The sequence below is a fragment of the Dyadobacter sp. 3J3 genome, assembly GCF_009801115.1.
GTDB lineage: Bacteria > Bacteroidota > Bacteroidia > Cytophagales > Spirosomataceae > Dyadobacter.
The window spans coordinates 1-57,671 of the sequence record NZ_VTOL01000023.1 but is presented as its reverse complement, the minus strand read 5'-3'; the positions used below and the strand labels follow the sequence as shown (position 1 = coordinate 57,671).

At 40.9% G+C, this 57,671-nt stretch carries 48 protein-coding genes (1 of these 48 running past the window's edge); 28 read left to right on the top strand and 20 right to left on the bottom strand.

Features of this window, described 5'->3' with window-relative positions; genetic code table 11:
* The 11 genes from traK to FZF08_RS29370 form a co-directional block, all read right to left on the bottom strand.
* Positions 1-593 carry the 5' portion of a conjugative transposon protein TraK gene (gene traK / locus FZF08_RS29420; RefSeq protein ID WP_159477716.1) on the bottom strand. The gene continues 25 nt to the left of window position 1, outside the view, so 593 of the gene's 618 nt are visible here — the first part of the coding sequence; it begins with the start codon at positions 591-593; the stop codon falls past the left edge of the window.
* A gap of 28 nt (positions 594-621) precedes the next feature.
* Positions 622-1,719, bottom strand: coding sequence for a conjugative transposon protein TraJ (traJ, locus tag FZF08_RS29415; RefSeq protein WP_159477713.1), 1,098 nt, complete (start codon positions 1,717-1,719; stop codon positions 622-624).
* A gap of 11 nt (positions 1,720-1,730) precedes the next feature.
* Positions 1,731-2,369, bottom strand: coding sequence for a TerB family tellurite resistance protein (locus FZF08_RS29410; protein ID WP_159477710.1), 639 nt, complete (start codon positions 2,367-2,369; stop codon positions 1,731-1,733).
* Positions 2,370-2,375: 6 nt separating this feature from the next.
* Entirely contained in the window at positions 2,376-3,017 is a 642-nt protein-coding gene (locus FZF08_RS29405; protein WP_159477707.1) for a hypothetical protein, read from the bottom strand.
* 23 nt (positions 3,018-3,040) lie between these two features.
* Positions 3,041-3,718: a conjugal transfer protein TraI gene (locus FZF08_RS29400; RefSeq protein ID WP_159477703.1), complete on the bottom strand. Its 678-nt coding sequence runs from the start codon at positions 3,716-3,718 to the stop codon at positions 3,041-3,043.
* A gap of 32 nt (positions 3,719-3,750) precedes the next feature.
* Positions 3,751-6,225 carry a TraG family conjugative transposon ATPase gene (locus FZF08_RS29395; protein WP_159477700.1) on the bottom strand — a complete coding sequence of 825 codons (2,475 nt, stop codon included), beginning with the start codon at positions 6,223-6,225 and terminating at the stop codon, positions 3,751-3,753.
* Positions 6,226-6,287: 62 nt separating this feature from the next.
* Positions 6,288-6,617: a DUF4133 domain-containing protein gene (locus FZF08_RS29390; RefSeq protein WP_159477697.1), complete on the bottom strand. Its 330-nt coding sequence runs from the start codon at positions 6,615-6,617 to the stop codon at positions 6,288-6,290.
* A 5-nt stretch (positions 6,618-6,622) separates the two neighbouring features.
* A complete protein-coding gene (locus FZF08_RS29385) occupies positions 6,623-12,112 on the bottom strand; it encodes a helicase-related protein (RefSeq protein ID WP_159477694.1) in 5,490 nt (1,829 codons plus the stop codon).
* A 50-nt stretch (positions 12,113-12,162) separates the two neighbouring features.
* Positions 12,163-12,705 carry a hypothetical protein gene (locus tag FZF08_RS29380; RefSeq protein WP_159477691.1) on the bottom strand — a complete coding sequence of 181 codons (543 nt, stop codon included), beginning with the start codon at positions 12,703-12,705 and terminating at the stop codon, positions 12,163-12,165.
* A 286-nt stretch (positions 12,706-12,991) separates the two neighbouring features.
* Positions 12,992-13,315 carry a DUF4134 domain-containing protein gene (locus FZF08_RS29375; protein WP_159477688.1) on the bottom strand — a complete coding sequence of 108 codons (324 nt, stop codon included), beginning with the start codon at positions 13,313-13,315 and terminating at the stop codon, positions 12,992-12,994.
* Between the two features lie 103 nt (positions 13,316-13,418).
* Positions 13,419-13,949 carry a hypothetical protein gene (locus tag FZF08_RS29370; RefSeq protein WP_159477685.1) on the bottom strand — a complete coding sequence of 177 codons (531 nt, stop codon included), beginning with the start codon at positions 13,947-13,949 and terminating at the stop codon, positions 13,419-13,421.
* Between the two features lie 1,285 nt (positions 13,950-15,234).
* Between FZF08_RS29370 and FZF08_RS29365 the strand changes: the two genes are divergently transcribed.
* The 7 genes from FZF08_RS29365 (at position 15,235) to FZF08_RS29335 (ending at position 20,908) form a co-directional block, all read left to right on the top strand.
* The gene (locus tag FZF08_RS29365; protein WP_159477682.1) at positions 15,235-15,564 is read left to right on the top strand and encodes a hypothetical protein; all 330 of its coding nucleotides are present in this window, start codon (positions 15,235-15,237) and stop codon (positions 15,562-15,564) included.
* Positions 15,561-17,087, top strand: coding sequence for a lipid A-modifier LpxR family protein (locus tag FZF08_RS29360; protein WP_159477679.1), 1,527 nt, complete (start codon positions 15,561-15,563; stop codon positions 17,085-17,087). Before FZF08_RS29365 ends, FZF08_RS29360 begins: the two co-directional genes overlap by 4 nt.
* Before the next feature lie 770 nt (positions 17,088-17,857).
* Positions 17,858-18,286 carry a single-stranded DNA-binding protein gene (locus tag FZF08_RS29355; RefSeq protein ID WP_159477676.1) on the top strand — a complete coding sequence of 143 codons (429 nt, stop codon included), beginning with the start codon at positions 17,858-17,860 and terminating at the stop codon, positions 18,284-18,286.
* Positions 18,287-18,328: 42 nt separating this feature from the next.
* Complete coding sequence (locus FZF08_RS29350; RefSeq protein ID WP_159477673.1) at positions 18,329-19,396, top strand: DUF932 domain-containing protein; 1,068 nt, start codon at positions 18,329-18,331, stop codon at positions 19,394-19,396.
* A 51-nt stretch (positions 19,397-19,447) separates the two neighbouring features.
* Entirely contained in the window at positions 19,448-19,825 is a 378-nt protein-coding gene (locus tag FZF08_RS29345) for a hypothetical protein (protein ID WP_159477670.1), read from the top strand.
* A gap of 153 nt (positions 19,826-19,978) precedes the next feature.
* Positions 19,979-20,146, top strand: coding sequence for a hypothetical protein (locus tag FZF08_RS29340; protein WP_159477667.1), 168 nt, complete (start codon positions 19,979-19,981; stop codon positions 20,144-20,146).
* 105 nt (positions 20,147-20,251) lie between these two features.
* Positions 20,252-20,908 carry a hypothetical protein gene (locus FZF08_RS29335; protein WP_159477663.1) on the top strand — a complete coding sequence of 219 codons (657 nt, stop codon included), beginning with the start codon at positions 20,252-20,254 and terminating at the stop codon, positions 20,906-20,908.
* 1,199 nt (positions 20,909-22,107) lie between these two features.
* Here FZF08_RS29335 and FZF08_RS29330 read toward each other — a convergent pair.
* The 3 genes from FZF08_RS29330 to FZF08_RS29320 all read right to left on the bottom strand — a co-directional run bounded on the left by FZF08_RS29330 (position 22,108) and on the right by FZF08_RS29320 (position 23,778).
* Positions 22,108-22,407 (bottom strand): hypothetical protein, encoded by a 300-nt coding sequence (locus FZF08_RS29330; RefSeq protein WP_159477660.1) that lies wholly within the window; start codon positions 22,405-22,407, stop codon positions 22,108-22,110.
* A complete protein-coding gene (istA, locus tag FZF08_RS29325) occupies positions 22,398-23,417 on the bottom strand; it encodes an IS21 family transposase (protein ID WP_229216749.1) in 1,020 nt (339 codons plus the stop codon). Before istA ends, FZF08_RS29330 begins: the two co-directional genes overlap by 10 nt.
* A gap of 157 nt (positions 23,418-23,574) precedes the next feature.
* Positions 23,575-23,778, bottom strand: coding sequence for a hypothetical protein (locus tag FZF08_RS29320; RefSeq protein ID WP_159477655.1), 204 nt, complete (start codon positions 23,776-23,778; stop codon positions 23,575-23,577).
* 343 nt (positions 23,779-24,121) lie between these two features.
* Between FZF08_RS29320 and FZF08_RS32430 the strand changes: the two genes are divergently transcribed.
* From FZF08_RS32430 to FZF08_RS29305, 3 genes are read left to right on the top strand one after another with little or no spacing between them, the layout of a single operon-like run.
* The gene (locus FZF08_RS32430) at positions 24,122-24,415 is read left to right on the top strand and encodes a KilA-N domain-containing protein (RefSeq protein ID WP_159477652.1); all 294 of its coding nucleotides are present in this window, start codon (positions 24,122-24,124) and stop codon (positions 24,413-24,415) included.
* Positions 24,416-24,436: 21 nt separating this feature from the next.
* Positions 24,437-24,613, top strand: a complete 177-nt coding sequence (locus tag FZF08_RS29310) for a hypothetical protein (protein ID WP_159477649.1) — start codon at positions 24,437-24,439, stop codon at positions 24,611-24,613.
* A gap of 51 nt (positions 24,614-24,664) precedes the next feature.
* Complete coding sequence (locus tag FZF08_RS29305; protein ID WP_229216748.1) at positions 24,665-25,000, top strand: hypothetical protein; 336 nt, start codon at positions 24,665-24,667, stop codon at positions 24,998-25,000.
* Between the two features lie 510 nt (positions 25,001-25,510).
* Here the strand turns inward: FZF08_RS29305 and FZF08_RS29300 are convergent.
* Positions 25,511-26,179 carry a phage integrase SAM-like domain-containing protein gene (locus tag FZF08_RS29300; protein ID WP_159477645.1) on the bottom strand — a complete coding sequence of 223 codons (669 nt, stop codon included), beginning with the start codon at positions 26,177-26,179 and terminating at the stop codon, positions 25,511-25,513.
* A 1,518-nt stretch (positions 26,180-27,697) separates the two neighbouring features.
* Here FZF08_RS29300 and FZF08_RS29295 point away from each other — a divergent pair.
* The 6 genes from FZF08_RS29295 (at position 27,698) to FZF08_RS29270 (ending at position 34,674) form a co-directional block, all read left to right on the top strand.
* Positions 27,698-28,342, top strand: coding sequence for a hypothetical protein (locus FZF08_RS29295; protein ID WP_159477642.1), 645 nt, complete (start codon positions 27,698-27,700; stop codon positions 28,340-28,342).
* A gap of 171 nt (positions 28,343-28,513) precedes the next feature.
* Positions 28,514-29,689 carry a hypothetical protein gene (locus FZF08_RS29290; protein ID WP_159477639.1) on the top strand — a complete coding sequence of 392 codons (1,176 nt, stop codon included), beginning with the start codon at positions 28,514-28,516 and terminating at the stop codon, positions 29,687-29,689.
* A gap of 7 nt (positions 29,690-29,696) precedes the next feature.
* Complete coding sequence (locus FZF08_RS29285) at positions 29,697-31,241, top strand: hypothetical protein (protein ID WP_159477636.1); 1,545 nt, start codon at positions 29,697-29,699, stop codon at positions 31,239-31,241.
* A 171-nt stretch (positions 31,242-31,412) separates the two neighbouring features.
* Positions 31,413-31,931: a hypothetical protein gene (locus tag FZF08_RS29280; protein ID WP_159477633.1), complete on the top strand. Its 519-nt coding sequence runs from the start codon at positions 31,413-31,415 to the stop codon at positions 31,929-31,931.
* Positions 31,928-32,980 (top strand): phosphotransferase, encoded by a 1,053-nt coding sequence (locus FZF08_RS29275; RefSeq protein WP_159477630.1) that lies wholly within the window; start codon positions 31,928-31,930, stop codon positions 32,978-32,980. The genes FZF08_RS29280 and FZF08_RS29275 overlap by 4 nt, the downstream gene beginning before the upstream one ends.
* Positions 32,981-32,985: 5 nt before the next feature.
* Positions 32,986-34,674, top strand: coding sequence for a T3SS effector HopA1 family protein (locus tag FZF08_RS29270; RefSeq protein WP_159477627.1), 1,689 nt, complete (start codon positions 32,986-32,988; stop codon positions 34,672-34,674).
* On the opposite strand, the gene FZF08_RS29265 is transcribed toward FZF08_RS29270, so the two are convergent.
* Entirely contained in the window at positions 34,666-36,522 is a 1,857-nt protein-coding gene (locus FZF08_RS29265; protein WP_159477624.1) for a tetratricopeptide repeat-containing sensor histidine kinase, read from the bottom strand. The genes FZF08_RS29270 and FZF08_RS29265 overlap by 9 nt on opposite strands.
* A 355-nt stretch (positions 36,523-36,877) precedes the next feature.
* On the opposite strand from FZF08_RS29265, the gene FZF08_RS29260 reads away from it, so the two are divergent.
* On the top strand, positions 36,878-37,672 hold the full coding sequence (locus FZF08_RS29260; protein ID WP_159477621.1) for a sensor histidine kinase: 795 nt from the start codon (positions 36,878-36,880) through the stop codon (positions 37,670-37,672).
* Positions 37,663-38,319 (top strand): response regulator transcription factor, encoded by a 657-nt coding sequence (locus FZF08_RS29255; protein ID WP_159477618.1) that lies wholly within the window; start codon positions 37,663-37,665, stop codon positions 38,317-38,319. Before FZF08_RS29260 ends, FZF08_RS29255 begins: the two co-directional genes overlap by 10 nt.
* Before the next feature lie 548 nt (positions 38,320-38,867).
* Here FZF08_RS29255 and FZF08_RS29250 read toward each other — a convergent pair.
* Together FZF08_RS29250 and FZF08_RS29245 are read right to left on the bottom strand one after the other, a co-directional pair.
* Entirely contained in the window at positions 38,868-39,206 is a 339-nt protein-coding gene (locus FZF08_RS29250) for a Crp/Fnr family transcriptional regulator (RefSeq protein WP_159477615.1), read from the bottom strand.
* 162 nt (positions 39,207-39,368) lie between these two features.
* Complete coding sequence (locus FZF08_RS29245; RefSeq protein ID WP_159477612.1) at positions 39,369-39,656, bottom strand: hypothetical protein; 288 nt, start codon at positions 39,654-39,656, stop codon at positions 39,369-39,371.
* Between the two features lie 186 nt (positions 39,657-39,842).
* Between FZF08_RS29245 and FZF08_RS29240 the strand changes: the two genes are divergently transcribed.
* Together FZF08_RS29240 and FZF08_RS29235 are read left to right on the top strand one after the other, a co-directional pair.
* A complete protein-coding gene (locus tag FZF08_RS29240; RefSeq protein ID WP_159477609.1) occupies positions 39,843-40,772 on the top strand; it encodes a hypothetical protein in 930 nt (309 codons plus the stop codon).
* Positions 40,773-40,919: 147 nt separating this feature from the next.
* A complete protein-coding gene (locus FZF08_RS29235) occupies positions 40,920-41,579 on the top strand; it encodes an NAD(P)-dependent oxidoreductase (RefSeq protein ID WP_229216747.1) in 660 nt (219 codons plus the stop codon).
* A gap of 358 nt (positions 41,580-41,937) precedes the next feature.
* Here the strand turns inward: FZF08_RS29235 and FZF08_RS29230 are convergent, their stop codons facing one another.
* On the bottom strand, positions 41,938-42,216 hold the full coding sequence (locus FZF08_RS29230) for a hypothetical protein (RefSeq protein ID WP_159477602.1): 279 nt from the start codon (positions 42,214-42,216) through the stop codon (positions 41,938-41,940).
* A 35-nt stretch (positions 42,217-42,251) separates the two neighbouring features.
* Between FZF08_RS29230 and FZF08_RS29225 the strand changes: the two genes are divergently transcribed.
* From FZF08_RS29225 to FZF08_RS29200, 6 genes are all read left to right on the top strand, one after another.
* The gene (locus tag FZF08_RS29225; RefSeq protein WP_159477599.1) at positions 42,252-42,641 is read left to right on the top strand and encodes a plasmid mobilization protein; all 390 of its coding nucleotides are present in this window, start codon (positions 42,252-42,254) and stop codon (positions 42,639-42,641) included.
* The gene (locus FZF08_RS29220) at positions 42,629-43,927 is read left to right on the top strand and encodes a relaxase/mobilization nuclease domain-containing protein (protein ID WP_159477596.1); all 1,299 of its coding nucleotides are present in this window, start codon (positions 42,629-42,631) and stop codon (positions 43,925-43,927) included. The genes FZF08_RS29225 and FZF08_RS29220 overlap by 13 nt, the downstream gene beginning before the upstream one ends.
* A 22-nt stretch (positions 43,928-43,949) precedes the next feature.
* Positions 43,950-45,941 carry a conjugal transfer protein MobC gene (gene mobC / locus FZF08_RS29215; RefSeq protein ID WP_159477593.1) on the top strand — a complete coding sequence of 664 codons (1,992 nt, stop codon included), beginning with the start codon at positions 43,950-43,952 and terminating at the stop codon, positions 45,939-45,941.
* Between the two features lie 551 nt (positions 45,942-46,492).
* Entirely contained in the window at positions 46,493-47,059 is a 567-nt protein-coding gene (locus FZF08_RS29210; RefSeq protein ID WP_159477590.1) for a putative glycolipid-binding domain-containing protein, read from the top strand.
* Between the two features lie 575 nt (positions 47,060-47,634).
* On the top strand, positions 47,635-49,122 hold the full coding sequence (locus FZF08_RS29205) for a papain-like cysteine protease family protein (RefSeq protein WP_159477587.1): 1,488 nt from the start codon (positions 47,635-47,637) through the stop codon (positions 49,120-49,122).
* A gap of 6 nt (positions 49,123-49,128) precedes the next feature.
* The gene (locus FZF08_RS29200; RefSeq protein ID WP_159477585.1) at positions 49,129-49,314 is read left to right on the top strand and encodes a hypothetical protein; all 186 of its coding nucleotides are present in this window, start codon (positions 49,129-49,131) and stop codon (positions 49,312-49,314) included.
* 654 nt (positions 49,315-49,968) lie between these two features.
* Here the strand turns inward: FZF08_RS29200 and FZF08_RS29195 are convergent.
* Positions 49,969-51,702: a hypothetical protein gene (locus FZF08_RS29195; protein ID WP_159477582.1), complete on the bottom strand. Its 1,734-nt coding sequence runs from the start codon at positions 51,700-51,702 to the stop codon at positions 49,969-49,971.
* Between the two features lie 309 nt (positions 51,703-52,011).
* Between FZF08_RS29195 and FZF08_RS29190 the strand changes: the two genes are divergently transcribed.
* On the top strand, positions 52,012-53,055 hold the full coding sequence (locus FZF08_RS29190; RefSeq protein ID WP_159477580.1) for a ComEC/Rec2 family competence protein: 1,044 nt from the start codon (positions 52,012-52,014) through the stop codon (positions 53,053-53,055).
* Positions 53,033-57,112 carry a PIN domain-containing protein gene (locus FZF08_RS29185; RefSeq protein WP_159477578.1) on the top strand — a complete coding sequence of 1,360 codons (4,080 nt, stop codon included), beginning with the start codon at positions 53,033-53,035 and terminating at the stop codon, positions 57,110-57,112. The genes FZF08_RS29190 and FZF08_RS29185 overlap by 23 nt, the downstream gene beginning before the upstream one ends.
* Positions 57,113-57,671: the final 559 nt, after the last annotated feature.

Here is a 57,671-nt window from a genome sequence, read left to right as displayed (position 1 = left end):
TTATTTTCGATTGTAGTCCATTTCTCAATCAGAAATCCGTGTGGGTTATTATCACTTCGTGATACCGTGCGCAAATAGCCCTCGGTAACCAGCCTGCGCGAAACAATGCTTGTCGGACGGATGATGCGCTGCATCCCGATGCATTTGAAGAAGTAGGGATAAATAGAGATGTCCACTTCAACACTGTCGATCTGTATTTGCTGGCTGATGTTTCCCGATATGACACCGGTATAGTAGCCCGATTCTTTCAAATTGTCATATTGTTTTTTAGCTGATCCGTCGGCCAGATACAGTGCTTTCGAAACATTTGAGGAGATTGTTTTATCATCGGGATCCAAAGTGAAAAACAGCCGGTGAAAGCTGGCAACATGATCGCGGGCTTCAACGGGAATGTTATCTCGCCGCTGTGATGCATAAGCATCAAGAACCTTTCCTTCGGCGAGAATATAAACTGTTCCCTGGGCCGTTTGCACGAGTTCGTAGCTTTTGTACAGAGAATAACAGCAGAAGACAATACTTCCGCAGACGACCACCAGGGTGAAAATCCGGATATGCCGAAATGCAGTGTCAATATTTTTGGCTTTGGTAAACATAGCTTAATGTTTTTAGCAGATGATCAAATCATGATTTCTTGTTAGGCGTAGGTAGTCGTCCGAAACCGCCTCCGGCTGGGAATGCGTAGTTCCCAATCCCGGTAACCGTATTTGATAAAAGCGCAGTCGTCTTATGAAGAAGCGTATTACCACCACCGGCCTGGATAATGTATCCCGCCACAGAGGGCACAGAGAAGTAGCCTACAATTCCAATAATGAGAAATATCAGATAGGCCATGTCGTTGGCACTAAAAAAGGTATCGCCGTTCTGGGCGACTTGACGGATATCCAGCTCAATCATTTTCTCCTGAATTTTTCCGATGATTGCCCCAAAAATATTGGCGACAGGAAGCCAAAGGAATATGTTTATGTAGCGTGCAATCCAGGCAGACAACGTGTGCTGGAAACCGTCAAAGACGGCAATGCCGAATACCAGTGGTCCGACAATTGCCATCACGATCAGATAAAAGGTTCGGATCGTATTGATACATAGGGCGGCTGATTCAAAAACAAGTTGCAAGACCTCACTGATCATGGCCTTGATCGAGTTTCGGAAATTGTATGATTGTTTGGCCATGTAAAACTTGATATCATTGGGTATTCCCTGGCCAAATGCTTCATCGGTCGTTCCATAGGTATATTTAAGCCACATATCCCTGTTTCCTTTGCTATCATCACCTACATACATCTGCCAGAATTTGGAATCTTTGATGGCATCTTCTTTCTTTTTTAGAAGTGTTGCAATGGCTTTGTCTGAATCTTTTACCATTCCGGCAGTGCCACGGACGGTAGGAGCCAAGACTGCATTCAGCATCGCGATCACAGAGGGGAAAATCAGGATCGCAAACCCAAGCACAAACGGCCGGAACAATGGGTAAAAATCGATGGGTTCAGCATTGGCGAGATGCCGCCAGACGCGGTGAGCTATGTACCAGATGGCTGCAAAGCCTGCAATGCCCCGGCCTACGTTAATGAGTTTACTGCAAAGAGGCAGCATTTCCTTGTAAAGCCCGTCTAACACGCCGTTCATGCCCCGGACCTGCTCGGCAAATCCCTGCGCTACACTCCAATCTGGGCAAAGAATTGCCAGCATCACAAGGACGGTGACTTTGAAAAAGCTTTTCATACAAGTTCTCTTTAAGGTTCGATACCGTATATTTTCTTTCTAAGTTCTATATCCGCTTTTTCAGAATTGCGCTGCGCTGCCAGCACACTGGCATTGCTATTAAAATATCGAAGGAAGCTCAGTTTATCTGTCATGTCCTCGTAGATGCTGTCAATGATCCTGAGCCTTTCATCATCAGATGCCCTGAGTTTTTTGGCAGTAAGGACAGTTGTCAATGCATCCAGATTTTTGATGCTTCCTTTGATCAAATCCGTGTAAACATCATATATATACGCGAGCTCTTGTGCTGTAAAGTGATCCCCGGAAGAGAACTGCGCGTACGCTGCCCGGTACTCTTTGACAAGTGCCAGTTGGCATGCTACGATATCTTTTACCCTTGAATATTTTTTGACAGACGGGCTGACCTGTAACAGTCCGTCCAAAAAGGCTTCGTGCAGTTTGAAATTTCCCTGGGACAGATCACGGATCGTGTTGTATCCTTTAAAAAGGATTTCATAACCGTTTTTGAGTTCTTTCAGGATCTTTCGAAGTTGGTTTAGTTTTTCAATGTTTAAAATCAGCTGGGTAACCTCGGCTGTCTGGGCCTGTGTACTGTTAATTGGTGCAAGTGCAAACATGGAAAGTAAAATGATGATCAGTGCCTTTTTCATCTTATTTCAGTTTATGCCGTGCAGTGCCCGGCTGTTTTTTATTTCGGTTCTTTCAATGTTGACCTGCTCAGCAGATACTTTGATGCTTTGCTCAAAGCTTCGGGCGAAGCTGTAATTGTCCTGCATCTGACGGAAACAGAGCTCAATGCGCAGAATCCTTTCATCGTCAGTCATCGCAACGTTGTTATTGCGGATTACCAAAAACAGGTTACCCAGAATATGCTGGCAGTCCTGGTAAAGCACAGCAAGTACCCTTTCAAAGTAAGCCAGCTGATCCTGGTCAAACACGCCTGCTTCAGCCAGGGCTGCGGGCATTTTCTCGCATACATTATTGATCTTTCCATGTAGATCAGTAATTTGTTTCAGACGGCCATAGGAGCCGATATTGGGGTTCACGATCAGAAGAGAATCAAAACGGTTTTTATGCATTTTGAATTCTGAGCGTTTGATGTCTGAAATTGTTGTAAGGCCTTCCTTGGCAATTTTATAGCCCTTTTTGGTTAGCTCCAGATATACTTTAAGTTGCGCAATCTGCTCGATCAGATACTGTTTCTGGGTCTTTTTCTGGCGAAACCATTCCTTGAAGTTCTGGGCAAACCCCGCATTTGCAACCAGTATCAAAACGATCAGCATCATTGCTTTTTTCATCGCAATTGATTTTTTGTTAAAATTTAATCGATTCCGTAGAGCTCCTTGATTACCTTGGCATCCAATTCGTCTTTTGCCCTCGACAGGCTTAAACGCTTGTTCTCATTATTGAAAGTGGTGAGCTCATCGTATACTTTATCAACCTGCTTTGCCGCCTGATCTATGATTTCCAGTCTTTTGGCATCACTCATCTGGGTGGTAAAGGATTTAACAACCAGGGTGAGCAGGTCTACGTTTTTAGCTGTCTGCTCGATAATACCCGTGTACACCTTCTGCATGTAAAGCAGCTCATCAGCAGTAAAATGTTTATCATTATGAAACAGGGCCCAGGCCTTTTGGTACTGCTCGACGATCAGTGCTTCCTTCTGGGCGATCTCTTTGATCCGGAAATAAAGGGAGATCACCGCCTTTACCGTTTTTAGCTCATCGTAATACTTTTTATACAGGTCCCGCTGTTTTTTAACCCAGTCGGCAATCTGTTCGAGTTTTAGTTTTGCCATCGTGTTTTCCAGCGCCTTCTGCGCGTTTTGAAGTTTGATGACTTTATTCTGTCTTCGCTGGATCATTAAATCCACGGCCTTTACAACTTTTTTGATCGCCGCTTTGATAATAGCCGCCCAGGGATTTACAGCCTGAGCTTCCGGGATCGGCCCAAATGTGGCACCAATAAGCACCAGCGTGAAAAGGAATCGCTTAAACATGATTAACATACTGTTTGGGTGGAGTAATTTGTTTAACCGCTCTTGGAGCGCATTTCTTCTGCCAGCACCTTGATCCCACTTTCGATAGTGCCATACTTTTTTGCATATGCTGCTACCTTGATCTTTTCGGTCTGCTCAGTTGTGTAGGCCAGATACTCGCTTGGGCTCACCTCGGTCCTGTATACCCTGGATAGTGTGCCGCCCAGACTGATGAAAACTTCCTTGTATTTTCTGAGCGGATCGTTGGCTTTGTTGACCGAAAGCACTAGGGCTTTCTCCTTTTCGGTCAGCCCGAGCAGCTCTTGGATCTGATCGAATTTATTTTGGTATTTGGACTGGTCCAAAAGTATCTTGCAATCCGAGTTGTTAATAATGGCCTGCTTTACAATAGGAGAGGAGATGATATCTTCGACCTCCTGGGTTACCACAATGGCCTCGCCAAAGAATTTACGGACGGTTTTAAAGAGATATTTTATGTATTCCGCCATACCTTCTTTTGCAATTGCTTTCCAGGCTTCTTCGATTAATATAATTTTACGGATGCCTTCCAGCTTTCTCATCTTGGAAATAAATACCTCCATAATGATGATGGTTACTATAGGAAATAAAATGGGATGCTCTTTGATCGCATCCAGTTCAAAGACTATAAAGCGCTCATTAAGAAGATCTAAATTCTCCGTAGCATTTAAAAGGTAGTCAAACTCGCCACCTTTGTAATAGGGCATCAGTACATACAGAAAATTATTGATATCAAAATCCTGATCCTTAACCTTGTCTTGTTTGAGTACAATTGTGAATTCGTCTCGTACGAACTCGTAAAACGAATTGAAACCCGGGGTCAGGGTCACAGACCCTTTTTTATTAAAAGAGGCATAGTACAGGGTTAATGCATTGGATAATGCCACATACTCAGAGCGTCTGAAAACCTCATCGTCCTTTTTCCAAAGTGCCAAAAGTAGCGTTTTAATACTTTCTTTTTTCTCGGTATCCAGCAGCCCGCTCGGTCCTAAATAAAATGGGTTGAATTTGATAGGATTGTTTTCGTCATAAGTAAAATAATACCCGCCCACCATATCGCAAAGCCCTTTGTAGCTGTGGCCTACATCCACTAGCACGATATGTGCGCCAGACTCATAGTAGCTTCTTACCATGTGGTTGGTAAAAAAACTCTTACCACTGCCTGATGGCCCAAGTATAAACTTATTCCGGTTTGTACAAATACCCATGCGTATGGGCTCATCGGATATGTCTACATGTACGGGTTTGCCGGTTAACCGGTCCCCGAGCCGCATACCTACCGGGCTGTCAGAGCTGCGGTAGCCGCTTTCCAGGTTCAGAAAACAGGCTGCCTGCTCGGCAAATGTGTCAAAGGTCTCATTGATCGGAAAATCAGCCGCGTTACCAGGAATTCCTGCCCAGAAAATTTGAGGTGCACCTGTTGTTTCAACTTTGGCTGCAATATCCATTTGCGCAAGGGCAGAGGATACTGTGCTTTTCAGTTCTTTGAGCCCGCTTTGTGAATCCGTCCAGGCTAGCACATTAAAATGCGCTTTGACCGGAAGGCGCTGCTGACTGATTGCCTCGTTTAAAAATTCGTTGGTAGCATCCAAGGCAAGCGAATTCTCTCTTGCGTAAACCGATAGTGATTGTAATCTTAGCCTTTTGCTTTCGAGCCTTTTGAGGGTTTTGTCAGCATCCTCTATAAATATGAATTGATTAAAAATGTGGTTGCAGTTCAGTAGTTGTCCCAGTGGCGATGCAAAGCCGGTACTGAACTTGGTTTTGTCGGTTGAATACCGATCGTAGATAACTGATGGGCTGCATAGCCCTGGCAGGTCTGCCGCGTCTGCCAAACTGTAAAGCTGGCAAAAACGGTCCCCGATCTGTATGCCTTTATCAAAGTGCAGGTCGCGGATCAACCTTCCTTGATCCCCGGCAGTCAGGTAACAATATTTTTCTATAAGCCCGGATTGACGCGCCTGACTGAAAAGCTCCTGCTCTTTAAGCTGGCGAAGTTTGACAAAACCTGAATCCTCCAGAATCCTTCTGAACTGTCCGGCTGAGTCAAGAAAGTCGTGCAGAGATTGGGTGCTTAATGATTGCTGTGGTACCAGGCTTGGGCGGATCAGATTGGAAAACATCGAGCTTGATAACTTCCGATCAAACGGCTTTTTGGTCAGCATGATGTAACATTTGTGATCCAGAAAAGGCCGTCCGGTAAAAAAAACTTCACTGCTACGGCTCAGAAAGCTGCTGCCCGTTTTGGTTGAATCTGGTGAATATCTGCTATCAATGAACCAGTCCTGTTTTTGAAAGACGCTTCCCACGGGCAGCATTTTCAAAGCTTTGACCCAGGTCTGGTGAAAGGCGCCGTACTGCGGATCAGATAACGTAAATATCTCGGGCAACTCAGCCTCGAAAACCATCGTCATGTCCCCTTGTTTGGAAAGGATACAGCCATGCTCAATATCCAGGATCGGTAATAAATCATCCAGCAACTTTTCCATCTCTACACTTGATTTATCTTGAAAAATTATAGAATTATTTGTCTGTTTAAGGCTATTGGTCACTAGGTGTCAGTCTTTCTGCCAGACTTGAATGCCTTTCTTGATATGGATTTTAAGACCATGGGAACACTTCGTTTAGCCAGGGCTTTGGTCAGTCCATGCTCTCCATAGGTGGCGCTTAAGTGGTAGATGCCCATGATCATCGCAGTACCCAGACAGAGTGTTATGCCCAGACAGATATAGGTGTTGACTTTGAGCATGTACATGACTGCATAGATGATTAAGAGCGCGAACATGCCGGCTCCCATGTACCATATGTACTGCGCGCGCAGGCCCTTAAACACAATGCTTTTGTTGATTCCTTTATTGATCTGATAGGTGCTGTTGGCCATGGCTGCTACATTTTAAGTCCCTTTCGTTGGGGTGAATCGATTTCGTGCTGCTGATTTAGCGGCACCACATTCGTCTCTGTAATTTCCTTATCGTTGTTTTCCTGTGGGATTGTGCCTTCAAGCTTTTTCTGCTGGATCCTGATAGCGATCTCTCTTTCCAGATTTGAGAGCTGATTTTTTAGGTCTGCAAGCTCCTGCTCTTTTTCAAAAGGTTTTTTTGAAAGCTTTTCAAGTGCCGGAATTGTTTTGTCCAGTTCCGCCAGCTGCTTTTCTGTCTGCTCACGGACACCGGTGACGCGTTCGATGGCATTTAGAAAGTAGCGCGCAGTTAGTTTTGGGTTTTCGGTACTTGGATGGCCTTTGTTGAATATGTACTTTATCTCGCTGCTATCGCGCTTGGCAAACAGCGTGTTATAATTTTCAAAGTGAATTTTCCCTCTTTCATCTTCCCAGTACTGCTGGTTGCTGCGGATAAACAAATCAAATCCGTAAAGCTTACCAATTCGCTGTGCATCCTGACTAGTATTTGGTGGCTTCCAGTTCTGATACAGTGACAGAATATGAGTACCGCTTGCCTGGGATGTTTTTTCTTTAAGTCCAATTAATTCAATCGGGTTAGCTTTTGTGCCGTCCTTTTCGAATTTCAGATTTCCCTTGTAGACCGCTTCATCTGCTTTCAGTATTTTTAGTGTATCTAGGGTTTCGCTCTTCTCTTTAATTAGCCTTTCCAGTTGAAACCCACTTCGGGTAGACTCTTTGTAATGGGCTGATTTCAGACTTTCCAGTACTGCAACTTTCTTTTCCAGTTTTGATTTTTCCAGAAGCGATGTGTCTCCAGAGAGCAGCGCGATGTACTCAGAAAAGTTCATCCCGCTTTTTTCATCCCCAGCACCCTCGTCAATCGTGCGTACATTAAGCGATGAATTTTTCATCTGGGAAATAAAAGTCTGCTTGTTTTTCAAAAGGTTAAACTTGTAATTGTCCAGACTCTGCTCAACGGCATATATGAAATTCTGAACCTTGTTTTCGCAGAACTCTTTTGCGATCATGTTGCCCTGCCGGGCTCCTCGGCCATTGCGTTGCTCAAGATCTGAGGGCCGCCAGGGTATATCCATATGATGCATCGCAACGATTCGTTTTTGTACATTCAAACCTGTTCCTGCCTTTTCGGTACTGCCGATCAGGATCCTGATATCGCCACTATTCATTCGTTTAAATAGTTCTGGCTTGCTTTTATCCGTCCAGTCATGGATGTAGCTGATCTGATGCACAGGGATATGATAGTCTTTGGTCAGTTTTTGTTTTAAGGCGTCGTAAATATTAAATCCGTCAGGCTGGGGAGTGCCAATATCCGAAAAGACAATCTGGGTACCCCGGTGCGCGCTGCTTTGATGGTAAATTTCTGCCACCTTCGCCGCACAATGATTGACCTTATTTCCGGGGTGGTCACTGTATTGATGCGCATCGACCAGCCGCATAGCCGCCATTTTCTTTGCGTAATTGGTCGCGATCAGCATCCTTCCTTTATCTTCCTGTGGAGAAAGTCTGCCACGTCCGATCCGTGAGCCGTCGCCCGTTGCTGCGAAATGCATCAGGTTTTTAATGAAAACCTCCTGATCCGGCGTGGGTTTGATGTTCACCAGCTTTTCATCGAGTTCAGGCTTGTCCAGCTTGATGTGTTTAGCCGTTTTGTAATCGGTAATCTCATTGTAAAAAAGGGCAAGCTCGGGTACTTTGATAAAATGACGGAAACGCTCCTTGGCGATGATTTCATTGGTGACCGAAAATTCGAAATCAACGGTTTTACGGGTAAACACTGCTGCCCAGCCGTCGAAATTCTCAATCTTTTGACGCTGCATTTCTTTTGGTCTTAGGTATTTGAAAAGCAGATACATTTCTGTAAGACTGTTTGAGATGGGTGTGCCAGATAAAAACGTGACACATTGATCCGCGTCAAACTTTTCCTGTAAAGTCCGTACCGCAAAAAGCATATTAAGCGCTTTTTGGCTTCCTTCCATGTTACCAAGTCCAGCGACCCGGTTGTGACGTGTGGTAAAAGTCAGGTTCTTGAATTTATGAGACTCGTCCACAAAGAGGTGGTCGACACCCATCGATTTAAAATCAATTCCGGTATCCTTTTTTTCTTCAATGTTTCTTTCGAGTTCCAATAGCCGCACGGCCAGATTTTTCTTTCTGATTTCAAGACCTTTGAGCATACTTTTGGAGATGTCACCGCCCAGATTCGTGACGGTTTTCAAATCTTTTTCTACATGATCAAGCTCAGTCTGGAAAATCTCGCGCTGAAGCTCAGGCGACTGTGGGATCTTGCCAAACTGGTCATGGGTCAGTACAACGCAGTCCCAGTCATTGTTTTTGATCTCATGAAACAGCCGCTGCCGTTTCTCGGGGCTAAAATCGTTTTCACCTGGGGCGAGCACCCGCGCTGAGGGGTAGGCTTTGCGGTAGGTTTCCGTGATCTGATTTACGTTTGCTTTCAATGCCAGAATCATGGGTTTGCTGGCAATGCCGAGGCGTTTCATTTCATGGGCGGCTATGATCATCGTCAGCGTTTTACCAAGGCCAACCTCATGATCGATCAAAGCGCCCCGATTCTGAATGATTCGCCATGCGGCGTTTTTCTGCGAACTATACAGATCATCAATGCCCAGTGCCTTCTTGTCAAGACGCGGAAATCTCAGGTGACTTCCGTCATACTCGCGTAGTACAAAACAATTAAAAGTATCATTGTAAAGCTTTTCAAGATGCTTTTTATCATCTAATGGAAGCTCTTTAAGCCAGTTTTGAAATGCTAACCTGATACTTTCGATTTTCTGATTGGCCAGCTGTATCGCTTCATTATCCGGAATGCGGGCCTTGCTGCCATCTATTCTTTCTACCTCATAGGTAAAGAAAGGAGCAGTGTTTTCCAGCGCATGTTCCAGAATGGTTTCCCCATACATGGTGCGGCCACTTTTTGGTGAGACGGCATATTCACGCTGGGTTTTCAGACTGAACCCTTTGCTTTCTACCTTGAAGGCATCCAGTGAATCAAAATAGCTGATCTTGGTTTGCTTCTCAAAAAGATTACTGGCAAACCGGTCATAGAAATTGAGCGGTATCCAGCGCTCACCCAAATTGAAATCAAGCAGCTCAAAAGGGATCTTCTCGGGCTGTATTTTACTTATTGCTTCCAGGCTCTTTTGAAGCTGTGCATCCGTGGGATGCGCTTCGGTATTGGCCTGTGCAATCCGAAGCTTCTCAACGACATTACCACTCAAATATTGATCCCGCGTTTCCCAGCCAAAGGTTGCTGGATTCAAAAAAATATAGCCTTCCAGACGTTTGATGGCCTGTGCGCTATCCAGACCCGTCGCAAGCGCGATAAAGGGCATATCCACTTTCCCCTTGTCATTCAGACATCTTGCCAGAGCCTCGATCACATCATCCGTGCGGAACGCCTCCGGTATTTTAAACTGGCTGCTAGTCAGTATATCGGCCTTTACAAACTGCTGATCTTGCCGCAGCTCCACCGAAGATAGTATGGTTAAACCAAGGCCATCTTCCAAAATCAGCTTACGGTTTGAGGGGCTGTTCAGCTGACCGTGTGCCAATACGAAATCCTCATATTGATTGTTCAGACTTTCACGAATCTTGTGCTGGGGCTCTTGGAGTTTCGCTTCCTTTTCGATCAGCTCCAAATACACATCACGTATTCCGATATAGCCCTTGTAGATGTCCCTGTTTTTTAACAAATACTGAATTGGTTCAAAGTCCGCTTCTCCCAGATTTTCGTTTACCTTGCCCAGCTTCCCTGCACGCTCACCGTCAAATACTAATGTGCCTTCCTTATAAAAGGATTTTGCCAGTTTAATGGTGCTGACTGCATCATGCGTCAGATTGAAAGTGGTTTGCAGTGTTTTATCACCATCATAAAGGTAATGATGATCATACTTTTTCAGCTCGCTGGCCAGCTGTTTTAAAGCCAGGTTCAAAGCCGCCCCGTTCATCCAGCGCTGCGGCGTATTGATTTCGGCAACATTCGAATACAATTTGTAATTGTAAAAAGGTTTGCCTGCCGCTTTGGCAGTCAGAAGCACAATGCTTTCGTGCTCAGGCCGCTCTTTGGTTTTGACGACAGCGATGATCCTGGCCGTATTTCGGTCAACGAGTTTAATGTCAATCTGTGTGAGGTAGGCTGGACCTTTGCTGCTGCTTTGAACAGGTAGCGTATCAAACAAGCCCATTTGCACCGGTTGCGCTGTGGTGTTAGTTTCCGGAACCGGCAGAAAAGTTAAAGCCCTGCCAGTCGGCGGCACGGGTTTTATTTCCGGAGCTTTTTTTAAAATCGAATATTTGTAACGTGCCGCGAGATCGCCGGTTATCAGTTGGGTCAGCTTCCGCTCGATCTCGCCGATATCACCGTTTTGCCATACCACTTGATGCGCTTTTCCGTACTGATCTGTGCCTTCTTTAATCTGGTTGCCAACCAGAATTTCCGGGTGGTGTTTTACATAACGGTTTATATGATACGTACCGTAGGAATTCGACTCGGATACCGTCTGGGTTAGCAATTTTTCATCTTCTGAAAGAATGGTTTTCGAAGAATTTTTCTGGACGATCAAAAGATGGCTTGGTGCCTGGGTTCCTCCGGTTTGGTGCATCAAGTTATCGGGCATCACCGAAAGGCTAATAAAATCGGTGCGGTCAAACAGGTAATATCTGGCCTCTGAATTCGACGGACTGTTCAAAAATGAGTCCGTTGTAATGTAGGCCAATAGCCCGCCATCCAATAATTTATCAAGACCTTTGGCAAAAAAGTAATTGTGGATCTTGCCGCTAAGCTCCTTGTTGGTAAAGTCTGGATCATAGACGGCAAAATTTCCAAAAGGAATGTTGCTGACGACCAGATCATACTTTCCGTTATCATCCGTGGGCGCCTGTTCAAATCCCTTGATATGGACCTTGACAGGTATTTCAGGTTGGCTTGTCAGCGCCTGCAATACCCTCCCTGTCAGTAAATCTTTTTCAACGGCAGTAATTTTAGTAATTCCTGAAAAGGTTTTCAGCGCCTGGTTGATAAAGATACCTGCTCCGGCGCTTGGCTCGTACATATTTATAGGGCTTATACCGCGCTGTTTTAGTGCTGTAAAAAGTGTAGAAGGAACCACCTCAGGGGTGTAGAATGCTGTCAATATGCTGCTTCTCAAAGACTGGCTGACTTCTTTGTAGTGCTTTTGATCAAGATGCTTTTTTAGCAGATCATAAAACTTTTGCATCGGTGCATGTAATTTTATATCTGCCTGGGTGGCACCTTGTTCAAGCCAACTTTTCTCACTGCCGTCTCCATAAAGAATGGCCTTGATACCTCCGAAGCCCGAATACTTTTCCAGGCTGATCCGCTCAGACGGGCTGATCGGGCTTTTGCCGTCCCATTCCAGGGCGATCCGGATTGCCTCGGTGTTGGCTTCAAGTTTATGAAGTGCATTGTAAGCCATTTCTTTAGGTGTTTAATGGTTTTTGATGGTTAATCCGTTTGGCTTGGTGCTCAGTATTGCTGCCGAATGTATTCGTCTATCATGCCCGTGATCGCGTTATAAATCTGATCCTCATAGGCATCATCCATAGTAAAGCCCAGCGCGTCAAAGGTGTCTTTGCAGTACTGCTGCAGGTTGATGAGCTCGTAGGTCAGTATGCCGTCCTGCTCCCAACTCTTAAAAAATGGATTGAATTCCTCTTCAAGCACATTCCACAGATAATTGAAGCGGTAGGGTCTCATCTCTGCTACAAGCGCATGAATACACCGTTCTTCGATGATGTAGTCAGCTTTGCCTTCGCTGGTGAGCTGATCGAGTAGCGGCAGCACGGATTCGATTTTACTTTCCAGGTAATTGCTTAGTTGATCACTCCTCTCAAGCTGGATGATGAGCCCTGGATTGCTTACAATGATATGAGCCCAAAGTTTTTGTTTTAATCGCTGCTGCATGACACTATTTTTTAAATCCTGAAAAGAACTAAATTTTGTAGGCTCCATTACCGGTAGGATGGGAGCCAGGGGCTGATAACCTAGTTTATTGATTGGTCCGCTCATTGTTATGATAGGTTTGGTACTAATAATGTTTTAGGTTTATTAAAACCGGCAGGAGACTTGGCGCCTCCTTACCGGCTGCTCCATTTGTAACTTTGCGGCGCTCAAAGACCCGTCGCGTGCTTTTTTGAAATCAAATAACAGTGACCTTTAAAGCTTGGCCTGATGCTTCAGGGGCAGATAAATAAGGTGATGTGCTGCTGATTGCTTTCAAACGAAAGCTTTGGGATATATATCCGATGGCCTGGCCCTCATGTTAAAATGGAATTTCATTACTGGACATGCAGAACTATATTCCAAAGAAGGATTGAAGTACCGTCGCCACCACAACCAGGAATATACAGCTGCCAAACCAAGCGGCGGCTACTTTACCTGTATCCTGGTCGCCTGCATTCCACTTTTGGAAAACCTTAATGGCTCCGACCAGGCCTAGTACTGCGCCGATTGCATACATCAGATTCGTTCCCGGTTCAAAATATTCCCGAACTTTTGAATCTGCTTCTTCGATGCCCGCCGCCCCGTCCTGCGCCCGTGCTACCAGGGTCGCCGTCGCCGCGGCCAATGTTAATAGCAAACGATGTTTGCCTTTTAAAATCAATCGCCTCGCTCTCATACACACACTATTTAAAAGTTGAACATAATTTGCTCATTTGTTTCCAGGCAGGCTTCCCGTCAAATAAGGCGGGAAGCTTTTCGCCCGGAAGTTGCACTCTATCTCACAACTGCTTCCATATTAACACTTTATCTTCTTCACGCAGGTGGATAGAGCCATATTTAGCACATTCCGTTTCGATCAGATTGTTGATCGCAGTCTGGAAAGGTGCTCCCCGTAGAGCGGGGTATTCTTTTAATGTCATTTGTAGCAGCAGGATAAAATCTTGTTTGCCATATTCTTTCTCATGCGCCTCTTCGATGGCCTCTTTCAGATGCCCGGCAAGCCGCTCCACCTGATCGAAGAGTTCTTCATTCTGCCACGATGCTGGCTCTTTTTCCGATTCATCGTCAGTTTTAGCTAGCTTCGTATACTCATACTCCTGTTGATCCGCAGTCTGTGTCGTAAAAGCTGGTGGATCCGGTATGTCCATGCTTCGCTGTTGACTTTGGGGCTTTCCGGAATTATTTCGCCGTCCAGCGATCTTTGCTTTTAAATCGCGGCCATAAAATCTTATGCCGATAAATAGGTAATAACCTGCGATCAGCGGGGCAAGCATCGTGAAATAATCACCCCATGGGTTGGAAGTAAACATAAGATATTGATTTTAATGTGAGGCGGAATGCTTCAAGTTTAAAGATTCGAAACCCACCGCTTCTGTTAAATTTATCGATACAAAGTAAGTTCACCGATTTACTTGGGAAAAGCGCAGCAAAAGTTGTCGCCCCGCTGCGCCCCTCGCGTACTTATTCTCAATGCTTTAATTTTCAGTGTATTAGCTATTCAGGAATATTTACAAATATTTATTTCTGAGCAACTTTATAATGGAAGATGCTCCGTTAGATGGATTTAAAATATTAAGCACAAGTAACTTATGTTTTCCGATAGCGATTTGCCATGCAGATAATTATTTTTTAGAGCCCGCCAGACTCCCTAAATTCGCAGTTATACGGTATAAAATCCAAAGATTTTTGAATCTAAAACGCATAATAATATACGTTTTCTGAATATGGTTAGCCCTAGGATAATATGCAGTGTAAGAAGCTTGGCTTTGGCGTCTGCCAAAAGCTGTCAAATTAGAGTTAAATCAATACCGTGGAAGGTTGTAAGACTGTCTGGATTGGACGCACTTTGCAGAGATCAATTAAAGGCGTTGGTTAGGATTTGAATATTTAATATTCAAGAATACTTATCCTCGTTTTTTTCTGATAATCAAGCGATATCAGTAGGCGACCGTTAAATAAGTTGCAACGCTTTTCCAGGTAACTACTTAAAAAAGTGATTACCTTGATTCCGTTACAAACAGCAGAAACCGTTGTTTGTTGCTATGCGCTGTTTTCAAGAGATCTACCCACTTTATTATTAACAATCACAAAATTGTCAGCTTTTAGCTGGATGAGGGTAGCTTATAAGTTATTCTGGTCCTTTTTTCGGCTGAGAACTTCACGATATTAAATATTTTTTCAGCTATGACAGGTCAAAAAATATTTCCTTATATCTGCAATTTTGCATGTCTTGTATGATATCGGTCAGACGTCTTTGCAGGATTAATCAATGGGCGTGCCAAATAAAGTTGCGGTGGACCGTTGAGAGAAATGAATATGTTTACTCAATTAATTTGGAAAGTGTTATCCAAGTTAATATAGCTTCCGATGATCATCCATGTGATCTTGCTTTTCGCCGAGACAAATATCTTCACGAAAAACACCTATATAGTATTACGTTCTTGAATGAGAAACCTTTTATGGCTTTGGAGCCTCTTCCCCCCTAAACCTTGTAACCTGTAATGTTTTTTCATCAAAAAGCTGAATGATACCAGAAACACGCTGCTTTTCTGGTCAGATAATAAATCCTCTCAAAAATTCACCTCTCTTTTAATTATGAAACAACCATTTTATGTTTGTGCCTACCTGATTGTAATGCTGGTTGGCTATTTATTCTTTAATCCTGTCTCGGCCCAAGTCTCACCTACCCAGCAAAAAGTAGAAACACTTACTGACAGTATTCAAAGTAAAAGGACTCAGCGAAAGCAGCAGCCCACTCCCGTGATTGGAGAAAAGCTGCAAAATGTACAATCGAACAAGAGTGATACACTTATCAATAACGCCAAAGAAAGAATAAGAAAGTGGAACAGGGACGTGACCCCGGAAATAGTAAACGAAGCGCTCCCAGACAATGATGTGGGAAACTATTGGAAAAACATAGTGTGATCAACTCCCTGCAGGTACTGGAATTAATAAGATCTGCTATGGCCGGAAGACTGAAAAGAAACAACCTCTATATCCCAAGGGATTCGTTCACCTATCGTACCCTGGTTACCATGGGTGCACTCAACGGGCAGGGCTCAGCTACCCTGGATTCTTCCCTGCAAAAAATTCACGTCTACGGGACTCTGCAAGAACTATATGTAGAACTTGCTCGGTACATTCTTTTCAAAGAAGGACTATCAACATTTGATAGGGGTATTGAAAATAATTTGGATCTAATTGCCAAGCAGTCAAACTTTATTTCCCGAAAGGAATTTTCTGAATATCGTTTTACTGAAACCAGCAGACAGATATTGAAGGGAATAAACGTTTACCACGATAATGATGTTTTCATCCCCGGAGTTAACAAGGATATGAACTACACCGGTGGACTCAGGGTCGAGCTGACTACGGATTTGATAAAAATAAGACTGCTTGCCAATACCTTTCTAAGTGGTAAGGCATTTAGATTTGTTTCTAAAATTCCTGTTCTCAATTTTTTCTCAAAGGAAATCAGGAGGCTAAAAATTGACAACATCAATTATCAGAGCGTTTTTTACGGAATAGAGGCTTACACACCATACTTGCGGTTTGACTCGATTGGAACCGCGCTTAGAATGAATGGCAACCCCTATGACAGTCTGACAAAACTAAACAGAAATAATAGTTATTTAAACGATCGCCCGTTTGCCGGCATTGCCTATATTGGCAGAGCTAAGTACAGGATTAATGAGATGGGTACGGTCCGCACTAGAGGCGAGTTTTCAATTGGTATTTTGGGGGGCAAGATCGGGGAATCATTTCAATCTGCTTTGCACAGGGACCTGACCATAGACTCTCCAACGCCCATAGGATGGGATCAGCAAATAGCCAATGGAGGCCGTTTGACACTCAACCTGAGCCAGGCCATGGAATTTATGCTTCTTTCCAAACAAAACGATGTATTTAAAAATACTGAAAACATAAAAGATTACAAGGGTAGGAGCGGTTTGAAGGATTGGATTAATGTTTACAGTTCGATTGAAGGGCGCATCGGACAACAAATTACCTATGCTGGCGCAGGAGTTGGTTTCAGCAACTTGACTTTCAAGGAAAGAAGCGGTACACAAATGGTGAAGAATCGCCCGGGAAGGATCTATAATTTCATTTTTTCTTTTGAGGCAAAGTATCGTTATATCGTTCATAATTCCATGCTGGAAGGGTTTGGATGGTTTAATACACGGGAATTTGATAACGACGGGAACTCCGATGAATCAATATCCAAGTGGAAGTTGGGGAAAAGTATTATAAACCGCAACATGATATTTACCGATATCTTTGTAGGCTTCAGGTCGATAAAAACCATGGTATTTTTCAGTGCCACAATAAACACCCGGGAGTTCTACGGTAAGCAAATTGGAAATAATCTTTCTGGTATCGATAGTCAGCTATTTAATACGCAGAGGGTCTATGCTTTTGGAAGGCTTGGTTTTAACTTTTTAATGTAATCGTGCTCGCTTTTGATAGCTGGCGGGCAGAGTTTCCGCCAGCTATCAATTCATTTAGATTTAACCTGCATAAATATTAAAAGTTCTGACCGCTGCACAATGTCCAAGCCGTTGATGCATTCAACCGGAAAGATGTTACTGGTTGAAAGCATCACATCACATCCTCCTATGAAAGATGCACAGTTACAAATCATTTTCTATATCAAGTTTGGCATCGCGTCGCGTCTGAAAAGTTTTATTAGGTGCATATGACTTACAATAAAATATTTTCATGACTTGTCCGGACATTATTATACTGGCTGCATAGTCTGCTACCATACAAATCAGCATCTTTGAGGTTTGGTGATTTGCTGGTATTTTAAACCTGATTATTTGCACTCCACCTCTACTATATTATCCAAGGATTAGAAACCTACTTTCGATGATTACCCTGAAATTTTTTGGATTCTAGCGTAGGTTAAATTGTTTCCCCCACAGAAACAAGCCTAAAAGTGCAGCTAAGGTAGTGGCCCCCATTATACAGCTTTCCCTAGGATCGCCAAAAGGTTCGGCATAATGGGGCACTCATTTTTTTAGTTTTCTTAAATACGGCCCCACCGCAAGCGGACTTATTCCGCGTTCCTTTTGGCCTGAGAAGGGGCCACTTAACCAGAGCTTTCTTTTTTTCTTGTTTTTTCTTTGTGGGAAAAACAATTGTGTTTTTCAGTAGACAGATTGCAGGAAAAGAGAAAAAACGAAAATTATTTTTTCACTAACAAATCCTTGTAATTATGGAAATCGTAGCGCGCATTGTCTCGGATGCACAGATATCTGAAACCAAATCAGGTAAAAAAGTGGTCAATTTCTCTGTGGCCATTAACGACTATTACAAACCAAAAAACGGAGAGGGGGTGCAAGCCACCACATTCATACGGTGTACCTACTGGATCAGTGAGGCTATCGCGCCTAGGCTGGTCAAAGGGGTTTTGGTTGAATTATATGGTCGTTTGGGCGTTGAGGCCTACACCAATAAATCGGGTGATCCGGTTGGCGTGATCAATTTTCAGGTGAGCCGTATAAAACTGCATTCGACCAAATCGAAGGGCCACACGGCAAGCGGGCATGCACCAAGCGGCGCAGCGGCCAACGGTCACGCTACAAGCGCATCTGTAGCAGTTGCAGCGGGCTCAGTGGATGCTGATGACGATCTTCCTTTCTAATTTCTAATCAATTATTTCTCAAACACTAAACTTTCAAACATCATGGCACATAACCTTCATTTCGACGAAAATACAGGAAAACACAGTTTCTTTTCTGTCAAAGAAAAAGCATGGCACGGATTAGGCCAGATTTTGGACGAACATCCGACCAGTGAGCAGGCAATCAAACAGGCAGGCCTTGACTACGAAGTAGTGAAAGCACCTCTTTTTATCTATACAGATTCTGTGCGTATAGAGACAGACGGTGATTTGATTACCCAGTGGGAAACGCCCGTTCACGGATTTTTTGCAACCAAGCGCATGGATACCGGTGCGCCTCTTGGGGTGGTCGGCAAAGACTACCAGATCGTGCAGAACCGTGACGCTTTTTCTTTCTTTGATTCCATCGCAGGTTGTGGCGAAATTCTGTATGAAACAGCGGGAGCACTCGGAGATGGTGAGCGTATTTTTATCACAGCCAAACTCCCGGGTTACATACGGGTAGGAGATGACGATCTGATTGAAAAGTACCTTTTTCTTACAAATTCACACGACGGTTCTGGCAGCATTACCGCAGCGTTTACACCCATCCGTGTAGTATGTCAAAACACATTGAATGCAGCCATGCGCAATCTTTCCAATGTGGTGCGCATCCGCCATACGGCCAATGCAAAACTTCGCTTGCAGCAGGCGCACAAAGTAATGGGTATTGCAAATCAGGTTTCTGCCGAGCTTGAACCGGTTTTTAACGCGTGGGCAAAGGTGCGCATTACGGACGGAGAGCTTAAAAAGCTAATTGAAATGGCCATGGCTCCCAACCGGGAAGTACTAGGAAAGCTTAAAGACAGCAGGCTGGAAGAACTGTCTTCCCATTATACCAACATGGTTGAAAGTGTGTATGAGTATGCATTGAGCAGTCCTACCCAGAATATGCAAACAACCGCCGGCACCGTTTTTGGGGCCTATAATGCGGTGACCGGCTACTTTCAAAATGTAAGAAGTTACAAAGATGAAGAGGCCAAAGTCAAATCTACGCTGCTTGGTGGAACTGCGCAGCTGCGCGGACAAACTGCTTTTAATCTCTGTGAAGACTTTACCCGCTATGGGGCTGATATTTTCAACATGAATTAAATTAAACAAACGGCAGCCGCCTAGGGGTGGCTGCTACAAACCTACCTTAAAATGAAAGCTTTTAATCAATTAAAAAACGTGGAAAAAGGGAAGTTGCTTCACCAGTTGTTTCCGGGTGAAATGCCCGCTCTGCTCGATTTCGTGCAGGGCATGTGTGAAGCTGTCAACGAAAACCAAGACCTGAACCGTGCGAAATGGAACAACGGGCTTTTTAGTTTTGATTTCTGGCTCAGTCTTGCCGGAAATGTACACGGCGTTACGGAAAAGTACGGGCCAAAACTACACAAAAACAGCAATCTGTTTGCGGATCAGCTTTTTGATGGTTATCTGGCCTGTTTTACCATGCATTGCATTGTAACCTATACCGCTGTAAGACAGAACGAAAACAGCAAATTTGTAAAAGCTGTTGATTTTTTGTTTAATCCATAACGGGCAAATTAGATGTAATATACATCAAACGGAATCAGGTATTCTGATAACATTGTATCGAGTAGCGGCGCTGCTTTCACGCTTTTTGCTGAGGAGCCACAAACAAAGGAAGATATTCTTACATCTCTTAAGGAAATAAAAAACAACCGCGATATGGTAAGCTGGCGGATAGCCACGGACAATGACCAGGATCAGATTTATCTAACGATGATTTTCAGAAGTCCGCAGATACGCGCATTCAGCTGGTATGAAATCAACGTGCCTGCGCAGCTGATCTGTGAACAAAGACGCGGAGGGACTACGGCGAAGCAGTATATATAAAAGTCTGTGCTTGATCTCAGACAAAGAACCAAGGATGAAAATGTGGCAAAGTAAGGTGAGAAATTGATAATATAGTTTCAACCGGCTAATTAAAGACCAGAAATCATGAAAAAGATAACCATCACACTTTATAGCTTTGAAGAGCTACCGCAGGCGACACAAAAACAGGTTACCCAAAAGCTGAGTGGCATCAATGTGGATTATACTTTTTGGTATGAATACAGTTATGAACACTTCAAAAAACTTTGTGCTCTATTGGGGGTTGGAGTAGAGGCCAAGAGTTTACACTTCAATGGTTTTTACGCCCAGGGCGACGGCAGCTGTTTCGGCGCTGATGTTGACATTGTGGGGCTTATAGAAGGTATTAGAAGCCGTGTCTGGACATCGTCGATGCCTGCATCAGAACTGGAAATGCAAGCTCCGGATATTTCTCCATCTTTATTTTCACTGATCAAAAAAGGAGGCATTGATATTTCAGCAAAGATCTATTCCCATAGCAACGGCATTGGTATTGAGGCCGGTATGGATTGGAATTATGATTCTTCCAAAAATCTTTCCAACATCGATAAATCTTTTTTAGATATGGAAAGCTGGTTTCAAAAGACATCCAAAACCCTAAATGATTATTTATATCGGAGCCTGCAAGCTGAGTATGAGTTTGTAACCTCCGAGCAAAGCGTAGCTGAAACAATTACCGCGAATGAATATCTTTTTACCATAGACGGAGAACCTGCATTTCATTTGGAACCATTAGCGGACTGAGGCGATAATCAACAAATAACATTTTCCGAAATTAGAAATGACTGTCGTTCAAATTACAGATGTAAAGGGTCAGAGGATAAATGGTCACGGATCTTCCCACAGCTATCCAACAGGCAGCCTTGTTTAAACAATACCGACATAAAGATACCGGACGCGGTAAGCGGGATGAAGAACTGAAAATGTATTGGTCACACATGCATTCAGAACTTTTAAAGCTCTGCGACAGGTCTGATGCCGACAAATAATAAACTTATTTGTAGTAATTTTATTAAGCCATCCATTAATATATAGATTATCGTAAATGTTGGCGAGGCTGTTTGAAATCCTTATCTGTTAGTATTGCATTACTGATTTAAGACCCGCTTAAAGTCTGTTTTTGAATCATGCTAGCAGGCTATACATAGCAATAGTGATTTTTAAGAGAGCAAGTTAAACTTATACAACAATTGAAATCGAAGTAAGTCAGAAAATCGCGCCCTGCCGCAACGGCAGCAGGGCGGTTAATCGGTAGAAGCCTTGTGGGCAGCGGTCTTATCAGGGCCGCACCCATAAGGCTTATTGTTTTTTGTTGAAAAACAGGGGCAGTGTTTTCAAAAGTATTGAAAGACGATTTGTAGACATCCGATCACCGTAAAGCCAGAAAATTTTATGGTCGCTTCCAAACCTGTCAAAATACAGGTGATTTTTCCATTATAGATAGTGTATTTTGTATTGACTCGTGGGAAATACTAACGCGGACTAGTTTTAACTGTACAAACAATGGAAAAATCTCAGAAAGCATTCAAGATAGCAAGGTTAAGAAAAGCGCTGATACATTAAAAAACAACATGTAAGTTATTACGCGCCGGTATCCGTAATTTAAACTGCAAAGTACATGCCATAAGAATTTTTTAGCGGATTTGCCATTCAAGATGAAGTCCTTCTTGAAAAAATATGTACAAACTCTTTCCCGTGTTTTTTGTGCTTCGTTGCAATAGCTTTGCTCAAAAACTGTATACGCCTATCCAGGCAGGCGTTAGGGTGGAGGCGAAGCGATTTTCCGACCTTTTCTTTCTCTGGTGCTTTGACCTATTCTAATTTGCTGAATCCTTACCGCCGGACGCAATGTAAGCCAATGCCAGGATCTAACGTTTTGAAAGATATCTGGAAGCAGGTGTGGGGCGTTTTTTTAGCGATACCAAATTTAATGAAAATGTATTTTACGTTTCAAAAGATGGGAGAGAGCCACTGTTTACACCAGTAGGAATTGCTGGTTGATCGCGGACATATCGGGGCTTTTCTGACTTAACCATTTCGAGCCATTCCAACGCTTTCTGCTGATCAGGGAATAAAGCTGCAACCTGTGTGATCATTTCATGGACGGCAATGCTTTTATCCCTGTTATGGTCAGTTTTAAGCACTGTTTGTCCTTTACCGGCGGCGATTGTGTGGCTGCATATTTCCTGATTACCCTCTGTAGAACTGATAATTAATCGGGAATCTTCCGTTCTTACACACACACCTGTGTTTGTTTGACCTTAAAGGTGCCAATCGGTAGTGAATAGAAGTTTCCCTTGTAAGAGATTGTATTATCTTTTCTGACAGCGTAAGTGGAAAAAACGACTGGCTTGAAAGTATTTGCCCGGTAGGTTTGCAGGAAGCTACGCTCGATGATGTGTTCGACATAAGGCATTTTTCGCGTCACAGCATGTGGCAGTGAATTAGCGGTCCGTCCAAGCCAGCTCATGGCTTCGCTATTCAGAGTCTCAATGTTGTGGTAGGTCCGATTGTAAAGGAAATTTTGTTTGATATACTTGACCAGATTTTCCACCTTTCCCTTACTTTCCGGATCGGATTTTCTACAAAAATGAAGAGAGAAAGACTGTTCCCTGGTGTAGGCGCGGAATGCGGCTGTAAGAATGATATCGCCACCGTTTTCGCTGACTATAAATACTTTATCCTGATCATAAACGATCTCGTCAGGAACACCTTCTATATACTCAAAAGCCTTCTCATGAGCTATGATCGCCAGTTCTGATGTAAAGTAGCGGTCTGTAAACCAGACATATTTGAACCTGGATCGAGACAGGATCATCGTGAAGAAGAATACCTTCGCCCTGGTGCCAGATGGGCTTCGCATATTGTACTCACCAAAGTCCACCTGGGCCTGCTTTCCATACGGAAGCTCGTCGACCATTTGATACTCGCGCTCGGTACTGGTTACCGGAATCTGGTGCTTTTCCCTGACCCAGCAGACAAAATTAAATACTGTTTTTTGTGAGACTGCTGGTAGATCACCGAAGTGCTCTTTGAGCCAATCATGCATTTGGGCAGCAGAAGTGTCCTGGAACTTTTCCAGACGCTCTCTGACGAAGTCTTCATACGGAAGCAGGATCTTTTTACGATCCGCTTGCTGGATCAAAAAAGACTCATACTCCTGTTCGCTCATGTTTAGATACTTGATAACCGTGCGCCGGTTCAATACCAGGTAACTGCTGATGTGCCGGACGGACAGACCTTCACGGTGCATTCGGTGGATTTCGAAATAAGTCATAAATTTGGCTAAATACACATTCATAAATGCCAGGGTTGGTAAGCCGGCAATTTAGGTGTAGAAAGCTTTGGGGGCATGCTCCCAAAGCTTTCTATCTGGTGCATTCTTGTTACCAATTATGGTGCATTCTTATTTACCGATCACAAAAGCTTTGTTCAAGAATAATTTCATTTTGAGCAGCTTCAATATTTATTGCTTTGATCATTGATTGATATGATTCATGATCATTGCGGCGCTCTACGCCTGAATTAATGACTAATGCAACCAAAACACCTGCGGCTGTTGAAATTAGTCCAAACCAGAATTTTATAAATTCTTCTTTAAGTAATGTTTTCATATTGCGAGTGATGTTTAGCGTTCAACCAACAATAGGCTAGCATTGAATGGCTTAATGTAAATTTTGAAGAGGATATAGCCAAAAATATAATATGAAGAACAATTGACACCTACCGTTTAATAAGGTTTTGCGACTTTTTCCGGGTAATTGAATTATCCCAATCACATTACTGGAAACTTTGGGTATAAAGGAATACTACCTTTTGATGTAAAGACCGTGGAACATCCGAGTCCAATTTTTAGAAGCTGCAGCAGAGATTCTCAAGGAGTTGTGGGCGACTGAAATTCGAGAAAAGAAAGCCCTGAAAGATTTAAGTGAATTATTGAATTAAATAAGCAGAGTTATGATTCAAATTTTCGAATACGAAAACAGTCCGATCCAATTTGAAGTGATTAACGGGCAAGTTATGGCAAAAGTCACCGCTATGTTTAAGGCTAATAACCCCAGACTTGATACATGGAAAAATTCAGATTCAACTAATAGGTACATTAATGCATGCTACCTAAAATGGGGTACATCTAAATTTCAGCTAATTATTATCAGGATGGTTAGTGCTGAAAATGGAGGTGGGACTTGGATTCATGAAAAGCTAATTCTTAATGCAGCTCGATATATCTCTACCGTTTTTGAGTTATAGTGCGATGAAAAGATTTCTGAATTGCTTCGGACCGGCAAAGTTGATCTTACTCCAAAAGAATTAACCAGATTAGAAATTATTCAGTTGGTACTCGATTCGGAGCTTGCCAGAGAAAAGGCAGAAAAAGAATTGGCGCAAGTAAAAGAACTTTCAAACCAGAAAAGCTACATCAAAATTTATGATACTGTAATTCAGTAAGTTACAAAACTTGATTACATTATTACCCTTGATTGTGCGAAAGAAATTTCGATGATACAAAGGTCAGATCAAGGCAAGCTGGCGAGGATGTATTTCATTGAGTGTGAAAAAAAACTAAAACAAACTCCTCACCAATCAATCTCACAATCATTTTCTGAGGCAATTCGCCTGGCAGCTAACCAAGCTGAGCAAATTGAACTTCAAAAAGCACAAATTGAAGAGATGTCGCCAAAGGCAGCAGCGGCAGATATTTTACTTTCCTCGAATCGTCTTAATAGTCTGCCTTGTCAGTCATCAACGGGAATACAAACTGTTGATTTTCAGACTCGCCAAAATGACGAAGATATTAATGTTAGTCGAAATGACCGTTACCAGCAAAAATGGTAACGGTCATTTCAGTTCTCCCAGGGACTTTATTGTTCATTAGTAATTATGGTTGCGTTACTTCCTTTGCTTTTGTGGTTTTGGCTTTATGCTCCGCCATTAAATCTACCGCGCTGGAATTGTCAAGCTTTAAATATTTAAGAAATTTTTTTCTCGTCTCATGACCGGTGGCTCTCATTATCAAATAGGTATCTACACCATCACGATGCAAATTTGTGGCATAAATTCGCCTTGCTGTGTAACTGGAAACCTGAGAAAATTTTTTACCCTTTCAATTTTCGCACGGCCTCCTATGTTGTATTTTGTGTTAACTTCCTCGTTTATTTCAACTAACTCACATAGCTCTTTTATGTATTCGTTAAATTTTTGTTCACTAATTTCTAGGAGCTCTCCATCGTATTTTTTAAGAATTTCAGAAATCAAAGGCGTTAGCGGCGCCGACGGTTTTTTTGCATTTTCCTTTGAGGTATTATTTCGATCTACTGATTTCCTGCCAATGTTGTTTTAATGTTTTCATCTGACCTGATTCCAGTCTGAAATTCTAAATCCGCAGTTGCATCCAACTAGAAATAAGTCCCTGACTCGATCTAATCGAGGATTGTCTGAAAGATCATGATTTTCAATTAGCTCAAGTTCCTTTTTATTGAGAAAGACGTCAACTGGGTTTTCCGCCAAAACTTTCACATCATCACTCCAAACGCCAGTGAACAATGTAGCTTTACGCGCCGCTTTTAAAAAGAGCTTATGTTGCTTCTGGTAAAAACCAACATTATTCATTTTGAACTTCTTGGTAAAAGTTAATAATTTAACATACGCTTTCCACATCTCCTCGGTCCAACTATCGAACGTTAATTTGATCTTCTCGTGCTCCTCAAATTCAGCCAGGCTATTTTTTGCAGTTTTATACCACTGCACAGTTTTAGGATCCGCGATTTTGTTTCCATCAAGCATCCGTTTCCCCGTTTCTAAATCGGAAATAAATTGATCAATAAACTTGAAGAATGTAATTTCTTCCGAAGTGGTTGCAGGGGTGTTGTAGTTTTTAAGTGCCGTTTCTACCAATTCCTTTGTAACAGGGATTCTACTAATTAGGATATCACTAATTGTCTTATCTACGACGGATCGAAGACATGAAAAATAGAAATTAACGTTGTCCTTTGTTCCAGCTTCATATCGAGCCATTTCGTGGACATGTTTGTTGTCAATCGTCAAATCGGGCATGACAACATTCTTTACCCGATCCATTTTGCTGTCCTAATGCTTAGGATTTATTTTGACTCCAGTTGGGAAAAATAGCCTATTTGGTTTATCAATAAAAAATGACAAATAAATCAGCAGGGGAGTTGTACCTTTCTTATTCCTAATATAAAATCGTACGTGTTTATTGATCGCCATATATAGTCTTCGATTAATACACGCAAAGATAGCGTTAACATTATCGCTTAATAAATACAATACTTGTTTTAATTGTATTTAATATACACCGCGTCAAAAACCCATCCAAACATATTAAAATGAGGTTTTTATTACAGTTCCCGATACTACTTTAACTTATTCGCATTTAGTAAGTGGCACTCCGGCTCCGGTTACAAAGCGGGACTTTTGTGGGAAATCACTAAAGGCTTCTTTGTTTCTTACTTAAAGTCACTATTTATCTGAAAGATTAGAGTTGCCGCCTCCTTGATTATTGTAGCTCGTTATTCACTTTCTGAGAACGTCAGCTTCTCGGGGTAGATCGACCCAATGATCTTACGCTTCTTTTTGTGTCTGATCTCTTGCAGGCAAGCTCAATGTTGGAAAGTGTGTTCACCATCTTTTCCAGGATCTCTTTAAGATTTAAAGGTCTGTTTATACTCATTGTTAAATTGGCTTCCAGTCGCACAAGCTTTTCCTATATTTCAGCTTTCATCGTCCTGCAGTCACTTGGATCAATATCATTGGCCAACAAAAGCTTTCCAGCTAATTGAAATCGCAGGGGACCAACGATGGACAAACCGAACATTGGTCCGTTCCACAAAAGGGATGGGTAAACTACGGTTAAGATAGGGTGTTTTCACCATTGAGCACTGGAAACAGCATATGTATCTTTACAAAGAACAAGAACCGGTAAACATTTTGTTTCTATGAACTAAAAATTACCACTTACTATGTTGCAATGGTATGAGATAGAAATCAACACACCTCTTTAATAAATTTACAACGATCAGATTCTGAATCACTTTGATTAAATCCACTTACTAAACAATCCTGCGTAAACTATGAGCCAACCCTTACCAAAACTGCTGGTACACCCACGTTGTAAACAAAGCAAAAATTATGATTTAATAATTTAAAAACGAACATAATCATAAAATCCAGAGATTCATTGATTAAATATTTCCTTATGGCATCGCCGTTTCGAAAGCAGGAAGACTGTATTCTAATTTCGACATTAATGACTGCCCGTTAATATTTTCGATTGTATCATTCTAACGAAAAATTTTACCCGTTACATTCAAAACCTCAGATATGGTTAGGAGGTCATTTTTTTGCCTCAACCATGATTGATTCTGGTAAAACTGGTCTTCGACTAAATTTTAGCAATCAAGGTACATACAATATTAAATCTAAATCTTCAAAGGCACAGAAGTGAATTTCATCACTTTTACACGTGCGGACAATTAAATGCGCTTGGTTTTCACTATTTAATGAACCTCAATTATGAAAAAAAAATCTATTTTGCTGCTTTTACTTTTTCTTTATGGCATATATTCGAAAGCTCAGGAAACCCCTACCTTTGACTCCCAGTCAATTCGACTAGGTTTTGCTATAGGCCCCTCTTTCAACCTTGCTAAGACTTACAGTTCCACTCTGTCACCTGATTTGAACGCCTTACAGATTCAAAAAAATTCACCAGTTGCTTTGAAACTATCGACATCCCTGGTTTACAATAGAAATCACAACTGGCAAAAGGTAGATAAAGATGGAAAACCTGTGGGCGAGCCTTACAAGTATCCTGGAAAGCTTTCCTATGTAGCCGTTTTAAACATTGCTGAATTGTCCAATGGGGGCTTGGGGCTAAATAAAAGTATAGACGGCGGGATTGGGCTAGGCTTGAGAATAGATCCCAATTTCCACGTTATAGGCTTATTTGAACTTACCAGTGACCGGCAAATACGCGATTATTTGAGAAATGATTTTGAAAACAAGTCAATTCCATCAGGTAAAGATCAGGTATTGAATGCACTCGACGAAAGTGATAACCGATTCTTTTTTTCGAAACCCGTGGTTGGCTTTTCCCTGAGATTTATTTATGTATTTGGAAAGGGGACTGCTAATATCGACAATTCTAAACCATTAAAATAAATGAACGTAATCTTGAAAAAGAATCACTTTTTCATATCTCTATTGCTGGTGAATTGAACTATAATCTTTAGCAAGAAAATAAAATTATAATTCAGGACCTAGTATTTTGAAGATACATCATTGCTAATCGTAAATGTTGTTCAGATTGGGAAGCTTAAATCGTTCTAAATAATGGAAAAAATTTACAATATATTTAATACTTACTTGCGGATCTATATTCTGGCGATTTGCTTTCCTTTACCGGTGCTCGCTCAAACTGATTTGTTCACAAGTAAAGCGGGTAAAGCGCATGTAAATGGAAAACTTTCGGTTTATGTGCTGATGAATGGAGGATGGGGTGTCACCTCTTCTTTTGGAACGTGGATCCATTACAAATGTTCGCAGCCATCGTTTAATATTTCATTGAACTTGCTGGGATCTGCAAGTAATCTCGGCAACAGAAACCGATATCTGACTGCATATCAGATCAATGCAGTTTTGTCTCCAATGGTCACATTAGGTGCAGGAAATGGCTTATTTCAGCAGATAAGCCCGTTCTATTTCGGAACTTCAAGTTCAATTTACAGTGATTACAGGCAATCTCTGACGCTTGGCACTAACTTTGTCGTCATGCCTCGCGGAATAGGGAGGAACATCACAACCTTTAGAAACCGTACCCAACAGCTGATTTATATTGGTATCCGTGCGGGCGGTTCGGACTGGGATGTAATTCTAAATATCTATGAAGACTTCTTTGGAACCGATAATGGTGTCTTACAGGGATTGGCTGACAACTATGACCGCTTCTACACGGGTGGGGGTAATCTTCAGGTTCGTTTCAAGGATGTCAAAGCTAAATTATACTCTGAAATCTATACCGGTAATTTTCAAAGAGACCTGTTTGACAACCCTGACCTTTATCAACCTTATAAGTCGAACGATTCCCAAGAGCCGGATAACTTTATCGGGCCGAGCAATCCGGAAAAAAACGGATACCTGAAAAAGACCAGGCACCCAAGATATGTCGCACAGGAGCCTGGTCAAAAGCTGTTCAACACAGGCCGGACTTTTTTGGCAGTTGAGCTTTCGCCACAAGCTTTTGGCGCTAATAAAAGCTCTTTTTCCAATGCATCCCTGGAGGTTTATGCAGGGTTTCAGGGGGGAATCAATCAGATGGGTGTTCAGAACTATATTCATAGCTGGACGAAAATCAACAAAGTAAATCCCAGAGTTGCGGTCAGCGGAAGCCGGGTAGATTCTTTGCAAACAGAGAAGAAGATGCGGGAGCGTCTTCACCGGTTTTATCCTGCGTATAAGGGTAGCATATTTATTGGCGGTGCAGGTGTCTCAACTAATCTGGTAAAATGAAACTGACATGTTAAAAAAATTAAGATTGCTTCTGATTTTGACACTTTTAGTTTGGAATTCTTTCGACTCAAATGCTCAAAAATTAAAAGTACCGCCTTCCATCACAAACAAACTGGAAAAACTCGCTAACCAAATGATGGAGGGAGGGATTTATGAACGAATTATGAATTTCGGTTATGTTCCTTCTCCTAATAAGTTCATTCGTAAATCGATATCCGCACACAACGAGTTCACCATGTGGATCATGAGGTTTGATCAAATGAAACTGGATACCTCATCTAACACTTACATTGGACGTGTGTTTATGGGTGAGCGATATTTAGAAATGTATTACAATAAAAAATATCGTGGTATTGACGAATATAAAAATGATAAGGATGGTTTCTTCATGACTTGTAAGCTATTCTATGAACCAAGAACGGGAGAGATCCGGGTCAATATTTACCCGGATTACGTAACAAATATTTGTGCCACCGCGAGCGACCCTTTAAAGGGTATGCATTATAACACCGAGAAATGTAAAACCACTGCTCAGCATTTGGCATCACTTCGTTATTTGGCAGCAATCGAAGATGACCATTATGACGACTTCAGTAAGACCAATGACAGTGTTAATGTTTTTCACTTCTTAAAATATGCCAGCCCTTCTGTCAATTTATTCAACCAAGTTACATCCTACGTGGATCTCCCAAAAAGGAAAAAGAGCTTGCTCCGTGAGCTCAATCTTCGCAAGCAAATCAAGTGTTTCACCGTAGGGAACCTGAGCGGAAAAGACTCCATTTCCGCAGATGTATTAAGGCTGAAATTCACAAAGTATCCCTTAAGTGAGGATTTTGTCGACGGCGCTGAGTATGAATTTAAGCGTATTAGTTACAGTAAAATGGACACTTCATTTCTTCGGTTGCGAAGTGGAATAGCTGATACAAACAAATTTTTATCCATTTTCATAACCAGAAATCCGCTTTATAAATCCTTAGTTAGGTCATACGAACCTAATGACAGTTTTGTGCCTGATTTATACTTAAAAGAGAAAGGGGGTGTCTATTTCGTAGAAGATAGCAGCCTGCAAAATTCTATGATGGTTAAAGGACAAAGTGCCGCTGAAAATCTGAAGAGTGATAATCTGATCAATGGAATGCAAAAGAGGCGGGTCAACGCAAACATGGATAACGGCCAGAAGGCTTACAAGCAGACCTTTGAACAACTTGGAGAAAGAGCATCGGCCATAACGTCGACAAGCAGTAGAAATGATCATTGGATTTTTTACGATTCTAATGTACAAAACGAAATATCGAATAAGGTACTAAAAATCAAGTCCCCTGTTTTTTTAAGAGATACTGTTCCAGTACTAAATGACAATGAATGGTTACTGGGAGGCATCAAGGTTGCCATAAAAGATGGGGTTACCGATGAAGGCGACGTCTGGGAGGTTTTAGAAGGTGTGATTAACGATGGTGGTTCATGGAAACCTTTTGACATCGGACAAAAACCCAAGAATAAGCCTAAATACTTGTGGATCAGGATCAGTAAACCAAAGATTGGATATTTTTAAACAACGTGAATTCAGGACTTCTACATCTTTACCCACCAATTATTTATTAGCGGCAATAACCACAAAAAAATTCACCGTTAAGTAAGAATAGTCTTTTTACTTCATTTTAACAGACCTGAAGAAACAATCTGTTTTGTATTATTATATACTTATTTTAACCAACCAACTCTTATGTCACAAAATCTTACTCCACAAGACATCGCTAAGTTCAGACACGGTATTACCGATGATCTACAGTCCGCTACCGGCTATTTTTATTTTTGTAAGGAAAAAATGACCAAACTGTTTAAGAGGGTTGAAGGGCGAGAGGACTGGGAACCGGTTACTTACTGCGTCTTGATGGTGGATAAGGTTGTTCCACCGAATCCATCAGTGCCTAGTACCCAGCGAAATATCTATTTCCGCTATGATTTAAGTAATAACATTTTTTACATGCAGCGCACAGGTAAAATTGAAAAGGATGCCGCGGGAGATATATTGGCTTATGAATTTGAAGTATTCTTTTTTCCGCAAGCTCTCTTTATCTCGGTTAAGAATGATTATCCGGCGATTGAGAGGTGGTTGAAAAGCGATATTGTACCAAATACAAATCTACGTGATGTCAAAAGCCATCTTACGGGTTTTATCAATGACAATGATGGTGATAATTTCGTTCTGACCAATTCCCATACTAGAAATATTAAGAAATGATCGCGCTTTCTACTTATAAGTTGGTTAACTATTTAGTTGACAGCGTTAACTTCAATAAGCCATATAAAGATGTTGCGTGGAAGGATGTTAATAACCTGGAATTTTTCAGAGAGGAAACCTCCCGCAACAAATGCTTCGTTTGTAAAGATGCCGGCGGTGTTCATGACTATTTTTTTAAACAATCCAGATCGTTTTCAAAAAGTAATCTCAAAGATTTAAGAAGTGAAGCGCAGTTTTACAAGTTTGCCATCACAGAATTGTCAAATGAATTGGCTGTTCTAGTGCCCGAATTAATTTCTTATGACGACTACAATGGAATAATTTTAACTAAATATCTCCCGCTATTTAAACCATTGTCCGCTGGGTATACGGACGTTTATGAAAAAGCCGGGTCGGCACTGAGGACTTTTCACGATGCGTGTGAAGCTAAAAAGATCAAAGAGATATTTTTTGAGTTATCGAAACGTAATGCCAGTGCATCCGAAGGTAAATTCAGGCCATGGATCGACGATTTTGGCCATTTTGAGCCTCTAGTAATAAAAATGAGCCATTCCGAGCTACAAGAATTGTCAGCTGCAAATAATCCCTATTCAAATCAGTTGGTTTCCTATCTTACAACCGAATCAAAGAAAGTGCTTAGCTGGCGAAGAGAATGGGTTTTGCAAACCAAAGGATTAATTCACGGAGATGCCTGCGAGCGAAATTTCCGACAAGCCATAGGAACGGTTAAGGCATTTGATTTTGAGTATGTTAACTATGGAGCTTGGTTTTGGGATCTGGCTGTTTTTATTGCTGATATGCTTACTCGAAGCAGTTTTGCTCAACTTTTTCCCCCACAGGCAGGAACGCCGACTTCCATTGTCTATGCGCGAATTAACGCTCTGTGTGCGGGATATGGTATTTCAAAGGAGCAGCAGCTAATGGTTCTTCGCTGGGCAGGAATTTATTTCTTACAATTATTTTTGACCGAGCCGACTTACTTTAACTTACAATGCGGATTAACCCTGATCTCTAAAACCGATCTGTGTCGTCAAGAAATTTTTAATTAAACAAAATGAACTACAATTATCCTCAGGAGGTAGCAGCCCAAATCGATCTTATTACAAGTAATATCAAGTTTAACACGGCTGGGCAGCTGATTGATGTGTCTGAAAATTCTATCGAACTTCGGGTGGCCATTAGAGCATATGATGTCCGGATTGTTGAGCCTTTGCCTGCCGCTGATTATAACGAATTGTTGCTGCTGAATTGGATTTACTGTAAATATTATCAGAATCGCGGGGTAACTCCTGAGAGTGACCGTGTGGATCAGCGCCACTTTCCCTTTAAGCATATGTCCAAAGAAGGAGCCGATGCCTATTGGAGAAGCCGCTTCTGGCGATTTGAATCTGTTACTGGAAAATTCGAGGGCTCCGTGCTGACACGAGGCTATGAGACCAGGATTGTTTCCCCCGAACTTTATGCAGAAGACGAACTTGTCTTTGAGACGCATCAGGAAAATCATGTAGAGGTCCTGGAAGAAGCTCATTATTTGAGCGTCATGTTTCCTAAATTTGATATCGGTGACAGTCAAAAATTCGCTTTTGGTCAGTATCCGCTGGATGATGACGGGCAGGGAGGCATTATCCGTTTCTACTTACATTTAAATATTCAATGTCTTTCAATTGCCATCCCATTTATTTTATCCAAAATTACGGTTTGCTTCAATGATCGACTTATTCCTTTCCAGCTAAAATTTTTATCGAAAGCGGAGAATTTTGCCCGTGCGGATCATTTTGTTTTGTATGTGGAGCGCCGGCATTTTTTTGTGGCAGGTCTATTGATCAGAAATATTTACGACGATATTTCAACATTCATAGATGCGTCTAGTCTTCCGCTTTTTGTTCGAAAAGTTTTACCCGGGATCGGTTTTGCCAAAAGTCCCTATAATGAACAGTTAAGCTTTGGAGCAAATCGCGCCAGAACAATTGCGAAGTCGATCCTTAAAAAACTGGAATATCCGAAAGATCCTAATGTGCTTGCTGCATCTGTGTATTTAGGCAATACCTGGGGTGGGCTTGGAAATTTCAATTTGAATCCTCATCCGACGTTTGCGATAGGATTCAAGGTTTTTAATAAAACAAATACACCGTTTTTTCAGGATGTAGATGAGGCGGAGACGCTGTCGGCTGCCTGGTATATCGCCCGTTTACTTTGCCGGGAGGCAATATGGGTGGAGGAAGGCCAATGCAACTGGATGAGTTATCAAAAAATGACTAATGGCAGGCTGGGATATCGTTTTTTAAACGTCGACGAAGGCTTAACAGGCCTGGAAGGAGTGCTTGTATTTCTAAGGGCGTTTCAGGATGTTGGAATTCGCGATGCTGTTATAGAACATGTTTTGCAAGCGGGAATTAAGTTTTTTAGTGCTAATAAGGGAGCCCTTACTATAAAAACCTCCGTTGGTTTTGCTTTGCGAGCTATTGTCAGATCGACAATAGTAAAAATCTCACCAAAAGTATTTTCGAGCAAAGTCTTGAAAACAGAAATTGAAAAGGTTATCTATCAGCAAAATCCTTCAAGTATTTCTGAATCAGACATACTAAACAGGATCATGAAAAATCACATCCAAGTAGAAAGGCCTATTGGAAACAGGCTGGACGGCAGTGATAATTTTTGTGCTGATTTACAGTTTGGTCTTGCCGGATATGGATACGCTTATTTACGGTTGTATGACGCAAAGCGTGTAGACAGCTTAGTTTAGACTGATTATATATCTGACCCCGTGACCATGTTGAGAGTTGATCAACAGTGTTCCATTGAGCGATTCAACCCTCTCTTTAATATTCGCCAGCCCCTGGCCCCGTCCTTTCAGCTGGTTTGGGTCGAATCCTTTTCCATTGTCTGTAAAAATTATTTCCAGGCCGTGCGCTTTGATGGAAAATTCGAGCAGACACTGGGTGGATTCTGAATGCTTTAAGGTATTGTTGATTAGCTCTAGGCAAATACTGTAGATTTCTGTCTCCTGTTCTTTTGTAAGTAACTCGGCAGGATAATGTCCAAGAATTTGAAAATCAATATTTCTGTTACTGTTCAAATCTGTAAAAAGTCTTTTCAAAGCTGCTTCAAGGCCTTTTTCGAGCTCTACAGGAACTAAATGGTGTGATATATGCCTGATTTCAGTGTAAGCATTTCGCATTTGCTGAATAAGACCTTCATAAATTTCTTGTTCCTTATCGAGCAGATTTTCAGGCATCACACTTTGAAGCTGCCAGATAAGTCCTGAAATCGTGCTTCCCAGATTGTCATGAAGCTCTGATGCAACGCGTTTTCTTTCCAAAGTTTTGCCACTGACAAACGCTTCGCTGATCTGCTGATTTTTGCGGGTCAGCTCTTGATTCGCTTCCAGCAATTTCTGTGTACGTTCTGTTACTTTTTGCTCTAATTCTTCATTAAAATGGATTAGCTGCTGGTTTGAGTTGGATAGTTTTTTTTCAAGCAGCAGTAGTTCATTCCTTTGATTTTCAATCACCTTAGTTTTTCTATTCGACACCCGTCTATTCCAAATCAGAAAAATCACAAACAGGATCGAAAGGATGATTCCCGCCCACAGCACACTGCTGATAAGTTTCTGGCGTTCTGCATCTTTGTGTAAAATTTTTATGGAATCTTCTTGTTTCTGACTCTTATATTCATATTCCAAGTATTCGGTTTGTTTCTCTTGAAATGATCTGACGTCTTTTTCCCATAAGGCCGAATACTGCTTAAAATAGCTTAATGCTTTATCTGTGTTCCCAAGCCTTTCATAAACCCGGGAAAATTGTAGAAAAAGTGCTTGGCGGTGTTCATCGCTGGTCAGAGTCAGAAGTGGTAAACCAAGATTTAATGCTTTCAGCGCTTTTGTAGGCTCATTTTCGAGAAGATAGCGTTGTGCGTTCAGCGCGTAATACCGAACATCCCAAGCTTTGTCTTCAAATTTCACAGCGGGATATTGGTTTAAAAGCGTATTAAGTTTAGGCACATTCTTGGCTGCCAGGCAAACTTCTGCCCAATTTAAAATTACATATTTAAGCATTTGCTGGTTCTTTGATTCCAAACAAAGCAGATAAGATTTTTCCAGCCACTTAGAAGCGTTTTTGTAATCTTTTTTGCCAAGGTAGGCAACTCCCAGATTCTGAGTTACGATCAAATAAGTAGTAAACTCACTTTTTTGGGAAGGCCCCAGGGCCAATGTTAAATAATGTATTGCCTGATCGTAATTCTTTAAAAGCGCGTAGCTGTCTCCAAGTTGTCTGTAAGCCCTTGCTAACCAAAAGGGATTATTTTCCAACTCTGCATGATATACGGCTCGCTGTTTCTTTTGAAGTCCTTGTAATGAATTTCCTTTCCACCCATACCAGGTTCCGGCATACAAATTCGATATCATCAAACCTTTATTCCAGTTATATTTTTTTGATATCCTCTCTGCTTTTGTCAGCCATGCAATGCACTGCCGGAAATCACCTATAAATAATCCGTTTTTATCTTTACCTTTTCCTCTCTGGCACAGTAACATAATTCTTGTAGTGTCGTCAGCGAATGAAGTGCCTTCTGGCGGCAGGTTTTTGAGCATAATTTTTAAGCTGTCAACAGAAGGTGTTTGTGCCTGGCACCTTAACGGCAACAAAATAATAACGGATAGAAACAGGCAGCCTAAGAACGGGCGAATTTTTAATATAGATCTGGCATAAACTGGGTCGGAATGCACAAAGAACATCGAATTAAGTTTCTTACCAAGTTACGCAAATTTTAATTTTCGTATTCTATTGCCGATGGAATTTTGTTAGTAATTCCAGATACCGGGTGTTTTTCCCGAAGGAATGGGGGAAAATACGCTGTCAGTATGAAATTGCTTTTTCTACCTTCATGATGGATTTATCGTTTGTGCCGGTAGCTGGTCAATGGGTTGTGAAAGATTTTGTAATAGAATGGAAATATTGAAAAACCAAATGGGGCCGATCGTTAAGTCTAGTTTTTGTTTGATACCGTTTCTAAAAAAACTATGGCAATCTCAAGGAAAATACAGACAAGTTTGTCGTAAGCAAATGTGTGAGTCAGGCTATAAACAGGAAGTTTTAAAAATCGAGCTTGAGACGCAAAACAATAACTTAATTTATCTTGGGAGGGAACTTCATGAGAATTTGGGCCAGCTCATAGCTGTTGTTAAAATCAATTTAAATATTTTAGAAGATGATCCGGCTACTCCCGAGCCTGTGAAATTATGTCTGAACGAAACTAACGAGATTGTAAGTGAGGCGATGAGTTTAATCCGGGGTATTGCCAAAGAGCTGGAAACCGACTTTCTTCTTAAATACGGTTTGATGGAATCGTTAAACACAGAAATGCTGCGTGCCCGGCAACGAGGCCAATTTGAAACTGAGATAGTTTGCCAAGGTAACCCGTATGCGCTTTCCTCTGATATAGATTTGGTGCTGCTGAGTATCGTACAGGAGTTTTTAAACATCTGTATTAAATCTTTAAAGGTAGCCCGTTTGAAGGTAGTAATTGTTTATCTTGCCAATCAAGTTCGTATTGTGCTGCGCTCAGAAAGTGCTGAAATAAATTTTGAAGAAATGGGGGTAACAGGATTTTTTTGCCTTGGAGCACAAAACATCAAGCGCAAAATGGACCTGATCGGCGGCAGCTGTTCTTTTAAATTGGAAGAGAATGCGGCAATGATGCTAAGTCTGGAAGTATCTGCAAATAAGAAAACATGGATATAAAAATTGCTATAGTAGACGACCATGAGTTAATGGCCAAAGCTTTGTCAGGACTGGTAGAAAAGTTCGACGGCTACGAGGTGATTTTTGAAGTCTCAGGCGGCGCGGCGATGATTCAGCGGCTGCAGTTGCAGATGTTACCCGATATCGTGCTTCTTGATATCAATATGCCCGAAATGGATGGTTTTGAAGTTTCCTTATGGCTGAAAAACAATTACCCGCACATCAAGGTTCTTGCGCTCTCCATGAATGATAAGGAAGAATCTATTGTAAAAATGCTACGGAACGGTGCAGTTGGCTATTTGTTAAAGGGCTGCAAGCCTTTGGAGCTCAAGCAGGCTTTAGATTCTGTCGCAAAAAAAGGATTCTATTATACTGAATACATTACCAGTCAACTGATCAGAAGCTTGACGCCGGAAGCACTCAATAATCCGGTCGATCAGTTGGGGATTAATGATCGTGAAAAGCTTTTCATTGAACTCTCATGCAGTGATTTGACCTACGTACAAATTGCAGATAAAATGTGTGTGAGTCCGCGAACCGTGGATGGTTACCGAGAATCGGTCTTCCAGAAGATGAATGTAAAAAGCAGGGTTGGGATGGTGCTGGAAGCTATTAAAATGCAAATGGTCGATCTGAGCGGTAGGTAATGTTAAATGCTTCTGTATTAATTCATAACGGGTACTGCTCGCTTCACAATAATACTTAATGATTTTCATTCCGGGACAAAACGTACATTGACAACGCGGAGAAAAGCGGGACGCCCAGATCGGCCAGGTTGAAATGACATGGGGCTGTGGTAAGTGTTAATCTCCATTTATTTGAAGAAATTTAATGCAAATTTATTGTAAGATGTAAGCTAAAATCTTGGATAAAATTACCATTCACTAACAATAGTCTGGTACCAATTGGGATTTCTTAATGTTTGACTAAATTTATCCGGGCAATTGCCAAGTCGGTTGGTAAATAAGGAGTTAACCTGTTTTGATTGACCATATTTGTATTACCCGCCGTATTGATACCGATATAAGTTGTTTGCAAATATTTTAGAGTGTGATCTGCTAGATAGGTGGTTGAAAATATTTGGAGTTGAGTTAATAAACGTGTTTCGCCACCACCATAAATAATTTAGAATACAGGCCTTCAGTAAATCAGAGAAGTGACGAATACGGTTAAACGGCAAGTAGATTTATAGTAATCAGCTAAACTTCCCGCCAGTAGTCCAGCACACATTCTTCATAATAACAGTGGGTTTTGAGTATTTTGAAGGCAATTCAGAATCCATACTTTCCCGGTCGCCAGTCCAATAATTTTCGGGTGCAAACTGCATAATGTGCACTAGGCCTTTGGCATCCAGATAATACAGTTTTAACAATCCCTTGCAAACAAAAGAATCATATTTCCAAACATCACCGGCCTGGAGAAGATATTGATTTTTACGCAATTTTTTAATATTGCAAAGCGATTCAATCAACGCCAAATCCTGGTTGGTTAACGCGATCTTGGTTTTTAAGTACTTTCTGAAAATCTCAAACATAAAACAAATTGATGCCAAATATAGACTTTTGGAGTTGTAAAATTCAAAACACCTTTAAAATTCTGATGTGACTTTTAGTCAAAATAATTATCTGAAAATTTTAGGAGAAGAGCTCCACGGTTACCAGAGTTGGGCATATCATAAAACTACAACATCCAGCTATTAGCGATTTAACATTTTAAGCTTTTCATAAAGCGCACTTAGCCCTGCCTTTTGCAGGCAGTCGGATATAATTCCTTCCAGCTCTGATAAGGACTCTTTTTCTGCAAACTCTGGAAGTGCTGAGCCCGGCTGATCCGTATTCCACGACTGCAACCCTCTTTCCAGTGCACGGCTTAATAGCAACACCGTTTTTCGGGAAACCTTCAAATCAATTTTTACTGTTTCATTCATGCCAGGACTGGCTAGAAGAGTGTCATAGACCAGGGCAATATCAATTGTAGCAGCCATACCTTCACATTTTATATTTCATTTTTACAATAGCAAATGTAATTTATGCGGCTGAAATACACCTATTTAGAGTTTGATTAGGTGGGGTTTTCGTTTGATTATCAATCAATTCTCCAATTTATTTAAAGAAAATGATGACATTATAAAGTATTATTAAGCTGTATTTGAATTATATGAAAATTCAGGATGGATAAGGAAAGACTTGAAAGGTTCGCGCGCTTAATGGAGCCATTTGAAAGAGCGAATAAAATGATGACGGAGATATCTGCTGCTGCGCGGCTTGCAGATGCATTTCCGAGGATTAATCCTGCGGTTTCAAATTTGAACCGGAGAGATTTGACAGCAAAGGTAAATTCAATCTCGTCTTCGTGGAATATGAAGGCGCTTCACAGTCATGATTTTCCAGTTGTTAATCAGTTTTCTGCTGTAAATCAACAGGCACTTGCTAATGCTTTAGGTTTAAGCAAATCAATCATCGATTCGAACCGCGCAGCAACTAGAGTTTTGAATACTTTCAAAGCAAGCAGTCTGGTTGTAAGTAATGCCGTTTTAGAATTCACAGAGCGCAATAGAGCATTTTCTGAAAAGATTGCTGAAAGTTTTAAGCTTGTTCCGGAAGCATTTCTTGTTTTGGGAAATCATGGTTGGTATCTGAATCTGGATTTTGAGCTCGGCATAGCGGTTCAGCTGCTTGGGATGCTAAATAGTGGTAAAATTGGAGAGGTGGACGACTTTTTAGTCACATATTTTAATAATGAGCTAAATGCCATAGCAAAAGACTTGATCGCACGCCATCCTGCAAGAAAAAATATATTTGAAGATATCATTTTTTGCGTTGAGCATAAAAAGTTTTTCGCTGCCATTCCAACCGTGTTGAGCCAAGTGGACGGGATTTGTACCGATATGATCAAAATGAAATTTTTTTCTAAGGATCACAAACGAGGGTACATACCAAAAATATCAGTTTACATTAGTGATCAATTTCCGTTAGTTGACAACTTCTTTTTTGCTCCTATCATGGGTTCTCCAATTATCATGTTAAGTGAGCATGATGCCAAAAATCATCCATTTCAAATAAACAGACACACGGTCATGCACGGTATGGACGTAAATTAAGGTACAGAAATAAATTTTTTTAAATGTTATTCTCTGCTCAAATATCTTTCCGACGTTCTATTTGAGCTTGAAGAGGAAATGATTTAAATTAAATTTTCTGACACCAGCCGTCTTAAGTGTGCACTTTTCAAAATAATCGAATTGGTGATGAACAAGAAAATTCTAATTCTCGGAGCTACTGGTAGAACCGGAAACCTCCTGCTCCGGCAACTGCTGGATCGCGGTTACCAAGTAAATGTGTTGATCCGTGATAAGGAACGAATGGTAATGCATCAAAACATGTCCGTGTTTGAGGGGACACCGACAGACGAGAAAGCCTTGGAAAAAGCAATAGATGGTTGTGACGTGATAATTAGTGTTCTTAATATTTCCCGTACTTGTGACTTTCCTTGGGCATCTTTAAGGACTCAGCCCGATTTTCTTTCGCATACGCTAAGTAACGTTATCCGACTTGGTACTGGAATTGGAGTTAAACGAATAATTATACTTTCAGCCTGGGGTGTCGGTGATACAAAAAGTGATATTCCCTGGTGGTTTAAGTGGCTAATAGATTACAGTAATATTGGTGTTGCTTACAGGGATCATGAGCAGCAAGAAAAATTACTGGTAGATTCTGGAATGGACTACACCATTATTCGTCCTGTGGGTCTCGTTAATTCTGAGACTGAAAAAAATGTTTTGGTGAGTTTGAATAATTATCCCAAACCAGGTTTAACAATCAGTCGAAAGAACGTCGCAAGGTTTATTATTTCGGTTTTGGAAAACGATTGTTATATCAATCAAAAACCAGTTATTTACACAAAGTAGTATTGTCCAGAATTTACATAATTGAATTTTTCGCTAAGAGTCATAACGGCTAAAAATCACACCTTCAAGATACTGCGTTAAGTTTAAATGCCGCAAGAGAGCTTCACTAAAATTGATCCTTCGCATTGCTAAAAGATGCCTGGTATAACCTATTTAGAGTTTAAATGGGTTGCGGTTTTCTTATTTGATCTTTTTATTTTCGTATCACAGTAACATTTTGACTTGTTTTTGAAGGGGGATTTTATTGCCAGAAAGACCGGAGTGATTTTTTAAGGGAAAATGGTGTCTCTAATCATTTTTTTTCTCCTTGAGATTTACTAATCTGATTCCAGTTTGAGCGAAATGTTCTGCCTTCAACCTAAGTCAGATCTTTGCCCCTTGTTAAGCTGTTGATTGAGTTTTGGAAAGCAGATAGAATTCTGTAAAAATTAAAAGAGGTTATAAGAATAAAAAATTTCTGGATGCTTCCCGGAAGGCTGAAACCACCTGCTTTCCCGTGGTTGTCCAGATGTACCGTTGTATCACCAATCCGCGTAAAAACGCGCCTTGGAGGATCCAACGGAATCTGGCCGCCCACGGTGGCCCCGCCAAATTGCCTCGGAACTCGGCGGCGGGAAATATTTAAAGTATTGCGCATAGTGTAATGATTGTTGAACGTGAAAATGAATTGTGGTGAAAGAGGAAAACAACAACCGAAACAAATGGCTGCATGTGCGGCTGACCGAATCAGAATACAAGCAGATCCACGAGCAGTTTGCTAAGACTACCGATCTCAAAGTAAGTGATTTCGTTCGCAAAAAAATCCTTGGAAAACTTATTATCGGAAGTTACCGGGACGCATCTATGGATGCTTTCATGGAAGAATTGATTATGCTCAAAAACGGGCTGAGCGCCATCGGAAACAACTTTAATCAAGCAGTCAAAAGACTGCATACCCTGAGCAAAATCAAGGAGTTTGAACAATGGCTTGTAAGCTATGAACTGGACAGGAGAAGGCTTTTTAAACAACTTGATGAAGCTCAGGATTTTATCAAAAAAATGGCGGATAAATGGTTGCAGTGATCCATCAGGGAAGCAGTCTGAGGGAAGCTGTTAACTACAATGAAAGGAAGGTCGAGCGCAAGGTTGCCACCCTTTTGGATGCGCATCAATACCCCAAATTACCTGAAGATCTTACCTTTAAACAGCGGCTTGCGAGACTTGAAAACAGGGCTAAATTAAACAGCAGGGTGAAGGTAAATCACTTCCATGTATCGCTCAATTTCGCGCCCGGCGAGCTGATTCCCAAAGACCAGTTGAGGCAGATTGCAGCTTTGTATATGGACAAGATCGGCTTTGCAAATCAGCCGTATCTGTTATATGAACACCAGGATTCCGGTCACCCGCACCTCCATGTGGTTTCTACAACAATAAAGGCTGACGGTAGTAGTATTAACCTGCATAATATCGGTAAAAACCAGTCTTCAAAAGCCCGTAGGGAGATTGAAATTCAGTTCGGACTCGTAAAGGCGGATGGGCGCAAAGGTCATGTGGTTGAGCTAAAACCTGTCAGCCTTCAAAAGGTGGAATACGGGAAATTGGAAACCAAAAAGGCCATTGCCAATGTGCTTTCCGGTGTGCTGCAAACCTATAAATACACCTCACTCCCGGAGCTGAATGCGGTATTAAAACAGTACAATATTATGGCTGATGGCGGAAGTGAAGATTCCCGAATTTATAAGAATCATGGGCTGGTGTATTACGCATTAGACCAGAACGGTAAAAGGGTAGGGGCCTCTATCAAAGCGAGTGCTTTTTACTTTAAACCGACACTGAAATCTTTGAAAAATCAGTTCGCTACCAATGAACCGGAACGGTTGAAATTCCGAACGAAGCTTAAAAATACCATTGATTTAATACTGCTTCGTGAGCCGGGCCGGCAGCTTGAAGACCTAATGAGTTCGCTCGAAAAAGAGGGTGTGAAAACGGTTTTGAGAAAGAACGAAGCGGGTCTGGTTTACGGAATTACTTACGTTGACAACCGTACGAAATGCGTATTTAATGGTAGCGCTTTGGGCAAACCCTATAGTGCAAAGGGCATCCTGGATAGAATCAAACAGCCTGGTCTGGTGAAGGAAAAAACAGCAATAGACTCAGAGGTTATTCATCCGTTGCATTACAAAAATACAGGCTCACAAGTTAGTGAAAACGGGTTTATTGACCCGGACTTTGACAAGATCTCTAATCAAAACGAGTCTTCAGACAAGCTCATTGAAGATCTGTTTGCAACAGTTGCTGATCATAATTCTGGTCCATGGCAACTGCGGAGAACAAGAAGAAAAAAGCGTAGAAAAGCAGTAGGGAACTAACGAATTTTAAACATTTAAAAGCATGCAATCATCAGAAAACCAACAGGCATTGGGTAAGATTATGGATATGACCCGGATGCTCGCCATCGCCATTTTAGCACTTCATTTTTATTACTATTGTTATGCTGCTTTCGGGCAGTGGAAACTGGTTTCACCTTTTAGCGACAAGATACTTGGTAACATTGTAAAGACGGGATTGTTCTCAACTTTTAATAAATCCAAGATCATCGCGCTTTGTTTTTTGGTGGTCTCATTGATCGGTGTGAAGGGCAAGAAGCTGGAAAAACTAAGTGTGAAAACCGGGCTCGTTTATATCGGTGCGGGGCTGCTGATTTACTTTGCGAGCGCTCTTATGCTTTACATGGATTTTTCTGTGAAGATGCTTTCGATCATGTATATAAGTACCGCATCCATTGGTTTTATATTGGTTTTAACCGGAGGTACACTGATCAGCAGAGTAATCTATTTAAATATTAACAACGATGATATATTCAACAAGGAGAACGAAACGTTTCCGCAGCACGAGACTCTCTTAGAGAACGAATATTCCATTAATCTTCCCGCCAGATATCAGCTTAAAAACAAATTTCGAAAGTGCTGGATCAACGTCATTAACCCTTTTCGGGGACTTTTGGTGCTGGGTTCTCCTGGCGCCGGAAAGTCATATTTTGTCATCAGACATATTATTACGCAGCACATTGCCAAAGGTTACAGTATGTTTGTATATGATTTTAAAATGCCTGATCTTTCAGTGATTGCCTATAATAGCTGGCTTAAAAACAAGAGTAATTACAAAATCCCACCGCAGTTTTACGCCATCAATTTTGATGACCTGACCCGGTCTCACCGTTGTAATCCGCTGGATCATGCCAGTATGATCGATATCACGGATGCCGCCGAATCTGCACGCACGATCCTGATGGGACTCAACCGCGAATGGGTCAAAAGACAAGGGGATTTCTTTGTTGAATCGCCGATCAATTTTCTAACAGCGATAATCTGGTACCTGCGAAAGTATCAGGACGGTCAGTTTTGCAGCCTGCCTCACGTGATTGAGTTGATGCAGGTGGAATACAAAGACCTTTTTACCATTTTGAGGACGGAAAAGGAGATTGAAGTATTGATAAATCCGTTTATCACCGCTTACTTGAATGATGCGATGGAGCAGCTTGAAGGGCAGATCGCGTCGGCCAAAATAGCGCTGGCCAGACTGTCTTCTCCGCAGCTTTACTACGTTCTGTCCGGCAATGATTTTACGATGGATATCAATAATCCACAGCACCCGAAGATTGTTTGCATGGGTAATAATCCACAGAAAATTCAGATTTATGGCGCTGTGCTTTCACTTTACGTAACACGTCTAATCAAACTTGTAAACCAGAAAGGCAGATTGAAAAGCAGTCTGATCTTCGATGAATTTCCGACCATATATCTGGGAAATATGGACAGTCTTATTGCCACGGCAAGATCCAATAAGGTGGCAACCGCATTAGGAATTCAAGATGCATCCCAGCTTAGAAAGGATTACGGGAAGGAACAGGCCGATGTGATCATGAACATTGTAGGTAATGTCATCTCGGGCCAGGTAACCGGTGATACAGCCAAGCAGCTCAGCGAACGTTTCGGTAAAATTATGCAGGACCGCACCAGTTATTCGATTAACCGGACTGATACATCCATCAGCAGATCAAAGCAGTTTGACGCCGCCATTCCTGCTTCGAAAATTTCAGCATTAAGCTCTGGAGAGTTTGTGGGCATGGTCGCCGATGACCCACAACAAAAAATTGAATTGAAGACCTTTCATTGTGAGATCATAAACGATCACAAAGCTTTACAGCAAGAACAGGAATCATATCAGGAAATCCCAGTTTTTCGAACACTTGACAACGCTATGGTTCAGCGAAACTATCTGCAAATTAAGGAGGATGTAAAAGACATTGTTACTTATGAGATCGAACGCATTTTGCATGATCCGGCTTTGGAGCATTTGGTAGTTAAAAAGGGAAAAAGATAAAACAAAAGCGAGCTAAGACGGACTTGTCAACGTTAGAGTAATTTTTTTCGTGCCATACAAATAAAACATCAGGGCCGTAAGGTAATTTACACCACTCGCTGGTTGGTGCCAGATACGAAATCTTTTACAATACCGGCTTCCAGGCGGCTCTAATTAACGGATTTGTTATGAACGTAAAAACAGCGGCGATGGCGGCTAAAAATTTAAATAGCGCCTTGTTTAGTCTCGGCGCTGTAAATACAACTAATCCACTGCTTATTGCAATTGCAAGTAACTTTGGAACGTTATTTACCAGCATATAGCTGTAAACTTCAAAATTATTTTGCATTATTTTAACAGAGATATATTGCGCAGCCGGGTTCATTCAAACCTTCGTTTTCGCGAACATAAGAAAATGGTGGCTTATTGTAGAAATCATTTTAGTTGCGTGGATTTAGGTAAGCATTTTAACCAGATACTTTATTTACCTGTCGGAAAACGCAATCGCTTCATATTTAAGCGCATTGTAGTGTTTACTAACAGAAGTATTTGCTCTAATTAAATCTTATAATATGGAAACAAGAATTCAATGGAAGGGTCTAGACGATGATACGATTGAAAACTGTACAATTGATGTTGGCAGCGAAGGTGTGGTTGTGACGTCTAAAATTTCAGGGAAAGACGTGGATATTCGCTATCAGATTATGACGGACATTCGGTGGCTGACTAATCGTTGTGAGCTCAGCGGATATTTTCGAGGCTTTAATATTCAATTTTTATTTGAGCGAAATCACCGTGGAACATGGATAGCCAACGGTCAACCCGGCGACCGTTTTGATCAGTGTGAATACGTTGATATTTCACTTACCCCTTTTACCAACTCGTTGCCAATCAATAGGCTGGTATTGTCTGAGAAGGAAGCAAGAGAAATAAGTGCAGTATATTTTGATTTCACTGACCGTAAGGTTAGGCCGGTCAAGCAATGCTACACTAGGCTCTCGGCAAACCTATATCATTATGAAAATATACCAAATGACTTTGAGGCGGACATTTTGGTAGATAATAATGGTTTTGTAGTCGACTATCCGGCTCTATTTACGCGTAAATCTGATTGGCAAACCAAGGAATCAAAAAGTTAATAGCGAAATGAAATTTGACTGGTACATGGCTAAAATGTGTGCCTGCGTGTGATTTTTCTAAACTCTTTGTGACTCAACATAACTCCTGTTAGATAACTTTGGATATCAAATAATCATCAAGTAGATGGAGAATTCGGACTTGTTGACCAGCGCAATTCGGAAATTGAGGACATATCGTTTCGGACGGAATTGATCAGGTTAAATAATTGATTGCTAGTAGCGTAGCTCTTGTTAAAATAAAAGCTGATCATGGTCAATTTGGGGATCTTCCCCACTTTTGGTGGTGAAAATAAATCTCTGCATCTTGAATTTTGGACGGGTAGCCTTATAGCTTAGAATTAAGCATCTTTTTTTGAAGGAAATTATCTCCTTAATAATTTACCACCAAAAGTGGGGATGAACCAATTTGCGACGGAATCGGTGGTCTTGCTATCCGAATTTTCCACTAATAAAGATACTTTAAGGATTTTTCGTGAATTTACTCTTTCTTGTAGATAAATATTCTCCCGAAAAGTGCACAAACGGAGCTAATCTAAGGTATTGATTTCAAAAATTGAAAGCACCCACACAGTCGTATGGCAAGCAATATAGAATACGTTATTTCAAGCTCTGATGATATTTTCGAAATCATCGTCGAATCAGTGCATGAGTATTTTCTAAAGGATGTTTATCAGGATATTGACTTCGAGAATACGTTAAGTGTTTACTTGGATTTGATGAAGGACAGCCTATATTTTTTGGTCGAATATCCCTATGTAGACAAAGTTTACAGAAATAGTTTCTACAACTACTATGCATCTAAGCACGCATCGTACCAAAGGGACTGCATCCGAATAACGATATACGATCAGCAGATTAATAGATCGGATTTTCTGGAATCGGAAAGGCATACTGCCTTAAAAGAAAAATTTTTAGGTTATTTCATCCTCAGACCTATCAAGGCCATTTTTGGAAGGTCGCTGATTAATCCCGCTGCTTTTGAAGGTAGCGATTTTCAAATTTGTGTTCAGAAGACATCCTGTTCTGTTTTTGGAGTAAAGCTAGACATTAGCGGCTTTCCACACAGCTCCCAGGATGGAGAAACAATAACCTGTGCCGAAACAACTATCTGGTCATTGATGGAATATTTTGGTAATAAATATGCAGACTACAAACCGGTTTTGCCATCACAAATAACAAAGACACTGGAACTGCATGCGACACAGCGGCAATTACCGGCGCAAGGACTGACGATGGATGAAATCTCTTTCGTGCTCAAACAGTACGGTTTTGGAACAAGGTTATATTCACACGAAACCTATGGCGCAGCTCTTTTCGAGATTATTGATACCTATATTGAGTCTGGGATACCTTTGATGGTCGGACTGGAGTCAGTAGATGGCGGACTAGGACACGTCGTTGTTCTCATTGGGAAACACTATGAACAACCTGATTTCGATGGAAGTGCTCAAAAGACTTTTGTCGATGCCAAACATGAGATTTCATATTATGATGCAGCGGATTTTGCAACTTACTACGTCGTACAAGATGACAATCTGGCTCCTTACAGGCTCATAACACTCGAAGAACCAGGCAGCCACTATGACGATGAAGCTTCCAAGCAGTACAGGATCGATAATGTGGTAGTACCACTTTACCCTAAGATTTATCTCGAGGCCTATGTCGCAAAAAGGTTGATCATCGAAATTCTGAGAGACGAATTACTTGGTCACTCCTTTGAGGACGGATTCGTATTGCGTTTCTTTCTGGCGTCCAGTAGGTCTTTTAAGAGTCATATTTCCCAACTCCCTGATTTAGAGTTAGATTTAAAAAATAGTATTTTGCTTGCAAGAATGCCTAAATTTATTTGGGTAAGTGAAATTTATGCAAAAAATGCCTTCAATTATCATGGAAGTGAAGCGGCTGGCTTGTTAGTGTTGGATGCAACAGAAGCCAGTTCTACAAGTACAGACACGCTAATATTGGCTGCTTATCCGGACAGGTTTATTGGTATTGATGAAAATAAATTTGTATTTTTGGAGTATGTATTAAAAAACTATCGATACTATAGCAACTTAATATAACATTCAATGAGCAAGAGAGAAAAAATATCCTTCCAAACTGTCAATCACGACAAAGTTACGCCCATAGATGGTCGTCAGCTTGCAGCTTCGAGCCATAGAATTAAGAATGCGATGGCAGTAGTAGTAAGAGATTATAAAAAGCACGAGGCCTCATCAAGGATTGATGCACGGAAACTTGTTTTGAATGCCTAGCATTTAATTGCAAACCAATTAGTGCACTTTGCATAGGCATCTAGTTGGGTTCAAAAGACTGTTTGGAGGTAAGGTAGAATCAATTTCACGATTAAAGGTAATTCTACTGGATATTGCCTTAGAAGGAGTCTAAGTTCACTAGAAAGATTTGAACTGATTTCTCTACATTTTTTTAATATTTCTTCGAAGAATTACATTCAGTACACATACAGTAACTTTTTTGTTTGCTGTCTTAGACAGCCTTCTATTTCGCCGCGCTAATTCCATAGTGCAATTTGTGTACTTGCGTCGATCCTGATGATCAGATAATTGAATTGGCCGTAGATAAATTAATCGGCTTGATTTCGAAATATCCGGATTGTCAATTTACATTGGCGTTTTTTTTACAGCAATAATTCGTTTCATACCGCGGGAATAATGACATACAGACCTTGTCTGGCGCTAATAGTGTATATTGTTTAACAAAATCCAGCTGTTTATATATTTTCAAAAGCCTGTTCAATCCAAGCAAAATCCTCGATAGAAAAGGTTAATATAAAGGTTTTCACAATAGTGGTGAAATAAGCTGAGCTAATTCTATCATCCATATCTGGATGATCAACTTGAGTTTCAATTTAGTTTTAGAGCATTGATATTTAAAGAACTTTTGCGCGATTATTCGGTTGTTCCCAATCTGTCAGCGGGAAATTCCCTCTGGTCTGTTGAGGTCAGTTCATGCATTGCCGGAATATTTAAATCAAAATCTTTTTTCATTTCCGGTAGATTGCGCTCCCACTGATTCCCGTCCAGTTTACGCTTTAAATAACCATCAAATGAAATGTTGGATAGATAGTGATCCTGCGAATGCTTATCTCTGGTATATTTCTTTTTGTTTTTGTGGATGTACACAAAATAGTCGGCAATAAGATCGGTAAGCCGGGAAGGTTTTTGTTTTAGATGCGCAAAGTACTTAACGAAGGTGTTGACATTAATAAGGGTTATCGGCCTAATCGATTGCACCAAATGACGTTTATCATTGATAGCAGCCTCAAAATTTTTGTTAACATACTCATTGACTCCGCTGATATCAAAATTGGGATCGGAATATAGAATGACAGGATAAATGTTCATTTTAGCAGTTGACCGGATCTCTAACTGTTGCCTGAGGTCTGGATCTTCGGATACCAAAAAGTCAATCTGCTTTAATATTTGTAAGAAGCCTTTATTTTTTGAATTACCAGCTTTTGATGCCAAAAAATTTTGATCTATGGTGGAAACAAAGTTTTTGAAATCCATTTGCTCCAAAGTATTTGCGTGAAAAGTGGCATTTTTAACCTCCACTACCAAAACGTTATTGTTAGAGGGTTTGATGATAAAGTCCTGAAATTTTTCGGTGCTGACAATTTTTTGACTTCGCCTATAAAAAATTGCAGAGAGGTATTTTTTTACCAAAAATTGCTCGAAATAATAAAGGCCTATATGCCCCTGATAGGCGTTGTAGGAGTTAAACCGCTTACCTTTTTTAAGTGACGTATTTTTATAGAGAAGATAGAAGAAGCCCTGATCGATGTGATATTGAAAAAAATCGAAGTCGAGAATGACTGCGTCATTGCCGATCAAATAAAATGGCTTTGGAACAATGTCCATATTAACAGAAAACGGTTTGTGTTCTCGCAAATTATCTCGAGTGATAGTAAATTCCGAAATGAACTTTGATGGTACTCCTTCGAAATTAAGCACATGCTTTCCAACTTGCTCTTTTGGTAGTATCGCTTCCAGAATAGACATGAAGAATTTACCGAAATACCACGGGCTGCTTATCCCATAATACTCGCAGAATTCAATGCACTCTTTTCTAAGATCGGTTGCGTCCGACACATATTTCGCCGCAAAAGCAAATTTTACCATCGTAAACATTTTTTGATAGACGTTGGATCTTATGTAAGCTTGTTGTTGGAGATCGAGCTTGAAAATGCTTTCGAAGCTATCAAACTCCCAATTTGGATCCGTCCGAAAGTAGGTCTCGTTAAAGATCAGGATCGTTTTGAGAAGGTCGATACCAATCTCGGACGGATGAACGGGGTAGTTGTCTGCGGTTTCCACAAAGTTTTCAAGGCAAGCTTTTATCAGCATGCTGATTGAGGCAGAGGAAAAATAGGCGCTGGTCTCAAAATTCCTCATTTTCAATAATGGAGATGCATCCATACCCGGGAAAAGTACATCAAGCCCGTTCATGGTTTGAAGCGGAATTTCCGGTTCCTGAAACAGAATGGCATTAATCTTCGAAAGCCGCAAGATCAGTAAATCCGTAGCATATTGGCGGATAAAGGTGAGTCTGTCGCTAGGCAATGTATTGTCGAAAATCTCTGTGTAGTTTCGAACGGCTATATATCTTGTTGACGGGTTCATTTCTCACAATATGGTTCACAAAAGACAAAAATATTCACTGATGGTTACTTGAATCGGCGTCTTATTTAGATAGTTCGTGGGGTATATCCATTGACGGCACTTTTCCAAAGTTGATGAGTTGTTTTCGGATTTACAACGGCCGATCAAAAATTGAACTATCTTTAATTAACTGTTTGGCGAAGCCGGTATTTTATGGCGACTAGTTGCTAAACTAGGGTTGGCTTTAACGGAAAATATACAATTTGGCAGTTTCGAATATTCATTGAATGTCATTATGTAACCTAATCGGAGTTTATTTTTTTGCCAACTATGAGTTTAAATATAAAAGCATTTCAGGTGCTCAATGGAGATTGTTTTCTAATTTCCTTTTTTAGTTTACACCGTAACGAAGAATCGTACATATTAATTGATTCTGGATTCGCTTCAACTTATCATCGGACTCTGAAACTGAGCATGCAACAAATTGCCGACGAAGGAAAAAGAATGGATTTAGTTGTGATAACACATTTTGATAATGACCACATCAGTGGTTTTATTCCATTCTTTAAAGATTTCGGTGTAAGGAATGTGCAAAAAATATGGTTTAATCATGCTGGTGCTGAGTTTTCTTTCCCAAATAATGATGGAAATATAGGAGCCCGCGAAGGAATACAAATTCGCGACTTTCTTTTAAAAACCGAAAAGCTGTCCAAAAACCTGATTTATTTTCCTCAGACGCATTTAATTGACAACGTTACGATAAGAGTCTTGTCTCCAAACCTTGAAGACCTTCAGTCCTACATTAATAAGTGGCAAGATACAGAGTCCGATTATAAATCTGATATCCAAAGTATTGGATCAGTGAAAAGCGACAAGCATAAAACAGTCAGTGAACTTTTATCCGACTTGCAGACAACAGACAGATCAATCAGTAACCGCAGCAGCATAGCATTTTTGCTGGATCATGATAAAAGGACCATTTTGTTTACAGCGGATTCTAATCCAGATGTTTTAGCAAAGTCATTAATATCGATTGGTTTTAGTTGTGAATTTCCCATTAAAGTAGACCTTATGCAAGTATCCCACCATGGGTCGAAATCTAATACTTCGCTAGATTTATTACATTTGATTGATTGCAATAATTATTTAGTAAGCACAAATGCATCCAATTCACATCAATTTCCTCATAAGAGGGCATTGGCGTTAATTGCGAACACTGTTAATGAGAGAAGGCCGAACGAAACAATCAATTTTTATTTTACCTATGATGACCCGATATTTAGGGATTTGTTTACCAGTGATGAAGTCAGTAAATATAATATAGTGTGCAAGTTTCCACCTAACTGCGATAATGGAATCAATATCACCATCTGAAAACAAGTTCTTGAAAGACATCGAGAATATTAGTGTAAGGATATCGACTGGGGGAGTATGTCTGGGAAGTGCTTTTCTGATGAACTGTCCATCAACCCTTGATTGTTTATACCTGGTTACTGCTAGACATTGTATCGAATCACTGTTAGGTGATGATGAATTATCCATTGATCGATTTGATTATGCGCGTGAGGAATTTGGGGAATGCAAATTGTCGTCAACTGAGTTCCACATTTTCAATTTTGATGTGGAAAATAAATACGATCTGGCGCTGATCAAGTTTCCTAAAGCACTTTATCCATTCGACATACCGAACATAATATTGCGACAAAGCCCTACTAAGGGCCGGTCATATAGCTTCAGAGGTTTCCCTAGTGCGTATCGCAACAGTCTTCCTGATGAGCTGGAGGCGAAATGTATATTAACATATGGATCCACTGCCAGTTTAAGCCCTGCTGAGCACTTGGAAGACAATACTTCCATAGCTACTGGCAATGTTGGCGGATTTTCTGGCAGCGGGCTATATTCCCATGCAGACGGAATGCTCGAGTTTGTGGGTATCGTCACAAAGTATAAGACAACTAAAAGATTTGAAGTTTGCACCTTTAGAGAATTAAATACGCTTTTGAGTCAATTTGGGGAGTCAGCATGGAACGTTCTAGATTCGATACCCCAAATTGTCGTAAAGGAAACAAATACTCCCTCAGCTGCATACTACGAGTTTTCCAAAACTTTTTTAGATAAGGCTGAACAACTTGTAGAAGATCTCCAGCCAGCTCAGGCACTAGTAATCGCTAAAACAGCATTGGAAAACATTAGTAACTCGATCCTGAGCCCCATAGATAAAAAGTTTTTGTTAGCGAAAGTGAAATGGACCATTGGCTTGGCTAATTCGGACTTAAATGGCGGGGAAGATACTTATGGGTATCTCATTGAAGCTTATAAATTGAGTCCCAATAATTTGAAATATCAAGAAAGAGCTGCGGTTGCATTTTTACATAAGGATTTGACAGAAAATGCTCTCGAATTGGCGGAACAGATATTGGCGAATGACGAAAATAATGCCAGAGCATGGGCTGTTATGGCTACCCTCGATCCAGAGATGTCGATTTCTCCGGAAGTATTTGATGATCCGATTTTTAAAGTTGCAATAGTGTCATTCTGGAGTAAATTTGGGGCAGACTGGTCGTTAAATCATTTCAAAACACTTTTTGGGAAAGTGTTGGCGAAAAGAGTTCTGCCATTATCATTAATTCCGAGAGCGGAATTACCATACTGGAATTATCTTGCCCAGTTCGCAATATTTGATTTCTTACACACGACAGTTAAAGTTCAAAGCCTAAAACGATCTGAAAAACTTATTGGCATTGAGCAGTTGCGGTATGCGGCAGATATACTGCAAATTCTTTTAAAGCGAATTGAAGAATCAGATCTCCGTTTTAATCCTACCTATGTCCTTTCTCGCTATGACCTGCTCTTATGTCAATATTATCTGTACGATAAAAAGGACGCGGTTTTAGAGATGTATCAAATTTTTATGGGGAACCCTGGGCTTGAAATAGATAAATTCGAATCAAACGATAAAGCGCTTTATAAAAAAATTCCGGAACGTGCATTTGATCTCATACTGTGTCTACTGCAAATCGGCGAAAATTCTAAGGCACTAAATGTTATCGCAGTATTTCCAGATCAGAACCAATACTTCATATTATTATTTCAGGGACGGGCCTTGGAGAGAACTGGGAAAGTGGTGGAGGGCCTAGCAGTTTACCGGCGTTATTTAGAAAGTTTAGTAGTTGTTAGGGAAGTTGAACTTGAAAATATACTAGATATTTTCAACAGATTTCTGAAACATAATAAGGGGGAGGACCTCGTTGCTTGCCAAATCAATCCTGCTTGGGAATTTGAGTATCCGTTTTACGGCAAATTAATTGAGGCCTATTCTTTAAAAGATAGCATACAACAGCAAGCTTACGTTGTGTTCTTATGTGACAGTATATATGACGGTCATTCGGCAGACCTCTCATTTTTCTGTCGGGGCGTGCTTTCATTTGTTTATTGGACGATCGATGAGCCATCCAAGGTAGTCAGCCTACTCGAAAATTACGTCGACTTGCTTACTGAAAACCAGGAGCATCGCTTGTATATTCTGTCTATATGGAAGTCAAAAGGAAACTCCGATCTTCTATTGAAGCTATTGGGTCAATGGCGTACTAATTTTTCTGCCGATCTGGCACTCTTAGACATTGAGATGCGACTTTATCATACGCTCAGGGATCATGAAAAGGTTGAAATAATTTCGGAATATGGACTTGAAAAATTTCCTGGTGAGGAAATTTTTTTGCTAAGGTTGCTTGAATCGCTTAATTGGCAAAAAAAGATAACCAAATTGCAATCCCTTCTTAATGACGATTTGCTTTGCTTAGCGTTACAATGGAGATTTGCTTTTTCATTGGGTAATCTCTGCTTTATTCATGGAAAAACTGAGTTAGGATTAAGGCTGTATTACAAAGTTTTAAAAGATAACCCCGATGACCAAATCGTCAAGGAAGCTTACGTTGTAAATCTTATTGCCTTTCAGCAAATCGATGAAATGCCATATCCCGAAGTGGCGCAAGAAGGAATGGTTGTCAGGTTACTGGTGAAAGATAGGGAGCTTATGGTAGAATTAACGCCCGAGAATATTAAGCTCAAAACGTATGCGAAACAGATAATTGGTAAACGAATTAACGATGTTTTCGCTGTGGTAGACGCAATAACCGGTGCCTCCATCGAATATAAAATAGCACAAATCCTGGATAAGTATAGAGGACAGATGGCATTGTATACCGATTATGTGGCCAAAAATCCCGAGGATGGAATAAAGATTAGGGCATTAAAAATAAATGAGGAAAGCCCCGAGGGCATGATCCGTCAGTTTCAGGAAATGTTCGGTGTAGAAGGCACTAAGACAAAAATTATTGTAGAGGCACAATTAAATAAATTTGCAAACGGTGAGATAGGGTTCTCCCACCTGTTTCGAAGCGTTTTTAGAAACAGTCCGATCAATGCCTGGAACTATATTACATCTAGTAAATCGGATGGTTATCCAATGATTCCGATCATAAATCAGGAAGTCCTAAATTTTACTTCTTCAACGGAATTTGTGCTAGATTTCAGCACCTTATTTACTGTTTTTTATATTTCTCAAAAGACTGAACTGAATTTTCTCGACAAACCATTCATAATTTCACAGCTTTTAAAAGATTACTTACAAAGCGAATTTGTTGAACACTCTGTAAAACGGAAAAGTAAGACAAGTATCTCATTCACTATAGACAAAGTAACACCGATTTTTCGAACGGATGGGGATCTTGATTCTGACCTATCCTATTTAAGTCAGATAAATGAGTGGATTAATCAAAATTGCCGGGTAGCTTTTGCATCTCAGCGGTTGAGCATGAACGAAAACAGAATAAAAACAAACATCGAAAATGATCTTCATGATGAGCTGCTCATGGACACGATGTTACTATCATCCCGAGCCGATAGGATTTTAATTACAGATGAATTACTTTTTTATAAAAATCCAGCACCTTTTAAACGGATTACCTTGGAAAACTATCTGGTGAAAATCTGGGGTGACATTTACCAAGAAAAAATTGTTTTCGAACTTGTAAAATTAAACTACAGAGGCCTAACCATCTCTGGGAAGCAGCTTTACAAAATGTTTGAGTCTAACAAAATATTAAGTAACCCACAGAGTGAGTTTTTTCTCGCCCTGAATAGCTTCACGATGAAGTACAATCCAAATCCACTCAATTTAGTGGAAATCTTGAAATTTGTAAAAGAGTTGTATTCTGATGGATTCAGCCTGGGTTACAAACATCATGTCTCGCAGTTGGTTTTACAGTTTCCTTTGCGGCAACTGCGTGTGACGAATGAGTTACAGGGACTCATTAACATTTTTTTATCAAGTACTTTTGATTTGCTCGGAAACCATTTCGAAGATGTCCGCGAAGACTTAGTAAAAGCAATTGAGCTGGTTGAATATCAAGAAAAGGCCATTAAACGATAGCATTGACACTGAATTATTGACCTAATTAAGGAAAAGATACAAAAGACTTTGTTGACAGTACAATGTTGATCATATGATCTTCAGAAATAACAACAATCAGCTAGGAAGCTTTTTGAAAATCGGAAGTCAAGAATAGATTAGGATATGAACCAGATCAAAGTCGTTTTGATTTGCATCATGCTTTTCTCGGATCATGGCAGCTGCACGTGGGTGGATGCGTAAGTAAGCAAGTTATCATTGTCACAGGATGCCAGTGACACGCACGATATCTATGTACCTGATGCCATCCAAACTAAGCGTCAGATTTTGGATCGCGACAAAATGCGCTTAGAAAAATGTAGATAATTAGACATTTGGTAACTCATTTATCTCTTTTTTAAGCTCATCAATCTTTCTATGATTTATAATGATTTTTTAAGTATTGCTTGTATTTGGATATTCCGTTGATGCTGACCCCGTACCGGGCATACTGACCCCCCTTAATTTAGGTTCTGATCTGAGAGATTCTGATGGGCTGACAATTTTACCGTTTTTTTCTTAAACTTTCACCTTTTAGTTC

What these genes read in the sequence shown, in the direction of transcription:
- istA (WP_229216749.1), bottom strand. Translation starts at nt 23,417, where the DNA reads ATGCACCGTGAAGGTCTGTCCGTCCGGCACATCAGCAGTTACCTGGTA.
- FZF08_RS29305 (WP_229216748.1), top strand. Translation starts at nt 24,665, where the DNA reads ATGATACAAAGGTCAGATCAAGGCAAGCTGGCGAGGATGTATTTCATT.
- FZF08_RS29375 (WP_159477688.1), bottom strand. Translation starts at nt 13,315, where the DNA reads ATGAGAGCGAGGCGATTGATTTTAAAAGGCAAACATCGTTTGCTATTA.
- FZF08_RS29295 (WP_159477642.1), top strand. Translation starts at nt 27,698, where the DNA reads ATGAAAAAAAAATCTATTTTGCTGCTTTTACTTTTTCTTTATGGCATA.
- FZF08_RS29260 (WP_159477621.1), top strand. Translation starts at nt 36,878, where the DNA reads ATGGAAATATTGAAAAACCAAATGGGGCCGATCGTTAAGTCTAGTTTT.
- FZF08_RS29240 (WP_159477609.1), top strand. Translation starts at nt 39,843, where the DNA reads ATGGATAAGGAAAGACTTGAAAGGTTCGCGCGCTTAATGGAGCCATTT.
- FZF08_RS29395 (WP_159477700.1), bottom strand. Translation starts at nt 6,225, where the DNA reads ATGGAAAAGTTGCTGGATGATTTATTACCGATCCTGGATATTGAGCAT.
- FZF08_RS29335 (WP_159477663.1), top strand. Translation starts at nt 20,252, where the DNA reads ATGAAAAAGATAACCATCACACTTTATAGCTTTGAAGAGCTACCGCAG.
- FZF08_RS29235 (WP_229216747.1), top strand. Translation starts at nt 40,920, where the DNA reads ATGAACAAGAAAATTCTAATTCTCGGAGCTACTGGTAGAACCGGAAAC.
- FZF08_RS29275 (WP_159477630.1), top strand. Translation starts at nt 31,928, where the DNA reads ATGATCGCGCTTTCTACTTATAAGTTGGTTAACTATTTAGTTGACAGC.
- FZF08_RS29385 (WP_159477694.1), bottom strand. Translation starts at nt 12,112, where the DNA reads ATGGCTTACAATGCACTTCATAAACTTGAAGCCAACACCGAGGCAATC.
- FZF08_RS29345 (WP_159477670.1), top strand. Translation starts at nt 19,448, where the DNA reads ATGAAAGCTTTTAATCAATTAAAAAACGTGGAAAAAGGGAAGTTGCTT.
- FZF08_RS29370 (WP_159477685.1), bottom strand. Translation starts at nt 13,949, where the DNA reads ATGTTTACTTCCAACCCATGGGGTGATTATTTCACGATGCTTGCCCCG.
- traJ (WP_159477713.1), bottom strand. Translation starts at nt 1,719, where the DNA reads ATGAAAAGCTTTTTCAAAGTCACCGTCCTTGTGATGCTGGCAATTCTT.
- FZF08_RS29340 (WP_159477667.1), top strand. Translation starts at nt 19,979, where the DNA reads ATGGTAAGCTGGCGGATAGCCACGGACAATGACCAGGATCAGATTTAT.
- FZF08_RS29355 (WP_159477676.1), top strand. Translation starts at nt 17,858, where the DNA reads ATGGAAATCGTAGCGCGCATTGTCTCGGATGCACAGATATCTGAAACC.
- FZF08_RS29190 (WP_159477580.1), top strand. Translation starts at nt 52,012, where the DNA reads ATGAGTTTAAATATAAAAGCATTTCAGGTGCTCAATGGAGATTGTTTT.
- FZF08_RS32430 (WP_159477652.1), top strand. Translation starts at nt 24,122, where the DNA reads ATGATTCAAATTTTCGAATACGAAAACAGTCCGATCCAATTTGAAGTG.
- FZF08_RS29400 (WP_159477703.1), bottom strand. Translation starts at nt 3,718, where the DNA reads ATGTTTAAGCGATTCCTTTTCACGCTGGTGCTTATTGGTGCCACATTT.
- FZF08_RS29405 (WP_159477707.1), bottom strand. Translation starts at nt 3,017, where the DNA reads ATGAAAAAAGCAATGATGCTGATCGTTTTGATACTGGTTGCAAATGCG.
- FZF08_RS29250 (WP_159477615.1), bottom strand. Translation starts at nt 39,206, where the DNA reads ATGTTTGAGATTTTCAGAAAGTACTTAAAAACCAAGATCGCGTTAACC.
- FZF08_RS29410 (WP_159477710.1), bottom strand. Translation starts at nt 2,369, where the DNA reads ATGAAAAAGGCACTGATCATCATTTTACTTTCCATGTTTGCACTTGCA.
- FZF08_RS29245 (WP_159477612.1), bottom strand. Translation starts at nt 39,656, where the DNA reads ATGGCTGCTACAATTGATATTGCCCTGGTCTATGACACTCTTCTAGCC.
- FZF08_RS29320 (WP_159477655.1), bottom strand. Translation starts at nt 23,778, where the DNA reads ATGAAAACATTACTTAAAGAAGAATTTATAAAATTCTGGTTTGGACTA.
- FZF08_RS29210 (WP_159477590.1), top strand. Translation starts at nt 46,493, where the DNA reads ATGGAAACAAGAATTCAATGGAAGGGTCTAGACGATGATACGATTGAA.
- FZF08_RS29195 (WP_159477582.1), bottom strand. Translation starts at nt 51,702, where the DNA reads ATGAACCCGTCAACAAGATATATAGCCGTTCGAAACTACACAGAGATT.
- FZF08_RS29255 (WP_159477618.1), top strand. Translation starts at nt 37,663, where the DNA reads ATGGATATAAAAATTGCTATAGTAGACGACCATGAGTTAATGGCCAAA.
- FZF08_RS29265 (WP_159477624.1), bottom strand. Translation starts at nt 36,522, where the DNA reads ATGCTCAAAAACCTGCCGCCAGAAGGCACTTCATTCGCTGACGACACT.
- FZF08_RS29380 (WP_159477691.1), bottom strand. Translation starts at nt 12,705, where the DNA reads ATGAGCGGACCAATCAATAAACTAGGTTATCAGCCCCTGGCTCCCATC.
- FZF08_RS29300 (WP_159477645.1), bottom strand. Translation starts at nt 26,179, where the DNA reads ATGGCTCGATATGAAGCTGGAACAAAGGACAACGTTAATTTCTATTTT.
- FZF08_RS29285 (WP_159477636.1), top strand. Translation starts at nt 29,697, where the DNA reads ATGTTAAAAAAATTAAGATTGCTTCTGATTTTGACACTTTTAGTTTGG.
- mobC (WP_159477593.1), top strand. Translation starts at nt 43,950, where the DNA reads ATGCAATCATCAGAAAACCAACAGGCATTGGGTAAGATTATGGATATG.
- FZF08_RS29290 (WP_159477639.1), top strand. Translation starts at nt 28,514, where the DNA reads ATGGAAAAAATTTACAATATATTTAATACTTACTTGCGGATCTATATT.
- FZF08_RS29365 (WP_159477682.1), top strand. Translation starts at nt 15,235, where the DNA reads ATGAAACAACCATTTTATGTTTGTGCCTACCTGATTGTAATGCTGGTT.
- FZF08_RS29390 (WP_159477697.1), bottom strand. Translation starts at nt 6,617, where the DNA reads ATGGCCAACAGCACCTATCAGATCAATAAAGGAATCAACAAAAGCATT.
- FZF08_RS29230 (WP_159477602.1), bottom strand. Translation starts at nt 42,216, where the DNA reads ATGCGCAATACTTTAAATATTTCCCGCCGCCGAGTTCCGAGGCAATTT.
- FZF08_RS29220 (WP_159477596.1), top strand. Translation starts at nt 42,629, where the DNA reads ATGGTTGCAGTGATCCATCAGGGAAGCAGTCTGAGGGAAGCTGTTAAC.
- FZF08_RS29205 (WP_159477587.1), top strand. Translation starts at nt 47,635, where the DNA reads ATGGCAAGCAATATAGAATACGTTATTTCAAGCTCTGATGATATTTTC.
- FZF08_RS29280 (WP_159477633.1), top strand. Translation starts at nt 31,413, where the DNA reads ATGTCACAAAATCTTACTCCACAAGACATCGCTAAGTTCAGACACGGT.
- FZF08_RS29270 (WP_159477627.1), top strand. Translation starts at nt 32,986, where the DNA reads ATGAACTACAATTATCCTCAGGAGGTAGCAGCCCAAATCGATCTTATT.
- FZF08_RS29200 (WP_159477585.1), top strand. Translation starts at nt 49,129, where the DNA reads ATGAGCAAGAGAGAAAAAATATCCTTCCAAACTGTCAATCACGACAAA.
- FZF08_RS29350 (WP_159477673.1), top strand. Translation starts at nt 18,329, where the DNA reads ATGGCACATAACCTTCATTTCGACGAAAATACAGGAAAACACAGTTTC.
- FZF08_RS29185 (WP_159477578.1), top strand. Translation starts at nt 53,033, where the DNA reads ATGGAATCAATATCACCATCTGAAAACAAGTTCTTGAAAGACATCGAG.